General features: G+C 37.9%; 59 protein-coding genes, 1 tRNA gene and 1 riboswitch (1 of these 61 running past the window's edge). Of the genes, 25 read left to right on the forward strand and 35 right to left on the reverse strand.

Going from position 1 to position 57,671, the window contains the following annotated elements; all coding sequences use genetic code 11:
* Window positions 1–202: 202 nt before the first annotated feature.
* From Q0E03_RS07525 to Q0E03_RS09100, 5 genes are all read left to right on the forward strand, one after another.
* A complete protein-coding gene (locus Q0E03_RS07525; RefSeq protein ID WP_297131162.1) occupies window positions 203–1,123 on the forward strand; it encodes a tyrosine-type recombinase/integrase in 921 nt (306 codons plus the stop codon).
* Between the two features lie 228 nt (window positions 1,124–1,351).
* Window positions 1,352–2,263 (forward strand): DUF3991 and TOPRIM domain-containing protein, encoded by a 912-nt coding sequence (locus tag Q0E03_RS07530; RefSeq protein WP_297131165.1) that lies wholly within the window; start codon window positions 1,352–1,354, stop codon window positions 2,261–2,263.
* Window positions 2,263–4,143 (forward strand): type IV secretory system conjugative DNA transfer family protein, encoded by a 1,881-nt coding sequence (locus Q0E03_RS07535; protein WP_297131168.1) that lies wholly within the window; start codon window positions 2,263–2,265, stop codon window positions 4,141–4,143. Before Q0E03_RS07530 ends, Q0E03_RS07535 begins: the two co-directional genes overlap by 1 nt.
* Window positions 4,121–4,390 carry a helix-turn-helix domain-containing protein gene (locus Q0E03_RS07540; RefSeq protein ID WP_297131171.1) on the forward strand — a complete coding sequence of 90 codons (270 nt, stop codon included), beginning with the start codon at window positions 4,121–4,123 and terminating at the stop codon, window positions 4,388–4,390. Before Q0E03_RS07535 ends, Q0E03_RS07540 begins: the two co-directional genes overlap by 23 nt.
* A gap of 211 nt (window positions 4,391–4,601) precedes the next feature.
* On the forward strand, window positions 4,602–4,736 hold the full coding sequence (locus Q0E03_RS09100) for an NlpC/P60 family protein (protein ID WP_367270252.1): 135 nt from the start codon (window positions 4,602–4,604) through the stop codon (window positions 4,734–4,736).
* Window positions 4,737–4,819: 83 nt separating this feature from the next.
* On the opposite strand, the gene Q0E03_RS07545 is transcribed toward Q0E03_RS09100, so the two are convergent.
* The 9 genes from Q0E03_RS07545 to Q0E03_RS07585 all read right to left on the reverse strand — a co-directional run bounded on the left by Q0E03_RS07545 (window position 4,820) and on the right by Q0E03_RS07585 (window position 17,235).
* Window positions 4,820–5,017: a hypothetical protein gene (locus Q0E03_RS07545; RefSeq protein WP_297131174.1), complete on the reverse strand. Its 198-nt coding sequence runs from the start codon at window positions 5,015–5,017 to the stop codon at window positions 4,820–4,822.
* A 54-nt stretch (window positions 5,018–5,071) separates the two neighbouring features.
* On the reverse strand, window positions 5,072–5,542 hold the full coding sequence (locus tag Q0E03_RS07550; protein WP_297131177.1) for a hypothetical protein: 471 nt from the start codon (window positions 5,540–5,542) through the stop codon (window positions 5,072–5,074).
* A 22-nt stretch (window positions 5,543–5,564) separates the two neighbouring features.
* Window positions 5,565–5,954: a hypothetical protein gene (locus tag Q0E03_RS07555; RefSeq protein ID WP_297131179.1), complete on the reverse strand. Its 390-nt coding sequence runs from the start codon at window positions 5,952–5,954 to the stop codon at window positions 5,565–5,567.
* A gap of 91 nt (window positions 5,955–6,045) precedes the next feature.
* Window positions 6,046–6,171, reverse strand: a complete 126-nt coding sequence (locus Q0E03_RS07560) for a hypothetical protein (RefSeq protein WP_273431476.1) — start codon at window positions 6,169–6,171, stop codon at window positions 6,046–6,048.
* Between the two features lie 2 nt (window positions 6,172–6,173).
* A complete protein-coding gene (locus tag Q0E03_RS07565; RefSeq protein ID WP_297131182.1) occupies window positions 6,174–9,281 on the reverse strand; it encodes a S8 family serine peptidase in 3,108 nt (1,035 codons plus the stop codon).
* A 191-nt stretch (window positions 9,282–9,472) separates the two neighbouring features.
* Window positions 9,473–14,602: an RHS repeat-associated core domain-containing protein gene (locus tag Q0E03_RS07570; protein ID WP_297131185.1), complete on the reverse strand. Its 5,130-nt coding sequence runs from the start codon at window positions 14,600–14,602 to the stop codon at window positions 9,473–9,475.
* A gap of 242 nt (window positions 14,603–14,844) precedes the next feature.
* Window positions 14,845–16,134 (reverse strand): GHKL domain-containing protein, encoded by a 1,290-nt coding sequence (locus tag Q0E03_RS07575; protein ID WP_297131187.1) that lies wholly within the window; start codon window positions 16,132–16,134, stop codon window positions 14,845–14,847.
* Window positions 16,134–16,841 carry a LytTR family DNA-binding domain-containing protein gene (locus Q0E03_RS07580; RefSeq protein WP_297131190.1) on the reverse strand — a complete coding sequence of 236 codons (708 nt, stop codon included), beginning with the start codon at window positions 16,839–16,841 and terminating at the stop codon, window positions 16,134–16,136. The genes Q0E03_RS07575 and Q0E03_RS07580 overlap by 1 nt, the downstream gene beginning before the upstream one ends.
* Before the next feature lie 52 nt (window positions 16,842–16,893).
* Window positions 16,894–17,235, reverse strand: a complete 342-nt coding sequence (locus tag Q0E03_RS07585; protein WP_297131193.1) for a helix-turn-helix domain-containing protein — start codon at window positions 17,233–17,235, stop codon at window positions 16,894–16,896.
* Window positions 17,236–17,457: 222 nt separating this feature from the next.
* Here Q0E03_RS07585 and Q0E03_RS07590 point away from each other — a divergent pair, with 222 nt between their 5' ends.
* The 7 genes from Q0E03_RS07590 (at window position 17,458) to Q0E03_RS07620 (ending at window position 21,693) form a co-directional block, all read left to right on the forward strand.
* Entirely contained in the window at window positions 17,458–17,598 is a 141-nt protein-coding gene (locus Q0E03_RS07590) for a cyclic lactone autoinducer peptide (protein WP_297131196.1), read from the forward strand.
* Window positions 17,588–18,175 (forward strand): accessory gene regulator ArgB-like protein, encoded by a 588-nt coding sequence (locus tag Q0E03_RS07595; protein ID WP_297131199.1) that lies wholly within the window; start codon window positions 17,588–17,590, stop codon window positions 18,173–18,175. The genes Q0E03_RS07590 and Q0E03_RS07595 overlap by 11 nt, the downstream gene beginning before the upstream one ends.
* Window positions 18,176–18,499, forward strand: coding sequence for a helix-turn-helix domain-containing protein (locus Q0E03_RS07600; protein WP_297131200.1), 324 nt, complete (start codon window positions 18,176–18,178; stop codon window positions 18,497–18,499).
* A gap of 227 nt (window positions 18,500–18,726) precedes the next feature.
* The gene (locus Q0E03_RS07605) at window positions 18,727–19,263 is read left to right on the forward strand and encodes a hypothetical protein (protein ID WP_297131203.1); all 537 of its coding nucleotides are present in this window, start codon (window positions 18,727–18,729) and stop codon (window positions 19,261–19,263) included.
* 575 nt (window positions 19,264–19,838) lie between these two features.
* Window positions 19,839–20,201 carry a type II toxin-antitoxin system PemK/MazF family toxin gene (locus tag Q0E03_RS07610; protein WP_297131206.1) on the forward strand — a complete coding sequence of 121 codons (363 nt, stop codon included), beginning with the start codon at window positions 19,839–19,841 and terminating at the stop codon, window positions 20,199–20,201.
* Window positions 20,198–20,398 carry an AlpA family transcriptional regulator gene (locus tag Q0E03_RS07615; protein WP_176775381.1) on the forward strand — a complete coding sequence of 67 codons (201 nt, stop codon included), beginning with the start codon at window positions 20,198–20,200 and terminating at the stop codon, window positions 20,396–20,398. The genes Q0E03_RS07610 and Q0E03_RS07615 overlap by 4 nt, the downstream gene beginning before the upstream one ends.
* 83 nt (window positions 20,399–20,481) lie before the next feature.
* Window positions 20,482–21,693, forward strand: coding sequence for a site-specific integrase (locus Q0E03_RS07620; protein ID WP_297131211.1), 1,212 nt, complete (start codon window positions 20,482–20,484; stop codon window positions 21,691–21,693).
* Between the two features lie 313 nt (window positions 21,694–22,006).
* On the opposite strand, the gene Q0E03_RS07625 is transcribed toward Q0E03_RS07620, so the two are convergent.
* From Q0E03_RS07625 to Q0E03_RS07635, 3 genes are all read right to left on the reverse strand, one after another.
* A tRNA-Arg gene (locus Q0E03_RS07625) sits at window positions 22,007–22,083 on the reverse strand.
* A 186-nt stretch (window positions 22,084–22,269) separates the two neighbouring features.
* Window positions 22,270–22,728: a C-GCAxxG-C-C family protein gene (locus tag Q0E03_RS07630; protein WP_297131214.1), complete on the reverse strand. Its 459-nt coding sequence runs from the start codon at window positions 22,726–22,728 to the stop codon at window positions 22,270–22,272.
* Window positions 22,728–23,429: a hypothetical protein gene (locus Q0E03_RS07635; protein WP_297131217.1), complete on the reverse strand. Its 702-nt coding sequence runs from the start codon at window positions 23,427–23,429 to the stop codon at window positions 22,728–22,730. The genes Q0E03_RS07630 and Q0E03_RS07635 overlap by 1 nt, the downstream gene beginning before the upstream one ends.
* Window positions 23,430–23,652: 223 nt before the next feature.
* Between Q0E03_RS07635 and Q0E03_RS07640 the strand changes: the two genes are divergently transcribed.
* A complete protein-coding gene (locus Q0E03_RS07640) occupies window positions 23,653–24,633 on the forward strand; it encodes a hypothetical protein (protein ID WP_297131220.1) in 981 nt (326 codons plus the stop codon).
* A 133-nt stretch (window positions 24,634–24,766) separates the two neighbouring features.
* Here Q0E03_RS07640 and Q0E03_RS07645 read toward each other — a convergent pair whose 3' ends face one another.
* From Q0E03_RS07645 to rsmA, 3 genes are read right to left on the reverse strand one after another with little or no spacing between them, the layout of a single operon-like run.
* The gene (locus Q0E03_RS07645; protein WP_297131223.1) at window positions 24,767–25,348 is read right to left on the reverse strand and encodes a hypothetical protein; all 582 of its coding nucleotides are present in this window, start codon (window positions 25,346–25,348) and stop codon (window positions 24,767–24,769) included.
* A 15-nt stretch (window positions 25,349–25,363) separates the two neighbouring features.
* Window positions 25,364–26,773: an MATE family efflux transporter gene (locus Q0E03_RS07650; RefSeq protein ID WP_297131226.1), complete on the reverse strand. Its 1,410-nt coding sequence runs from the start codon at window positions 26,771–26,773 to the stop codon at window positions 25,364–25,366.
* A gap of 2 nt (window positions 26,774–26,775) precedes the next feature.
* Complete coding sequence (gene rsmA / locus Q0E03_RS07655) at window positions 26,776–27,636, reverse strand: 16S rRNA (adenine(1518)-N(6)/adenine(1519)-N(6))-dimethyltransferase RsmA (protein WP_297131228.1); 861 nt, start codon at window positions 27,634–27,636, stop codon at window positions 26,776–26,778.
* Window positions 27,637–27,800: 164 nt separating this feature from the next.
* On the opposite strand from rsmA, the gene Q0E03_RS07660 reads away from it, so the two are divergent.
* From Q0E03_RS07660 to Q0E03_RS07685, 6 genes are all read left to right on the forward strand, one after another.
* Window positions 27,801–28,265 (forward strand): MarR family winged helix-turn-helix transcriptional regulator, encoded by a 465-nt coding sequence (locus Q0E03_RS07660; protein ID WP_297131230.1) that lies wholly within the window; start codon window positions 27,801–27,803, stop codon window positions 28,263–28,265.
* Complete coding sequence (locus tag Q0E03_RS07665) at window positions 28,262–30,001, forward strand: ABC transporter ATP-binding protein (RefSeq protein WP_297131232.1); 1,740 nt, start codon at window positions 28,262–28,264, stop codon at window positions 29,999–30,001. The genes Q0E03_RS07660 and Q0E03_RS07665 overlap by 4 nt, the downstream gene beginning before the upstream one ends.
* Window positions 30,001–31,851, forward strand: coding sequence for an ABC transporter ATP-binding protein (locus Q0E03_RS07670; RefSeq protein ID WP_297131234.1), 1,851 nt, complete (start codon window positions 30,001–30,003; stop codon window positions 31,849–31,851). Before Q0E03_RS07665 ends, Q0E03_RS07670 begins: the two co-directional genes overlap by 1 nt.
* A gap of 130 nt (window positions 31,852–31,981) precedes the next feature.
* Window positions 31,982–32,512 (forward strand): hypothetical protein, encoded by a 531-nt coding sequence (locus Q0E03_RS07675; RefSeq protein WP_297131236.1) that lies wholly within the window; start codon window positions 31,982–31,984, stop codon window positions 32,510–32,512.
* A 61-nt stretch (window positions 32,513–32,573) separates the two neighbouring features.
* Window positions 32,574–33,362 (forward strand): class B sortase, encoded by a 789-nt coding sequence (locus Q0E03_RS07680; protein ID WP_297131238.1) that lies wholly within the window; start codon window positions 32,574–32,576, stop codon window positions 33,360–33,362.
* Window positions 33,346–34,665, forward strand: coding sequence for an LCP family protein (locus Q0E03_RS07685; RefSeq protein WP_297131240.1), 1,320 nt, complete (start codon window positions 33,346–33,348; stop codon window positions 34,663–34,665). Before Q0E03_RS07680 ends, Q0E03_RS07685 begins: the two co-directional genes overlap by 17 nt.
* A gap of 41 nt (window positions 34,666–34,706) precedes the next feature.
* On the opposite strand, the gene alr is transcribed toward Q0E03_RS07685, so the two are convergent.
* The 11 genes from alr to Q0E03_RS07740 all read right to left on the reverse strand — a co-directional run bounded on the left by alr (window position 34,707) and on the right by Q0E03_RS07740 (window position 43,997).
* Window positions 34,707–35,858 carry an alanine racemase gene (alr, locus tag Q0E03_RS07690; protein ID WP_297131242.1) on the reverse strand — a complete coding sequence of 384 codons (1,152 nt, stop codon included), beginning with the start codon at window positions 35,856–35,858 and terminating at the stop codon, window positions 34,707–34,709.
* Complete coding sequence (locus Q0E03_RS07695; protein ID WP_297131244.1) at window positions 35,858–36,613, reverse strand: 5-oxoprolinase subunit PxpA; 756 nt, start codon at window positions 36,611–36,613, stop codon at window positions 35,858–35,860. Before Q0E03_RS07695 ends, alr begins: the two co-directional genes overlap by 1 nt.
* A gap of 51 nt (window positions 36,614–36,664) precedes the next feature.
* Window positions 36,665–37,450 carry a putative hydro-lyase gene (locus tag Q0E03_RS07700; protein ID WP_177664806.1) on the reverse strand — a complete coding sequence of 262 codons (786 nt, stop codon included), beginning with the start codon at window positions 37,448–37,450 and terminating at the stop codon, window positions 36,665–36,667.
* Between the two features lie 14 nt (window positions 37,451–37,464).
* The gene (locus Q0E03_RS07705; protein ID WP_297131247.1) at window positions 37,465–38,394 is read right to left on the reverse strand and encodes a biotin-dependent carboxyltransferase family protein; all 930 of its coding nucleotides are present in this window, start codon (window positions 38,392–38,394) and stop codon (window positions 37,465–37,467) included.
* Entirely contained in the window at window positions 38,391–39,116 is a 726-nt protein-coding gene (pxpB, locus tag Q0E03_RS07710; protein WP_297131251.1) for a 5-oxoprolinase subunit PxpB, read from the reverse strand. Before pxpB ends, Q0E03_RS07705 begins: the two co-directional genes overlap by 4 nt.
* Window positions 39,113–40,171 carry a DUF4392 domain-containing protein gene (locus Q0E03_RS07715; RefSeq protein ID WP_297131254.1) on the reverse strand — a complete coding sequence of 353 codons (1,059 nt, stop codon included), beginning with the start codon at window positions 40,169–40,171 and terminating at the stop codon, window positions 39,113–39,115. Before Q0E03_RS07715 ends, pxpB begins: the two co-directional genes overlap by 4 nt.
* The gene (locus Q0E03_RS07720; RefSeq protein WP_273430726.1) at window positions 40,171–41,013 is read right to left on the reverse strand and encodes an aminotransferase class IV; all 843 of its coding nucleotides are present in this window, start codon (window positions 41,011–41,013) and stop codon (window positions 40,171–40,173) included. The genes Q0E03_RS07715 and Q0E03_RS07720 overlap by 1 nt, the downstream gene beginning before the upstream one ends.
* A gap of 164 nt (window positions 41,014–41,177) precedes the next feature.
* Window positions 41,178–41,915, reverse strand: coding sequence for an ABC transporter ATP-binding protein (locus Q0E03_RS07725; protein WP_297131257.1), 738 nt, complete (start codon window positions 41,913–41,915; stop codon window positions 41,178–41,180).
* 3 nt (window positions 41,916–41,918) lie between these two features.
* The gene (locus Q0E03_RS07730; protein ID WP_297131260.1) at window positions 41,919–42,947 is read right to left on the reverse strand and encodes an ABC transporter substrate-binding protein; all 1,029 of its coding nucleotides are present in this window, start codon (window positions 42,945–42,947) and stop codon (window positions 41,919–41,921) included.
* Window positions 42,944–43,729, reverse strand: a complete 786-nt coding sequence (locus tag Q0E03_RS07735; RefSeq protein WP_297131263.1) for an ABC transporter permease — start codon at window positions 43,727–43,729, stop codon at window positions 42,944–42,946. Before Q0E03_RS07735 ends, Q0E03_RS07730 begins: the two co-directional genes overlap by 4 nt.
* Complete coding sequence (locus Q0E03_RS07740; protein ID WP_297131265.1) at window positions 43,698–43,997, reverse strand: thiamine-binding protein; 300 nt, start codon at window positions 43,995–43,997, stop codon at window positions 43,698–43,700. Before Q0E03_RS07740 ends, Q0E03_RS07735 begins: the two co-directional genes overlap by 32 nt.
* A gap of 71 nt (window positions 43,998–44,068) precedes the next feature.
* Window positions 44,069–44,169: riboswitch (TPP riboswitch) on the reverse strand.
* Window positions 44,170–44,419: 250 nt separating this feature from the next.
* Between Q0E03_RS07740 and Q0E03_RS07745 the strand changes: the two genes are divergently transcribed.
* The 3 genes from Q0E03_RS07745 (at window position 44,420) to Q0E03_RS07755 (ending at window position 46,409) form a co-directional block, all read left to right on the forward strand.
* Window positions 44,420–45,145, forward strand: coding sequence for a hypothetical protein (locus Q0E03_RS07745; protein ID WP_297131268.1), 726 nt, complete (start codon window positions 44,420–44,422; stop codon window positions 45,143–45,145).
* Window positions 45,142–45,861 (forward strand): hypothetical protein, encoded by a 720-nt coding sequence (locus Q0E03_RS07750; protein ID WP_297131271.1) that lies wholly within the window; start codon window positions 45,142–45,144, stop codon window positions 45,859–45,861. Before Q0E03_RS07745 ends, Q0E03_RS07750 begins: the two co-directional genes overlap by 4 nt.
* 257 nt (window positions 45,862–46,118) lie before the next feature.
* Window positions 46,119–46,409, forward strand: a complete 291-nt coding sequence (locus tag Q0E03_RS07755; protein WP_297131274.1) for a helix-turn-helix domain-containing protein — start codon at window positions 46,119–46,121, stop codon at window positions 46,407–46,409.
* A gap of 54 nt (window positions 46,410–46,463) precedes the next feature.
* Here the strand turns inward: Q0E03_RS07755 and mgtE are convergent, their stop codons facing one another.
* The 8 genes from mgtE to Q0E03_RS07795 form a co-directional block, all read right to left on the reverse strand.
* Window positions 46,464–47,840: a magnesium transporter gene (gene mgtE, locus Q0E03_RS07760; protein WP_367270253.1), complete on the reverse strand. Its 1,377-nt coding sequence runs from the start codon at window positions 47,838–47,840 to the stop codon at window positions 46,464–46,466.
* A gap of 66 nt (window positions 47,841–47,906) precedes the next feature.
* The gene (locus Q0E03_RS07765) at window positions 47,907–48,779 is read right to left on the reverse strand and encodes a hypothetical protein (protein ID WP_297131280.1); all 873 of its coding nucleotides are present in this window, start codon (window positions 48,777–48,779) and stop codon (window positions 47,907–47,909) included.
* A 13-nt stretch (window positions 48,780–48,792) separates the two neighbouring features.
* Entirely contained in the window at window positions 48,793–49,881 is a 1,089-nt protein-coding gene (locus Q0E03_RS07770) for a putative glycoside hydrolase (protein WP_294836567.1), read from the reverse strand.
* 6 nt (window positions 49,882–49,887) lie between these two features.
* Window positions 49,888–50,541, reverse strand: a complete 654-nt coding sequence (gene rpe / locus Q0E03_RS07775) for a ribulose-phosphate 3-epimerase (protein ID WP_297131283.1) — start codon at window positions 50,539–50,541, stop codon at window positions 49,888–49,890.
* A gap of 108 nt (window positions 50,542–50,649) precedes the next feature.
* Window positions 50,650–52,299 (reverse strand): glycoside hydrolase family 36 protein, encoded by a 1,650-nt coding sequence (locus Q0E03_RS07780; protein ID WP_297131287.1) that lies wholly within the window; start codon window positions 52,297–52,299, stop codon window positions 50,650–50,652.
* 12 nt (window positions 52,300–52,311) lie between these two features.
* Window positions 52,312–53,070: an amino acid ABC transporter ATP-binding protein gene (locus Q0E03_RS07785; RefSeq protein ID WP_297131289.1), complete on the reverse strand. Its 759-nt coding sequence runs from the start codon at window positions 53,068–53,070 to the stop codon at window positions 52,312–52,314.
* A gap of 12 nt (window positions 53,071–53,082) precedes the next feature.
* Entirely contained in the window at window positions 53,083–53,724 is a 642-nt protein-coding gene (locus tag Q0E03_RS07790; RefSeq protein WP_297131291.1) for an amino acid ABC transporter permease, read from the reverse strand.
* 144 nt (window positions 53,725–53,868) lie between these two features.
* On the reverse strand, window positions 53,869–54,666 hold the full coding sequence (locus Q0E03_RS07795; protein WP_297131293.1) for a transporter substrate-binding domain-containing protein: 798 nt from the start codon (window positions 54,664–54,666) through the stop codon (window positions 53,869–53,871).
* A 264-nt stretch (window positions 54,667–54,930) separates the two neighbouring features.
* On the opposite strand from Q0E03_RS07795, the gene Q0E03_RS07800 reads away from it, so the two are divergent.
* From Q0E03_RS07800 to Q0E03_RS07810, 3 genes are all read left to right on the forward strand, one after another.
* The gene (locus Q0E03_RS07800; RefSeq protein WP_367270251.1) at window positions 54,931–55,704 is read left to right on the forward strand and encodes a transporter substrate-binding domain-containing protein; all 774 of its coding nucleotides are present in this window, start codon (window positions 54,931–54,933) and stop codon (window positions 55,702–55,704) included.
* A gap of 88 nt (window positions 55,705–55,792) precedes the next feature.
* Window positions 55,793–56,533: an amino acid ABC transporter permease gene (locus Q0E03_RS07805; RefSeq protein ID WP_367270254.1), complete on the forward strand. Its 741-nt coding sequence runs from the start codon at window positions 55,793–55,795 to the stop codon at window positions 56,531–56,533.
* Window positions 56,523–57,266, forward strand: coding sequence for an amino acid ABC transporter ATP-binding protein (locus Q0E03_RS07810; protein WP_078767666.1), 744 nt, complete (start codon window positions 56,523–56,525; stop codon window positions 57,264–57,266). The genes Q0E03_RS07805 and Q0E03_RS07810 overlap by 11 nt, the downstream gene beginning before the upstream one ends.
* A 170-nt stretch (window positions 57,267–57,436) precedes the next feature.
* Here Q0E03_RS07810 and Q0E03_RS07815 read toward each other — a convergent pair whose 3' ends face one another.
* Window positions 57,437–57,671, reverse strand: the final stretch of a protein-coding gene (locus Q0E03_RS07815; protein ID WP_297131298.1) for a S1C family serine protease. It continues 1,265 nt past the right edge of the window; only the last 235 of its 1,500 coding nucleotides appear in the window; its start codon lies beyond the right edge, outside the window; it ends in the stop codon at window positions 57,437–57,439.

The raw sequence follows: 57,671 nt of genomic DNA on the forward strand, positions 1-57,671 counted from the left end.
TATTTGATAATTGAATATTATCCTCTACTCAAATATATTTTTTATTTTTAATAGCACAAAATGCTAATTAAATCTATACAAAATGCAAAAATGCACATTTTCCGTGCAAAATTGCATACTTTTTATAAATATCCATCATTTTCAATCGACTTTTGAGATAATCTCCGTCATAATTGATTTATCAATATACGGAGGATTTTTTATGTTTAATTTAGTTGATGAAAAGGATAAATATTTGATAGTCTGTAAGTCCTTAAAAGGTTTAAGTGACCTAACTCTCAAGGCTTACAAAATTGATTTGAAACAGTTTTGCGATTTTATGAAGCATCGTGACTGTTTTGACAAAAATGAACTCAATTCATATATCAATATGCTACACAATAAGTACAAGCCAAAAAGTGCCAAACGAAAGATTGCCTGTGTTAAAGCATTTTATCGGTATATGGAAATTGAGGATATTATTGAATTCAATCCGTTCCATAAAATCATTTTGAAATACAAAGAAGCCTTAAAGTTGCCAAGAACGATACCATTGAACTGTATTCAGAATATGCTTGCCTACGCATACAAACAACATTCCATTACTGTTACTAAGTATCAAAAAGAGGTGGCTCTTCGAAATATCGTTGTTCTGGAACTGCTGTTCTCTACCGGTATGAGAGTTTCGGAAATTTCGAATCTGAAAACTTCAGCTATCAATCTCGGAGATAACACAATTCGTATCTTCGGCAAAGGCTCAAAAGAACGCATTATGTGCATAAGTAACGATTTATGTAAAACGATAAGCAATTACCTGATAAGCCGTTCGCAAAAGTCTTATTACCTATTGGTAAATAGGTTAGGCAATCGCTTATCTGAGCAGTCCATACGATATATGGTTAATGATTATGCAAATGCTGTTGGAGCACCATTGCACATTACACCACATATGTTCAGACATACTTTCGCAACTGAGCTCCACAATGAAGATGTGGATATAAGATACATTCAGCAGTTTCTCGGACATAGTTCTATTGCTACAACACAAATATATACCCATATCAGCACAAGCAAAACCCGTGAGATATTAGAGTCAAAGCATCCGAGAAATAAGATGAATTTGTCCTTAAATAAAAAAGAATAATACACTTTTAATATAGGCTTTATTGGCAAATTGTCAATGCAAAATGCAAAACTGCACATTTTTTCTACAAAAACGTATCATTTTTATATCTTGACACTAAAAATATCAAAAATTTTGTGTTTCATATATATAGTGTCGAAAATTGCAAAAGGCAACACAAAAAATTTGAATTTTTGAAAGAATTTTTACAATAATTATATGTTGATAAAAAACAAAGGAGGTCTTAAATTGTCATCATATATTCATTTTACAGAAGAAGAAAGAGAACGAGCAAGAACTACAGATATTGTAGAACTGCTCAAAAGTCAGGGTGAAACTTTGAAAAGGTCAGGCAGTGAATATGAATGGCTTGACGGAACACAGAAGGTCACTATTAGAGGAAACCTTTGGTTTCATCAGTATGAAAGAGTCGGCGGTGATGCAGTAGGCTTTGTCAGAAAGTTCTATAACAAAGAATATGCTGAAGCTGTGCAGTTTCTTTTAGATGGAAAATGCGGTGCTGTCATCAGAACCAAACCAAAAGAAATTGAACGAAAACCATTTGAAATGCCCAAAGCATATTGGAATATGAACAGAGTCAAAGATTATCTGTGCAATGTCAGAGGTATTGATGAGGATATCATTCAGGCATTTGTGGATAAGAAAATGATTTTTGAATCATTAGATTATCACAATGCGGTGTTCGTTGGTTTTGATAAAAACGGTGTTCCTCGTCATGCTAATAAGCGAGGGATACTCAAAAGCAACACATTCAAGGGAAATGCTGAAGGCAGTTTAGATGAGTTTGCATTCCATTGGATTGGAACGAATAACAAACTATTCTTGTTTGAGGCGCCCATTGATATGCTCTCATATATATGTATGAATAAAGAAAATTGGAAAGAAAATAGTTACGCAGCATCCTGCTCCATCTCGGACAGGGTGCTTTTTCAATGCCTGAATGATTATCCGAATATCAATGAAGTGTTCATAGGTTATGATAACGATTTTTATGGTCAGAGAGCTGCTAAAAGAACACAAAATAAATTGGATAATATGAATGGTTATAAATCAGAAATAATTGTTCCGTCATATAAAGACTGGAATGAAGATTATTTAAATGCAGACGAAGAAGGGAGTGAAATCAATTGGGTAATATAATGGCTTTGGTTGTAGTTGCAGTTGTAATGGTGTCTATTCTTAGTGGAATAACATTGTTGACACATGTCTACAGCTTAAATGAAATTAAAAATAAAACGGTTGGTAACGGACAGCATGGTACTGCTCGTTGGGCAACTAAAAAGGAAATCCATGACACCTATGCAGAAGTACCATTCAATCCGAAAGAATGGCGTAAAGGAAACTGTCTGCCAACAGAACAAGGTTTGATCGTTGGCTGTAAAGGAACTAAGTTCGACACAACAGCACTTGTGGATACAGGAGATGTTCATGCACTTATGATTGGTGCTGCCGGTGTTGGTAAAACAGCATATTGGATGTATCCGTGTATTGAATATGCTCTTGCAACAAGTATGTCTTTCTTGTCAACCGATACCAAGGGTGACATCATGCGAAACTATGGCACGATTGCCCAAAAGTATTATGGTTACAACATATCAGTCATTGATCTGCGTAATCCTACCAAGAGTAATGGTAACAATCTTTTACACCTTGTAAATAAGTATATGGATATGTATCAGAAAAATCCGAAGATGTTAGTTTACAAGGCAAAGGCAGAAAAGTATGCAAAGATAATTGCTAAAACCATAATCCTGTCAGGAATGGATGCCGCCTCCTTCGGACAAAACGCATATTTCTATGATGCCGCTGAAGGTCTGTTGTCAGCAACAATATTGCTTGTTGCTGAATTCTGTGAGCCTGAAGAAAGACACATTGTATCAGTGTTCAAAATCATTCAGGAACTGTTGGCTCCTGCAAAGGGTAAAGGCAATAAAGGAAAGAATCAATTTCAGACCTTAATGGAACTTCTTCCTGATGAACACAAAGCAAAGTGGTTTGCAGGGGCAGCTCTGAAAACAGCAGAACAGAGTATGGCTTCTGTTATGTCTACTGCATTATCAAGACTTAATGCTTTTCTCGACTCAGAACTTGAGCAGATTTTGTGTTTTGATACAGAGATAGATGCAGAGCGATTCTGTAATGAAAAGTCTGCAATTTTTCTTGTAATGCCTGAAGAAAACCCGAACACGTTCTTTATGATTTCCTTAATTATTCAGCAGTTATACAGAGAGATACTCTCGGTTGCTGATGAAAACGGTGGTAAACTTAAAAATCGCTGTGTATTTTTCTGCGATGAGTTTGGCACGCTGCCCAAGATAGAATCAGCAGAAATGATGTTCAGTGCATCCCGTTCAAGACGATTACAGATTGTGCCGATTATACAATCCTTTGCTCAGCTTGAAAAGAACTATGGTAAGGAAGGCAGTGAGATTATTATTGATAATACACAACTCACAATATTCGGTGGTTTTGCTCCAAATAGCAGCTCGGCAGATGTATTGTCAAAAGCACTTGGCAGCAGAACAGTCATGACAGGCTCGGTAAGCAGAAGCAAGAACGATCCGTCACAGTCACTGCAAATGATAGAAAGACCATTGATGACACCCGATGAGTTAAAGTCTCTGCCCAAGGGAAACTTTATTGTTATGAAAACAGGCTGTTATCCGATGAAAGTGAAGCTGAAATTGTTTTTCAAATGGGGTATTGAATTTGAAGAACCATATGAAATGGAAGAACAGGGAAATCGTGAGGTTAAGTATGCCAATAAGAATGAATTGATAGATGAGATAATACGCAGATATCATCCTGAATGGATGGATCCTGCTGAGGAAAATGAAGATAACAACAACTCATCATCAGGCGGTCAAAATCATGTAAAGGCAGAACAGTCTGTTGAAAATGAAAAAACAGAAGCAAATTACGATGAAAGTCAACAGAAAGCCGAAGAACAGGATAAGTCTACTTCTATTAAAATTGAACCACCATCAAGAAAAGAGGATGAACAAGATAGGCAGACTTAATCATATTTACAAAGCAGATTTGTCACACCGTGCTGTATCTGTATATATCTATCTTTTTGACAGAGCCAATAAGGATGGAGAATGCTGGCCCTCTATTCCTACCATAGCAAAAGAATTAAAACTCTCTGAATCAACAGTTCGGAGAGCTTTGAAAGATTTAAGAAAAGAAGGCTTTATCATTACTGAACAGAGATACAGAAAACATGGCGGCAAGAGCAGTCTGCTTTACAAATTGAAAATGCAATGAACAAAAAGAAAATCCTTCCGCCAAAAGAGTATTATGATCAATTGGTGGAAGGTGGCTCCTGTCATCATGATAGGTGTAGTGAAGTACCCATCTTAAATATATACAACAGAAAGAGTATTTACTTGATTTAATATACGACAAAGATAACCTCTATAAAATTTACTGATTTATAATATGAATATGTTGGAAAATATCAAGTAATTTTAGTAAGATACAGGTTGGCGCAACTGTCTATGGATATGCTTCTAATCCCTACAGTCATGTTGGTATCTATATTGGTAATGGTCAGGTAGTTCATAACCTGTCAGGAACTGTAACCGTTAACAAACAAATCGTAAAGCATTAAATTATAGCTAAAAATAATATTGTCGTTCGAATTATTCATTTTAAGAATTTTTTTCTGTAATTCAAACGCTTTTTTCAACTTATTTAGCTTAAAACCTTTGAATATGTTAGTGAGATATTGTGAATACTTGGTTTATCAACTTTATCGGGCTTGCCGACTTTGATAATAATATCGAATACACTATCTTCAAAATATAATCCTGTTTTAGTAATAATCTTACATTTTTTATCGTAAATATCCGTTGATTTCACTTTGTTTTGAGAAGAAAAAGATTTTCTCATGTATATATCGACCTCCTTTTTGCAATAGTAATTAATTTATTGATAATTCAAATTTTAGAATAGATTTTCGGTTAATGAAGAATCACCCATTTTATATGCGGCACCTTCAATTTCGCTGTTAGCGAATTTTAAGTAGTAGCAATCATCTTCTCCCATATAAATTGTACCGAAAACACCTTCAGTATTATCGTCGTATATTGCTATAAGTTCAGCAAAGGATGTCTTCATTTTTACATCGGGAACAGTGGCATTCTTTTCTGCATCTAATAAATCTGCTATATCATCTTCGTCAAAATCAACATCCATTTTGAAACCACTGTAATTTACATAAAACTTTTTAATCTTTTTTTCAGTATCTTTACTTGGCTCAGTTGATGTTTCTGTAACTGTATCAGTTTTTTTCTCTGATACAATTTGATTATTGTTTTTTGATGATATCTTATTTTCAGATGATGTATTATTACTGCAGGAAGCTAAAGCAAATGAAATAATAATACACATAATGATTAATAATACTTTTTTCAAAATTCTTCTCTTTTCTTATGTTTTAATACCACTTATCAATCCAGCCGTCTTTATCAGTAGAAATCTTTGTTGGATTTGCAGTTGAAGTTGTTTCTTTTTCGGTTGGCTTAACTGCAGCAGTAGTTGTAGTAGTTTTATCTCTTTTCGTTGTTGTTTCAAATTCAATTTTATTATCGTCAGAATTTTCAGAGGAATTGTTCTGTGCCTGTTTTGTTGATGAAATTGTTTTTTCAGTAGTAGTTAGAATGGTAGTATGTTCTTTAGTAACATATTCACCATTCTTTTTTGCGACCGCTTTGCCGTTATCATCCGTTACAATTTCAGCGAAAACAGTGGCGTTTTTATCTTCTGTCACAGGCTCATAATAATGCGTTGTGCCTTGTTCATCCGTAACAGCAGTTGTAGAGGGCAACTGAATGTTGCCCTCCTTATTGACTGAACATGAAACAAAAATACTGACTATAACAACAATTATTGAAATAATAAGTAATTGCTTTTTCATATTACCATCCATCACTGCCGTCAACAATATTGTCATCAGGCTTAATATCGTTGATGCTTGTTGTGATAACATCAACTGTTTTGAATTCTTCAATATAAGCAGCTGGCTTTAAGTATTTTTCCTTCATTGCTATGCCTCCTTGGCAAGTAAATTTTTAACAGCATTTTTTGTGCTTAAATCAATCTCATCATCAGCTAAAACAAGGTCAGCAACACTCTTGAATGAAGCCTTTTGAACATTTGAATAAAAATACATTCCGTCAATACAAATATATGCTCTTGCCGTTATTTCTCTGCTCTGATAAGAATCAGGAATGTTTGCAATAACAAGATTGAATGATGTATTGTCACCGTTTGTTACACGATTATTTGCAACGAGCCGCTTAACATTCTTGTTATCCACAGTGTCTATAGAAAGATTTTCTGCACCTTTCTGACTGTAAATAAATCCGTATTCAATATTGCTTGCAAGCTCTTCAACTTCAGGTATTGCAGTCCAGTCAAAACCAAATCTCAAGCCGGCAACGGATGTGCAGATTGATTTACCTTTAGCGTGTGTGTTAATACCCTCCACTAAATCTTTGTTATTTTCATCAACAGCACGGCTGTCACTCGGAATAAAATTCAATCCATCAGGATAATAAATCCATTCTTTTTTTGCCCATTGTTCAGCAAAAGAGCCTGTAGGTGCAACAACAGTATATTTTCCGTTTATGTTGCTTTCTAGATTGGTGCCTACCTTTAAACTATCTGATAAATATAATGTAAAATTATCATTTTCAGGAAAATAGAAATAGCCGCTTATACTTTCAAGATTTGGTGCAAAAAGGAAGTCAAGCTTATCGCAAGCTTTAAAGTTTGAGCGTTTGTAATTGAATTTTGTTGCTGAAGGTGCGTAAATAAATTCAATGACAGGTTTCTTACCGTTTTTAATTTGCTGCAATCCCACATCGTCAAAATCAAATGCAGGAACTTGTTTTAACTTTGGCGCATATATGTTCTTTAGTGAAAATGCATTGATAAATTCAGCATCAATTATACTTTCTATGCTTTCTGCATTTTCAATGTTCACAGTTTCTATATACTCACCCGTGAAATCACCGCCGCCAAGTGTTTTGCACATCGGCAGGTTTATTGTTTTTGAAAATGCATCTTTAAATGCGTAGCCCCAAAGCTTTGTGCAATTTGGTAAATCTATAATTTCAAATGGTGCTTCTGCAAAACCGTTAGATCCAACTTCTGTAATTTTAGAAAAATCCATATCCTGCGGTAATGAAACACATCCGCCAAAAGCATATTCTCCTATTTTGTAAACATTCGGGATATATACACTTTCAAGCAAAGTACATCCTCTGAAAGCACCATTAAGATCTGTCAGTTTAGGTAAAGATGCTGTTTTTACAGGCGTAGACTCAAATGCTCTGTTTATATATATTAAATTTGGAAAATCAGCCTCGGTTATACCTGTCCCGGAAAGACATTGTATTTCGGCAGTTTTAAGGTTATCCTTAAAAGAAAAAGTATTTATCATACTGCAATTATAAAACGCTTCTTCGCCAAGATAAGTTATATTCGGCATATATTCTTCATTAAGAGAAAAACAGTTTTTAAACACTGCCGTATTCCAACAGCTTTCAACTCCTTCTGCCACAATTCGCTGCAGTGAACTGTTTTCAAAGGCATTGCTCTTTAATTCATCTATTGTTTTTGGTAATTCTATATTAACAATATCACTGTTTTTAAAACAGTTTTCTCCGATAGCAGTAGGTGTTATTCCTTTAATAGTATCAGGCAGTTTGATAGCAACATATTTACCGTTATATGATGTTATTGTTCCGTCATCAGTAATTTCAAAATCATTTTCATCGGCATTTCTGAATATCTGATAACTTGCAGAAGTATATTGGCTGTGAAGTGAACTGCCAACGATTGGAAAGGCAGCGGCAATTATAGTTGCGTGAGTATCAATTGTAATCGGACCTGAATATTTTGTTCCGTTTGATGCACTTGGTAAAGTATTATTAGTAGTATAAATGATTTTTGTGTTAAGTCTGTCTGCAGATGTCAATTCCACTTTGATAGTGTCATCATATTGTCCGCCCTCATAATTAAATGTGACAGGGCTTTTTCTATCGCCATCAATAAGATTAAAATAATTAAGTAGCCCTGCACCTGCCCACAATTTGTCTGCAGATTTGTTTGTATTGAATGCAGAAGCCTTGATTTTTTCATATACTTCATCAGGAGTCAGTGTATTATTTTGCATAAGAACAATTGCAGCAGCCGCTGAAACAAAAGGAGCAGAGGCTGATGTACCTGTAAAACTGTTTGTATATCCACCACCAAGTTTAGATGTGTATACATTCGTCCCGGGAGCAGCTATGTCAACAGTAGTTCCGTAATTTGAAAAAAAACATTTTACTCCATTTGGGTCAAAGGCAGAAACAGCAAAAACATTTTCATCATTTGCAGGTGTGCTGTCTGCAGTATCAAGATTTTCATTTCCTGCACTTGCAATTAAAGCAATTCCACTTTTTTTCAGTTCTTCAAGCAATTGCGTTTCGGTTGGGAGAGGTTTTCCATATCCGCCAAAACTCATATTGATTACATCAGGCTTCTCATTCATATTAAGTATATATTCATAAGTGCATATAAGAGATGAAGTATACACATGCCCGTCCGCACTGCCTGCTTTAAAGCCCTGAATTTTCACATTATCGGTAGTAGCCTGTGCAATGATTCCTGCACAGCTTGTTCCGTGACCTTGGTCATCCATTTCATCATTTTGATTACCTGATGTGCTGAAATTAGTGTTTGTTCGTAAAACTCTTGACTTAAGAAGAGAATGTGTATAATCAATACCAGAATCAATAATTCCGACAGTTACATCGGATAACTTTTTATTTTTAAAATATTTAACAGTTGTATCTGATTCTGTAAATGTGTACGCCCATTTTTCATCATTAGAAAAATTTGCATATGAAGTGGCATTGAGATTATATATTCTGTCATTAGATACAGTTAAGCCTTGCTTTTTATACTGAAATGCTGCCTTTTGAGTATCTTCCTCATTATCAAACTGAATAAAAGCATAACCTAAACCATAAACCTCATCAACAGAATCATATGTGTTGATTTTTGATTTAGTTTCAACAATCAGTCTGTTGTCAACTGTTATACTTTCCGAATCAGAATTATCTAATTTTTCTTCGTATTCAGTATTATATTCATCTGTCATTTTAATAATATTTTCACTAACAGTCAGTGCGTTATTTTGCTTTATTTCTGCTGCTATTACACTTTGACAAGGATATATCACAGATGTAAACATTGTTAATATCAGTATTATACTAATAAGCTTTTTCATAATATCATTACCACTTTCTAACTGATACAGATATGCCCAATGGCATATCTGTATCATAAATTTTAATCAATAGATTCTGAAACCTTATATGGTGTATTTTGCTCGTTTACAGAATACTTTGTTACAGAAGATGTATTTTTATCAATAGCAGATTGAATGTAATTAAATCCATATCCGTTATCAACAACATCTTTTTGCTTGTGTAAAGTTTCATCCCAATAGGATTTTGCATCTGCATCTAAGGTGCTTCTTAAACCAAGACTGAGGGTATCTAATCCTGTTGAAATTTCACCGAAGTATTTTGCTGTTGAGCGATTTTCTTTAATCAGGTTATTTGTGCTGTTTACTAATTGAGGTACAAAGGAATCGCTTATAACCTGATCGGGAGAATTGAAACCTGTTTTAGTTATGTTATTTACAGGATCATTACCGCAATAGTTGAAGAGATTTGAATTATATACGCTGCTCATATCTTCTGTTAAGGTCATAGGGTCGCTGGCATTGATAAATCTGCCCCAAGCTGGCGAATAATATCGTTTCTTTCCGTAATATAAACCTGTTTCAATATCATAAATATATCCTTTGAAACCTTGTTCAACACTTACAAATATTCCACTTAAATACATTGCTATAACAAGAGCACAGACGAATGCCGAAATTAAATCAATCCACCATGTTCCTGTTTGCTGGCCTTTATATTCATTTAATATATCTTGGACAAATGTGCCCATATAATTTGGCGTCATATTTCCATAAGCATCATAGGACATAGAAATAATTACTTTTTCACTTGGATCATATATTTCAGTAATATTGCCTTGACCATCTTTTACAAAAGTGTAATTTGCAGACTGATCCCAATCTAACTTTTTTATTGCATCGTTGATTTCTACTGAAGTATTTTTATCAGAAGGTTCACCCTCATTTGCAACAACGCAAACACCAACTATATCATTGTTGCTGTAGATTACCTTGACAGTTTTATCATAATAAAGAACTTTTTCGCCAGTGTTTGAAGGGGATTGTGAATCATTTTCAGTTAGTTCTCCATAGAACTGAGCTCTGTAACCGGTGATAATATCACCATCCCAAATATATTCTATTCTTGATGTAGGCACAGTATCATGTTTGCTTTCATAATAGGTTTTGGAAGTTCTTTTTCCGTCACCATCATATGTATATTTATAAATGTCGTTGCCATTACTGAAAGAGGTTAACAAGTCACCATTCCAAGTCATTGTACCTGAAATAGAGGAATAATCCATACCATTTCCTGCATAATCCAACGGATTTCCTGCTTTATCATAAGTAATTGTTTTACCATTATAACTTGTAAGATAATCTGTCATGCCGTTTGATTTATATGTAAGATTTGTGGTTGTTCCATTTGATTTTGGATTAAAAGACAATTTATCAGTGCTGTAATCATATGAATAATCGCTACTTGTTAAATTTTCATAAGAAACTTTTTTAGAAATGTTTCCGCCTTCATTATAATAATATCTTATTGCAGTATGGGATTCGGGGTTAATTTCTAAAGAAATCTGACCACCCTCATCATATTGATAATGACGAACTAAATCTCCTTCGTTATATGCATACGAGGTCTTGTTTGACGGAGCAAGAGTGATATTATTTGTTGATTTCTTAAATACAGATGTTACTCTACCGACATTGTCATATTTATAGCTCCATTTTGCTGATATACGGGTATTCTCATATTTTTCAGGCAAAATTTTATTAGAACGTTTTGAAAGTTCGGTTTCGTAATGGGAAACTAAATTTGTCTGTCTATTGTTAATACCCTCAACATATTTTGTACTGGAGGTTAATCTATAATGTGTGTTTTTGTCGGTATTACCCTTGTTTTCTACTGATGTACTCATCGTTCTGTCAAAAGTATCTAAAACAGTTTCAGCTTTTACTGTATGCCCTTGAACAGCAGAAACTATATATGAATCTTTGATTGTAGTTTTTGTTTTATCTCTTGATTCAGATGAAGATTGTGAGTATGAAAACGATGTGCCAAAGAGATTTATTCTACTGCCTGTATTAGAATAAATTGTTGAGCCGTTTTTCTTTACAGTAGAGCCTTTTTTTGTGTAAGTTGTAACTGTATTTGAAACCTCATCGGTCATCTCTGCAACAGATCCGTCACTGTTATACTTATATGAGTAAACATAGGTTTCTTTTTCATCACCTGATTTACCATTATCATAGATAGTCTTTGTTATATTGTCTCCGGAATATTCATAGACAATGCTTGCACCATTACCAAAAATCACTTTGCCAACATTATCAAGATTATATTCATATGATATGGAGTAATCAATATTGGAATTATCTTCAGCAGATTCCTTTACAATTACATTTTCAATCTTGCCATTTGGGTTATATGTGTACTCATAAAGACAACCATTATGATAAATTGAAGAAATTCGGTCATTATCATCATAAGAATATTCAACAGTCTGATTAATGGTATCGCCTTCAGCAGTAGTGATTGCTTGTTGAACAGAGGTTAATACACCTATTCCGCTATATGTATATTGAGTGTTTTTGGACGAATCCGTATTTTTACCTTTTGATGTAAGTAATCCGCTGCCACAATCATAATTATAATATGTTACTTTTCCTGCTTCTTCAACCTGTGATTTATAATGCGAAGAATCATACTCATAATGCTTGCCGAGTGTTTTGTCACCGGTTCTTACTTTTATAATATCGGTAATTTGACCATATTCATTTCTGACAATATCATATTTAGGAAGACCCGGTTTAGGAACAACAGGAGGGGCATTATCTATAGTTGCTACATACATTTTTAAATCGTCAAAATAGCACTCTCCTGGCATATTTAAACTATTGATTTCAATTTTAACTTTAGAAATAGTCTCTGGAATATCAATGACACACTTTGAAGTTTGCCAGTTATTTACAATATTATAATCAAAATATGTTTCACCTACAGGTTTACCGCTCGCTGCACCGTAAACTCTTACAGAATAATATCTATTATTTTCATTTGAATTATCTCCGTCATTCTTAAAAGGTAGTGCTTGCTTACAATAAGCTGAGCAGGCAAGGACATATGATTCTCCCGGAGTTACATTTACTGTTTGAGTAGCTCCTCTCCCTAATATACTATCAGATGTAAATGCCATAACCTTATTGGCTGTGCTGCCATTTTCTTTTATTGGTGCATTGTCAGTTATGGTCGATGTTTCAGTAAGTGCCCAATTATCTGCTTTTTCAAAATCACCATTTGAAATTATATTTTTTGAAGAAGCATCTTCGTATATTAAGTGCTGCAATTTTTTATTTGTATAATTTAAATAGTATTCTTGCCCATTATAATCTTTATAGTGTATAAGATTTGAATCCTGATCATAGTGCATAATTTTTTCGGATTTATTTAATATATCCGAAAAAACACGATTATATGTATTGTCCATAGGTGAATTGATTTCCACTTCATTAGAAACAACACCATTTGTTTTCAAAGTGTACTTAGAAAGAACATTTGATTTAGCAATACCATTTTGGTAATTTAATGTTAAATCTATTCCAGCACTGTTAGAAGAACTATTTTCATATGCAGTAACATTGAGAATTCTGCCGTTTTCATTATAAGAATATGATGCATAGTATCCGTCAGGATAAGTAACTTTATTCAACCTGTGATTTTCATCATAAGAATACAAAACAGCAATGTTCTTGCCATTTACTTTGGCAGGCTGTTCTGAGTCGTTTGAAATATAATAAACGGTGATTGAAGTTAATAAACCATTCTCATAATTGTATCTGTATTTTCTATTAGAGCCATCGGTAATATATGAAATATTTTCTCCGTCATAGGTGATTTCAACTTTATTTACATATTGCTTTTTATTTTCATCCTTACCTTCAGTAAAAACATATTCGATTTTTGTAACATAACCATTTGAGTCGATTGTTGAAAAATGATATTTAGTATTATCTTTTTCACTTTCTATCGTGATTTTGCCATAATCAGTTCTCTCGCTGGAATCTGAAGATAAAATATATTTATCACCTGAACTATTTGAGCCGACAAAATCATTACCGCTGCTGTGTATGAAGAATATATATTCACCTTCGCAGTTTTTCCAATAGTATTCTCCGTTTTCAAATTGAAGAATGCTATAATAATTTGTACGAGTGTTAATACCGTCAGATGGATTATTGTCAATTGCCGCAGGATTAATTATTGTTTGAATATTAACCTGTGCAAGTTCATCATATACGCTTAAATCATTTCTGACAATCAGTGGAGAGCAGGTGTAATCATTAACATATAATGTTCCGGCTCTGTCCAAATCTACAGTCTCCGACTCTATTGTTTTATCAACATCACCAATTTCACGATAGTATATACCTAACACTATTGACTTAACCTCAATTGATGTATCTCCATATTTAGGCTCAAGGGCTATTCCTGTATTTTTGTATAGTCCCAATGAACTATAGTGTGCATATGATGTTATATCTAATTGACACTCTTCATTATTGCTTGTAGCTATATGTTTGTCTATAATCACATTATTTTCTGTTAACAGTGGTGCATTTTCAATTTGAGTCAGTTCGTTTTTTAGTTTTCTAACTTCAATGAAGTTTTTATTATTTTTTGTATCGACATTTCCTGTAAATACCGTTAATGTTGCATTGTTTATAAATACTTGTTTATCGGTTATAATACTTGGTTTAACATATATACAACTTCTAATACCATTTTCAGTTTTATTTGAACTGGCAATACGCATCGGATTTTTATCTATGCCGTTAGAAAATAAAGTTAAAGTTTCGCTTTCATAAAAACCTGTTTCGGTAGGATTAGAAACTGAATATGCAGCAATTTCACTTACTGCATTTTCTGCATCCGAAATAGTATCAATGTTATTATCTATTTCTGATATTTCCTGCCATTGACCATTAACATTGTTGTGAATAGGAACGGCAGCTGATACTTGATAATATCCGCCGTCCTCTGTCATATATGTTTTTGAATTTTCCGTACGCTTACTTTCAATTTCATATTTGATTGAAACTTCGTCAGCAGAAAATTCATAATCATTTTCAAACTCTTCCATTGCATAGGTAGTAGCAGGTATTACTGTTATTGCCATTACCACTGCAAGAAAAACTGAAAGGGATTTTTTAAATTTCTTTTTCATTGGAAATCCTCCTTTTTATATCTTTTTTATTTGAATTTTATTGTGATTTAACCTTCATTTCTCATTTTCATTATTGTACATTGTCATTTTATACCTTAAATTATATATGAATATAAATTCAACATTTTAACAGAACTGCATTATTTTTTCTACGAAATTGCACATCTTAAACGAAATTTATATTTGACAGAAGAAAAGCACACAGGCAAAACCTGTGTGCTTTATGTGTTATACATTGATTATTATGATTTTGGAAAGATAATGGATATATTGAAGGTTTTATCTTTTTCATTATAATACCATTCGATATCTCCATCGTATTTTTTTAATGCCTTGCTTATACTTTTAAAGCCATATCCGTGTAATCCTTGGTCGTTTTTTGTGGATACCAATTTACCATTTTTTAGGGTCGGTGGAATATCACAAGAGTTAGATAAATCGACCGTCATCATACTGCCGAAACTGTTAATTGCCAAAGATATTTCCTTAGTTGATGATTTTTTAGTAGCATCAACCGCATTATCAAGAAGATTATTAAAAATAGATGTTAAATCATTGTCAGCTATAAAGCTCAAATCTGATGAATGTATATCTGTTTTTAATTGAATATTTTGCTTTGAAGAAACATATTTATATTTATCTATTATCAAATCAAGCAGTTTATTAGAGGTTTTACCTATTTTATTGCTGTCTGATAAATCAGTTAATAAGTTTGATATATATTTTTTCGCTTTTTCTGAATCTTCAGATAAATTATAAATATTTCCAAGATGCTTTTGCATATCGTGAACAAAAATCTGCAATTCTTCATTTTGATGTTCAAGCAGTTCAAAATATGTATTTTCTATATCCTGTTTTTGTTGTATAGCCCTTAATTCTAATAATTCACTTTTTCTTTTTGCAGATTGCTGTTGCAAAATACATGTTACTATTATTACAAAAATTAGGATTATAGATGATACCGCCATTACAATATGACTTTGAGTTGTTAAATCATTTTGATAAGATATAATGACAAAGACAACTATAACAATTAACAGCACTATGGGGTAAATATAAAATTCAAAATCAAATTTTTCATTAGATTTAAAACTGTTTATTATATGACTTACAATCTTGAGTGTAAAGAAAAGAAGAGATTTACTAAAAACAATAAGTAGTGAATAAAAGGAAATGTCATTAATAAAAGCACGTGAATTGGCTCCCGTTGCTGCAGATATTAAATCTATAACTACGATTTCAGAAACTGTTATTAAGCAGGCGAACATTATTGAATAAAAAATTGAGGTTGGAATCTTTTGCTTATATAAAAAAAGTGAAAAAAAGAAATGAAATATCAATAATACAATATTATTAATGATAACATTATAATTAAAAGCAAGATTCATACCACACATCATCAAATATCCGATAATTATAATGGAAATTCTTTTCAGTTTACCTTTAGATTCCTGAGATATACTTTCATAAAAATAGAACGCTATTAAAGCTTCTATTATCTGCAAGCAGATATTCAGTAATTCTGATATCATTATTTTCTCCTTTTTAAATAATCCCAGAAAATTTTTCTAAAATCTTTTTGGTTGCGATAGGAAATAGGAATTATTTTTCCGTTTTTTAGAGTTACTTCATTTCTTTTGTATTTGTCCACGTATTCCATATTGAGAATAAAGCTTTTATGTGGTCTGCTGAAACAGACATTTGTAAGTTTATGTTCCCAATAATCAAGATTTTCTGATGACTCATAATTATTATTTTCAGTAAATATTATTGTCTTATGATCGCCAATTTCAATATACATAATTTCGTTTGCTCTAATCTTTACAGCAGTACCTGAAAATTTGAGAAAAAAGCTTATTTCGTCTTCATTAATCAATTCAACGGCCTTATCAATACCACCATATAATCGCATATTATCAATAGGTTTTTTGATAAATCTCAATGCAAATAAATCCATTGCATCATCTATGTATTTTTCATATGCGGTAATAAAAAATACGATAACATTTTTATTCTTTTCTTTCAAAGATTTAGCAATGTCGAGACCTGACACATTATCAATTTCAATATCAAGGAAAGCTATATTATATGCATTTGGAGAATGAATTGCCAGCATGCCGTTTGCAAATGTATCAATATGGTATGTGATACTATGGTCATAGCAATAATCACTAAGACATTTTTGTATTTGCTCTATGTATTTTTGTTCATCATCACAAATTAAAGCATTGATAACCATAATTCACCTCATAATAAAAAAGTTCAGGTTTCCCTGAACATAATATAACATATTATTTTTTATTTTTCAATTCTACATTACTTTCGTAAAATGCAAGAACCATTTGATGTATTATGATTTGTTGTTCTTCATCCATATGTTTGATTAAATCTACAGTATTTTCGAGAACAGTTCTATGATTTGCTCCGCAAATTAACTCACACGGACATATATCTAACGCATCACACAATTTTCGCAGTGTCTTATAAGAAAGTTTGTTATTGCCGCACTCAATATTAGACATTTGATTTCGTGAAATACCAATTAATTCAGCCAATTTTTCTTGTGTAAGATTAGCTGATTCACGGAAATGTTTAATTCTTTCTGCTATTAAATCATCTTCTAAAAGTAACATTCTATCACCCTTGTTAATCATAGCATTAGTTGATATTTTCGTACACAAAGTATGATTATGAAATGCAAAATTAAACTTGTCACGAGCAATATATTTTTTTACATTTCACAATTTCACTTGGAATATTGTGCAATTTTGTAAAATAAATTCTGAAACTTTTTTATATTATTGAAGTATTAATAGATAAACAGTAAAATGTGGCTTATAAGGAGGTGAATTTGTATGAATAATACAATAAAAAAGGTAGTTGAATTTCTTAACTTTTCTCTTAAAGTGGATGCTAATTCAACAAGTACAGGAGCTGCCTATCAGCCAAAGGCTCCTGTAAAACTTGATGAATTCAAAATAAAAAATGATAAATAATATTTCAGAATTCATTGCACAAAAATGGGTAGATAAAAATATAATTTCTGAAGAAGATTATGAACTATACCACTATGGGTGGTTTGTGGTTTTATCTGATTTATGGTTGTTTATATTTAATCTAATAATTGGCGTAATATTTGATATTACATTATCAAGTATAGTTTTCTTTGTAGTATTTTTTTTAATACGACGATTTGCAGGTGGTTTTCACGCAAAGACAGAGTTACATTGTCAAATAATATCATTATCATTTCTGTTTTTTAGCATTGCTGCTATTAAGTATGTATTTATTAATATAGATAATGTTTACCTATTCATTATTCATTTGATATGTGTTATTGTTTTGCCACTTGTTTCACCGGCAGATACACCCCAAAAACCACTTTCATTAAATGAAAAAAATCAATTCAAGAGAATAATCGGTTGCATAGGTGTCGCTTTATTTATAGTAAACTGTGTTTTGCTGTATTTTAATATTAAATTTCTTTCAACCGCAATTATATGTGCTTTTGTTTTGGAAACCATTTTAGTGATTTTCGGGAGATTGTTGAATTGCAAATTAGCTGAGAATTAATTGAACTTTGGTACTTTATTAAAAGAAAAAAGAAAACAAAGAAATATATCACTAAGAAAAATGTCTGAATTGGTGAACTTGGGATATTCATATCTATCTGACATTGAAAATGATAAAAAACCTGCACCGAATGATAAATCTGTATTGCTTATGGCAGATATACTGCATTTATCAGAAAATGAACGAATAGCATTTTTTGATAGTGCAGCTTTTTCAAAAGATAAAGATAAAAATAATTTTCATATTCCTGTTGATATAAGTGCATATATTAGTAGCAATGAAGATATAAAATCTCAAATCAGACATAATAAAAATAAAACATAGAAAACCGAAAGTATGTCCCTTATGGGATATATTTTCGGTAGATATGTTCTCAATTAGCGAACAAAAAGATAGGTTATAAAAGATAGAAGTCGGAGTGATCCGGCTTCTATCTTTTTGTTCTTTTTGAAAGGACGATATAACTATCTCTTTTTGGCAGCCTTATGTAGCAAAATATCCATAATCTCTGGATTTTAAAAATCAGAAAATTCAAAATTCGGAGGTTTAATATGAATAGTGATAAAAATAGATGCGTTGTGCAAAACGCTGAAAATAAAAAAGCTGTAACTTTGAAAGATACAAAAGAACAAGAAAAATCATCAATTTTTGATATTACAGTTGAACAATTGGTGGCATCATATGATTTTTTCAATATAAAATATGAAACAACCCTTGCTGAAGATATCATCAAATTGTGTAATGAAAATGGAATTACCACAGACGGAATGTTTCAGCAAAGGACTTGTGTATTAAGAATACAATATTCAAGATTAAGAGGTAATAAATATCATATTCCCAAAAAAGAAATATTGCTTTCGATATGCATAGGTTTAAGATTAAGTATTGAAGAAGTGACTGCGCTAATGGGAAAAGGCGGTTATTCGTTTACATATAACAACGAATTTGAACAAAAGAATAACCTTCCTTCATTCGACAGACTGATTCACGATTGTATTTGTATGAAGATTTATGACATTGACGAAATCAATGCATTTTTAATCCAAAACGAATACAAAGAAAGGCTTGGCAGCAAGACTCTTATATGAGATTTGGTAAAAATGCTGAACAGCAGAAAAAATGTAACTTTCAAAGATACACGCTATATTTTGAAATTAATTATACTGAAGCCAATGAAATGCTTGAGAGCATTTCAGGAACCTTGACAATTGAATATACCATATAGCAAATACTTTCCCATTATTGTTTCTGACGAACAGGGGCAAGCAGCTTTAGCACGAACAAGAGTCATTATGACTCTTTGTTTGTTGGCTACGAACTATCAGTGGTGCTGATAGGTATGCGATGACAGATAATGGGGATAATGATACTTCTGTCCAGTCAAAAGTCGAGCGTGATAAAACCGTCGCAACCAAAGAGGGCAGCTCGGAGAGATCCTCGGAGTGGTGAGATTCCAATGATAAGGTTAACCGACCTTAGTTTGCTATATGCCCAAAAGCAATAAAGATTATTCTTTATTGCCTTTGTCAGGGGTGTCGTGGACAAGTATGACATTACGCAAAATAACTTTAAAATATGACGGCATAGGTTTAATTTTTAGTGATAATATGTATATTCAATCAAACTAACTGCCTGTGCCGTTATACATACAGGAGTCAGTATAATGAACATAGTCAAGCGTGGAGAAATATACTACGCTGATTTAAGCCCTGTTATCGGCAGTGAGCAGGGCGGTGTCAGACCGGTAGTTATTATTCAAAACGATAAAGGAAATAAATATAGTCCAACAACAATTGTTGCTCCGATTACGAGCAGAAAAAAAGCAAGGATACCAACACATGTGCTGATTGATAATCCTTGTTTAAAATGTAAATCTCTGATTTTGCTTGAACAGATACGAATAGTTGATAAATCAAGATTAGGAGAGTATATAGGTGCATTAACTGTCGAAGAATCAGAAAAGCTTGATACAGCAATTGCAAAGAGTTTAGATGTTGAAATACAGAAAGAAGGTGTCAATTTATGAAATATAATAATTATGATGAGATGCCGATGTTTTTATCTATTAAAGATGTATCGGATACAATAGGTTTGTCAATATCAAGAATATATGATATAGCAAGCACAGATAAAACCTTCCCATGTGTCGTTCTGGGCAGGCGAAAAGTAGTGCCGAGAGATGAATTTAAATCGTGGATTAAAGCGAGTTCTAAAGGTTTTTAATGGTCGCAGCCAAACACCCATATTTATCTGGATATTAGGGAAAAAGTGTGGTATTGTTGGTGTTGCAAAGGAGATGATACAATATGGCAAAAAGAGCCAAAGGAACGGGAACATTGAGAAAAAGAGCAGATGGAAGGTGGGAAGGTCGCCTTTACATCGGCAAAGATGAAAACGGAAAGAATAATTACAAAACCGTTACACACATGAAAAAGTCAGAGTGTCAGAAAAAACTCGACATACTTATTGCGGAAAATGAAAAAAGAAAACGCAATGATGGATGTAAATACGGTGATTGCGTTAATCCTACCGTTGAGGAATGGAATAAGATCTACATTGAAAATTTTTGCACAGGATACTTAAAATCAAAAACGATATCGGGGTACAAATCAATGATTAAGAATTATATAAATCCTTACTTGGGTAAATATCACCTCAGAGATTTATCAAAGTTAATCTGTCAGCAATATATAATGGATGTATATGAGAATGGCAGAATAAATCAGAAAAGAGCAAGTGACATTGCTCAAGGTCTAAGTTCAAGAACTGTAAAAGATATAAAGATAATTTTGCATGCATCTCTTGAAAAAGCAGTAGATGAAGGGATAATAGATAAAAATCCAACAGATAAATTGAATATGCCGAAAGACAGAGTTAGAGGAATGACAACTCTGACTAAAGAACAAAGCAACCGCTTACTTGAAGAAGCCTTCAACAGCGGTTGCTTTGAATTTTATTACCTTGAATTAACAACAGGATTAAGACTTGGCGAAATCCTTGCATTAGAGTGGGAAGATTTAGATGTGAAAAACAAGACACTCTCAATAACTAAGCAAGTACAGAGAATTGATGGAACACTGCAAGCAGAAACTCCGAAAACAAAAAATTCGATAAGAACAATTGCAATTAGCTCTGATTGTGCAACAGCACTTGCAAGATTAAAAATGCGACAGCCGAAAGGAACAAAACTCATGTTCCCATCACCCGAAACAGGAACATATCGGGATCAGAATGCAGTAACAAGAAAGTTTAAACGAATGCTGAGGCGAGCAGGTTTACCACAGGAAGTAAGATTCCACGATTTAAGACACACATGTGCCACAATCGCACTTGAAGAGGGTGTGGAAATCAAAGCATTGTCAAGTATGCTTGGACACTCAGATGTGGCATTCACTATGAACACATATGTCCATGCAACAAAAAAGATAAAGACATCTGCTGCGGATAAAATGGAAGCAGCCTTTCAAATAGGATACTCAGCAGTTATGGATGTTGAATGCAAATTAAAAGAAGCATAATATAATGTAAAAATTATTATATAATATATAGAAAAGCCGTTACAACTGATGTAACGGCTGAATTACTTTCTGAAAATAAGTGGTCGCTGTTGTGGTCATAATAAAAAAATATACAGAAATATGCAAAAACAGCAAAAAATATACATTTGCTAAAATATATAATATAAAACATATATTATATAGAAAAACGGAGTAGCTATGTGGTCGTTTTTGAAGAATAAGTGGTCGTAAAAAATGATGTTTCTAAAGCAATTAAGGAAAATAAAAAATCCTTGAAACCAAGTAATATCAATGGTTTCAAGGATTTTATATGTGGTACGCCGGAAGGGACTCGAACCCCCGACCTACTGGTTCGTAGCCAGTCACTCTATCCAGCTGAGCTACCGGCGCGTAACACCTTATTAAATTGTAAATATGCGCTTTATACAAAAACGACTGTTTGGTTCGTAGCCAGTCACTCTATCCAGCTGAGCTACCAGCGCATATGCAAGTGTTTTTCACTTGCGCAAATTACTATAACACATTGCACAATAAAATGCAAGCATTTTTTTGCAAATATGCTAAATAATTTTTATATTATTTTTGCGGATTGTCTGCAATGAACTTTTCAAGCAAGTCTGCCGACATTTTTACAAGTTCACCGCACGGACGCTTTTTATAATAGGTATCCGTTCTTTTTTCGGGTTGAGGATTGTCGAATCCGTCTTGAGTTAATCCCAACAAATCACGGCAAACGACCGAGCCGTTTTTATCCTTAAACTCACCTGCCACCTTTTGAACATCGGCATAGAGCTGTGCCTTTGCATCGGCATCGGTTGGGTCTGAATAACCGTAAAGTGCGGACAAAACAAACGCAGTTCCGCTGACTGTTCCGCAAACCTCTCTCATTCTGCCCATTCCGCCGCCAAATCCGCCTGTAAGACGGGCAATCAGTTTGCCGTCCATTCCGACTTCATCGGCAAAAGCAAGAGCCACCGACTGTGAGCAATTATAGCCCTGCTCAAAATATCCCTTTGCAATATCGCCCTTTGACATTATTCGTAATCCTCTGAAACATCTGTAATATCGGTAAACACAGCCTCTAATTCCGTGTTATCCTTAACAGCGAAAGTGTACACCTCATTTGATGAAACTCTCTTACCGTTTTTGTACCAACCGTCAAATTCAAAATCATCATCGGCTCTGGCAATAACGGTGCACTTCTCGCCCTCTGCATAAGAGCCGTCGCCTTCGACCTCGCCACCCTGCGAACAGCTAACTGTTACGGTGTACTCAACAGGAGCAACTGTTGTCGGCTTGGTTGTCGATTGAGTGGTGGATTCGGTTGTCGGTTCTGTTGTTGAAGGAGCAACAGTTGTTGACGGTGCTTCCGATGTTGAAGCAACGGGAATCGATGTGTCCGCAACATCGTTGTTCTTCTTTGAATTGCTGACAAGAACAGCCACAAGAGCCGTAACGGCAATTGCAAGAACAACCGCAAGCACAACAATTGTTATGATAGTTTTTTCTTTTTTCTTATTCTGCTCTGATTTTGCAGGTGCGCCTTGAGTGCCTCTCTGCTGAGGAACAGACTGTCTTTGATTGGACTGAACAACAGGGGCAACCCTTGTTTTGCCCATATCGTCATCGTTGATTATATCATTATCGTTATCGTCCTCATCATAAAGAGGAGAACCGCAATTTTGGCAAATATATAAATTATCGTCGTTTTCGCTTCCGCAATTCTTACATCTCATAATGAATACCTCCGCATTTTTGATAATTATAACACATATAATGGTTTAGTACAATACGATTATCATTTTATCATAAATTTTTAACAAAAAAAGTATTAGTTTTTAATTAATTTTGAATTATTTTGCATTTACCTATTGACTTTTATCTCGATTTGTAATAAATTTATGGTGTAAATGTTTTCTGTAAAGACGGAAGCAGATTAAGGAAAGGGGATTCCCATAAATGAAGAAACTAATCAAAAGTATTACATGTTTGGCTTTGGTTGCTGCTCTTGTAGCTTCTCTCGCAGGATGTGCAAAGCTTAACTATGTAACAAACGGAACAATCACAGCAATTCAAGAAGTTAAGTCAGGCGACTGGAAGAATGCCGGCAAAGACGAAGCAGACGCAGCAGCTGAAGAAGATGTATCTGTTCTTGACAAGTCATTTGAAGCAGGCACATACGGTGGTGTTGAATTCAAGAGCCTTGAAGATGTTGCAAACTACTATGTTGAAGCTTACAACTACACAAAGACACTTACTGCTCAGTACAAGGATGCTGACGGCAACACAAAGACATTCTACAAATTGCTCGGTACTGAAGACTTGCAGGTTGGCGATGTTATGATCGACGGCAAGGCAAACAGCACAATCAACAGCCTTGTTCCAAGCATCGTTGGTCCTATGTTTGACGCTAACTCATGGAGCCTTGTTCCAAGTGGAAGCAGAGAGCCGGAATTCGACAACAACCTCGATGACGACACAAGAAAGAACGACAACGACTACAGAACATCTGCATTCAAGGCTGAGTACATTCTTGACGCAAATGTTGTTGACAACAACGACGGCACAATCACATTGACAATTCAGCCTAAGCAGGAAGAACTTGCTTTCCGTGGTGAAGGTTCACAGGGTTCATTCTTTGAAGTTCTCGGCGACATCACAGGCGCAGTTAAGAGCATCACAGTTCTCTCATTCACAGAGGGTGACGCTACTGATAACGTAAAGGTTATGTACAAGGGTGGTACAGGTTCTGTAACTATCGATACAAAGACAAAGGAAATCGTTTCTGCTCACTACACAATGATTGCTAACGTAGACGTAACACACGCTTGCATCGCAATCATCAAGGATAAGAGTGCATCTGTTAAGATCACTTACACAAACGAATATCCTGCATCTGATGATTACCTCAAGGAGAGAAGAGGTATCACAAGATTATAATCAACCGATTATAAGTGAATACAAACCAAAGGCTATGGAAAAATCCGTAGCCTTTTTTGTTGCCTGCAAATCAAACTAGACATAAATAAAGACGAGGAACGATACTTCATTCCTCGCCTTTGTATTTTTGCAGTTATATATTGTATGTCATTACGATTTCCATAAACTTAGTTTCCATAAACGGTTTGCTGTATGCAACAACAAAATCCTTGGACAGCATATAGTTGATATATCTTTTGCTGAATGTGTCGTACACAAGCGTTATATCCTCTTTTTGAGCGAACTCGACTGCTTCATCGATAAGTTCTTTTACAACTTCAAAATCGCCGTTAGGGTCGCTGTAAACCGTCATAACTCTTGACGGCTTGGCATAAGTCAAAAGAATATCGCAAATTCCCTCAAGGTTTTCTCTTTGCAAAAAAATCTTGGATGAAAAGCTGTACTTTTTCATTCTTTGACCCGACAAGCCCTTGAATTTATATTCAAAATTCTGCGGATCAACAAGAGTTACCATAGCATTTGCCTTCTTGTCAACAAAGACAACTTCTTCACTTGCAAAGCGAGGAATATGATATTTCATATAATCCTCGATAAACTTCGGTCGCTTGTTTATGTCGCTGCAAAGGAACATAAACAGCGGTTGCTTAACAAAGAATTTGCCAAATCGAGCCGAAACCGCATCAAGCGTTTTTTTATCAATACTGTTAATTAACATACACTCACTCTTTCATTAATCCATGGTGCTGAGTTTTGCTTCTTTTTCGAGTTTTTTAGTTGTGGCACGGAACATAACAACAGCCAAAACAATGCAAAACGCATCTGCAACAGGCTGTGCCCAGATAATTCCCTCAAGCCCCGCCACCTTGTTCATAATAAACATCATCGGCAAGAAAATCAAGCCCTGTCTGCCTGCTGCAAGAACAAGCGACTGAACACCTTTGCCCATTCCCTGAAATGCAAAATTGATGATGAACATTATACCAAGGAAAGTGCCCGGAGCCATAAGCGCGGTAATCATCTTTACGCCGTATTCGATAACAGCCTCGTCATCAATGAACACACCGATAACCTGTCGTCTGCACACAAGATAGAACACCGTTACACTTGCGCCGATAAGAACATTGCACATCATACCGAAACGAATACTCTTTTTCATTCTCTGATAATTCTTTGCACCGTAGCAATAACCGACAAGCGGCTGAATACCCTGCGCAAGACCGATTTGAAGCATAACAACAAGCATATTGGCTTTCATTGCAACGCCCATTGCGGCAACGGCATTGTCGCCGTACTTTGCAAGGAAAATATTTACTACGATATTAGAAAGCGACATAAGCAAATTATTGAGCGAAGCAGGAAGTCCGACGCTGACAACGCCCTTAACGATGCCATCCTTTGCCGAAAATCTTTTTGGCGACATCGACAAAATCGACTTGCCTCTCATAAAGTAAACAATAAAATAAAGCACGGAAGCCATATTGCCGATAACGGTTGCAATGGCTGCGCCCTTTACGCCCATATCAAAGCCGAAAGGCAATGTTATACCGAAAAGTTTGTTGCCCGGAGCGAGAATGAAAATCGGGTCAAGAACAATGTTTACAACCTGACCGATTACCATACCGATCATCGACTCCTTTGCGGCGCCCTCACCCCTTACAAGGTTGCACGCAACAATACTTGTTACGCTGAAAACACCGCCGAGAGCAATCCAAAACATATAATCGCAAGCAAAGTCGATTGTGAAATCACTTGCACCGACAAGGTACAAAATCGGACGCTTGAAAGCAATAAAAATCGCCGACAGCACAACCGCAACGATTATACCCGTATAAATACAAAATGACGAAATCGACTTAATTTTTTCTTTTTTGCCCTCACCGAGTGAACGGCTGATATACGCACATCCGCCAACACCGAAAAGGTTGCCCACCGCAAGGAAAAACAAGAACACAGGCATTGCAACCGAAACGGCGGCTACCTGATTTTTATCGCCTGTTTGACCCACAAAAAAGGTGTCTGCAAGATTGTATATAACATTTATAAGCATACCGAGCATACTCGGAATTGCCAGAGTTCCGACTGCCTTTGGCACGGAATAATCGCTAAAAACAAGTGTGTTATTTTTTCTTTCTTTTGCCATAATTAATTAAAAAGTAAATCGGTTAAATTTACCAAATCCTCCATTTTAAGATTTTCTGCCCTTACGGTTGAAGCAAGACCGAGCTGTGCAAGTGCATTTGTAACATCTGCCTTTGACTTGCCGAGTGAATTTGAAAGCGAATTGACAAGAGTTTTTCTTCTCTGTGCAAAAGCACTTTTTACAAGTGAGAAAAACTGCTTTTCGTTTTTAACCTCAAATTCAGGCTCATCTCTGACTATAATCTTGATTACGCTTGAATCAACCTTTGGACTTGGCATAAAGCACTCTCTGCCGACATTGAACAGGATTTCGCTTTCGCCGTAATAATTAACCGCAACGCTGACCGCACCGGCTTCTCTTGAACCGATAGGTGCACAAAGTCGCTCTGCCGCTTCCTGCTGAACCATAACTTCAATCTCCGACACAGGAAGTCTGCTTTGCAAAAGCATCATAATAACAGGAGAAGTGATATAGTACGGCAGATTTGCACAAACTTTGACTGTGTCGCAATCCGCAAATTTTTCCGCAATAAGTTGTTTTAGGTCGATTTTCATAACATCGCCCTTGACAAGTTCAAAATTGTCATAATCGGCAAGGGTCTGCTCCAAAACAGGATAAAGTCGCTCATCAAGCTCAACAGACACAACCTTGCCTGCCCTTTTGCAAAGTTCTTTTGTGAGGACGCCGACACCCGGACCAACCTCAAGAACGCCTGTTTTTTCATCAGCTCCGAGCATTTCTGCCATAGTAGGACAAACGCTGTCATCAATTATAAAATTCTGACCCAACGCCTTTGAAAAGTTAAAGCCATGGGCTGAAAGTATCTTTTTCACCGTGTTGTAATCGCACAAATTATAATCCATAGTCTGCCCTCCCAATAATTTCGCCGTATATTTTACCATATTATATGTACTATATCAAGTGTGGCGGTCTACAAAAATAAAATGTTGACATTGATATTTTTTGTGCTATAATACCTTTAGTCGACTAAATATTAGCCGACTAAATAATTTTCGGAGTTGTTATTTTGAACAAGAAAAAATGCTGTTGCCCACCACCTCCGCCAAAGGGACATATTGCCCCAAGAATCGGTATGGTGGCGAGAATGGAAAGGGCAAATTTTAACAAAGCGGTTGCCGATGAAGGACTGTTTGCCGGTCAGCACAAAATAATTATGTTTTTGAAATTTCAAGGCAGTGCAACAATCGGTCAAATTGCAGAAGAAACAGGCACGGCACCATCAACCGTATCGGTCAGCATAAAGCGAATGGAAAAAGCCGGATTCGTTAAAAAGAGGGAAAGCAAAACAGACAAAAGGCGAATTGAAATTTATCTGACCGAAAAGGGCAATGCCGTTCCTGAAAACATCAGACAAAAGATGGATGCGGAAGAAGAAATGCTCACAAACGGTCTTACGGATGAAGAAATTGCTACTTTGTCGGATTTGCTTGACAAAATAATAAATAACTTTATAAAGGAGGAGTCCGAATGATAAAAAAACTATCCAAATATCTCAAAGGATTAGGTTGGCTTTGCGTGGCAAGCGCATTTGGTATGATTGTTGAAGCTATGTGCGAACTTGCGCTGCCTTCAATCGCAAACAGCGTGTACGAAATGGTTAAGGCATCTACAGGTGACCCTGCCGACCTAAAACTTAAAATCGGCAAAATCGGTTTGATTATGATCGTTATGGCTCTTGTCGGTTTTTGCGGCGGCTTAATGACAATGAAAACATCATCGGTTGCAAGCCAAAAATTCTCATACAGACTAAGAAAAGCGATGTACGACAAAATCTCATCATTTTCCTTTAAAAACATCGACACATTTTCAACATCATCACTCACAACAAGACTGACAAATGATGTGACAATGCTTCAAAACACACTTATGATGGGACTTCGTATTTTAGTAAGAGCACCTGCATTGCTCATTGTATCGGCTGTTTTTGCATTTTCAATCAACGCAAAACTTTCAATGATTTTGCTTGTTCTCTTCCCTGTTATGATTGTAATCATTGCGGTTATTCTCAAATTCGGTTTTCCTATGTTCCAAAAAATGCAAAAGAAAATCGACAACATCAACCGTGTTGTACAGGAAAATCTCATCGGTATAAGAGTTGTAAAAGCTTATGTTCGCGAAGACAGAGAAAAAGAAAAGTTCCACGAAGCATCCGACGACCTTGCTAAGCAAGGTTCTAAGGCATCGGGTCTTATCATCACGGTTATGCCAATTATGATGTTGCTTATGAACTTTGTAATTATTTACATCTATTACAAAGGCTCGGTTGACGCAAGTAACAAGCTTATGGATGTGGGCCAAATATCTGTTTTGGCAAACTACATTGTGCAGGTGCTTATGAACATAATGATGGTATCTATGCTTATGCTTCAGCTCACAAGAGCAAAGGCTTGCGGTGACAGAGTTGTCGAAGTTCTCGACACCGAAGTTGACATTGTTAATCCTGAAAACCCATTCAAACCTACCGAGCCAAAGGGCGAAGTTGAATTCAAAAATGTTTCGTTCGGCTACAATGACGGTATGGACATTCTCACCGATGTCAGCTTCAAGGCAAATGCAGGCAGCGTTGTGGGAATTATCGGCTCAACGGGCTGCGGAAAATCAAGCCTTGTAAACCTCATTCCTCGACTTTATGATGTTACGGGCGGTGAAATCCTTGTTGACGGCGTCAGTGTTAAGGACTACGACCTTGAGGCTCTCCGTGAATTGACAGGTGTTGTGCTCCAAAAGAATGTACTTTTCACAGGCACAATCAAGGAGAACATCAAGTGGGGCAAGCAAGACGCAACGGATAAAGAAATCATCTCCGCTTGCAAAGCCGCACAGGCACACGACTTTATTATGAGCCAGCCTGACGGATACGACACAGAACTTTCGCAAGGCGGTTTGAACCTTTCGGGCGGTCAAAAGCAACGACTTTGTATCGCAAGAGCAATCATCAAGCAACCGAAAATCCTTATTCTTGATGACTCGACTTCTGCCGTTGACACAGCGACCGAAGCAAAAATCAGAGAATGTTTCTACAAAGAACTCAAAGACACAACAGTTTTGATTATTGCACAGAGAATTTCCTCCGTTGCGGAAGCAGACGAAATCATCGTGCTTGATGACGGCAAAATAGACAGCGTAGGTAACCACGAAGAACTTATGCAAACAAGCGAAATCTATCAGGAAATTTACAAAACACAGCAGAAAGGAGTAATGGAATAATGCCGGGACCACAAAGACACGGCGTGCCTGGACAAAAACCCAAGGACGCAAAAAAGACCTTAAAGCGTATTTTGTCATATATCGGCAAAAGCAAGGCGCTGTTATTCGTAGTATTTCTTTCTCTCATTATGGCAACCGTTTGCCAAATGGCAGCATCTTATTGGCTAAAGCCGATTTTGGACGATGTTGCATCATCAATCCAAGCAGGCGATTTTGCCACAGAGGGTATCAAACAGTTGATTAAAAACCTTGTAATTGTTTCGGCATTTTACATTGGTGCTTCACTGTTTATATTCTTGCAGTCAAAAATTATGGTAAAACTTGCATACAGAACATCAAACATCATCAGAAAAGACTTGTTTGACCACTTGCAAACATTACCGCTGAAATTCTTTGACGGACAGACACACGGCGAGATCATGAGCCGTTTTACAAACGATGTTGACAACATTCAAATGATGCTTGAGCAATCGATTGTTCAGCTTGTTTCATCAGTTTTCAGTTTCATCGGAATCATCGTTATGATGATTGCGCTTGAATGGAGATTGTTCATCGTTGCGCTTGTGTTCCTCATCATAATGATTGTGAACACAATGAGAATTGCAAAGCGCACAAGAAAATACTTCAAGGCTCAACAAAAGGCGCTTGGCGAAATGAACGGCAACATTGAAGAAACAGTTGAAGGAATGAAGGTTGTCAAGGTGTTCAACCACGAAGAACAGGCAAAAAACGACTTTGAACAGCTCAACGAAAGTTTCCGTGAAGTTGCCACAAAGGCAAACTATTACAGCGGAATTATGGGACCTGTTTCAACAGGAATCAACAACGCATCATATGCAAGCGTTACTCTTGCGGGCGGACTTCTTGTTTTGACAAAAGGTATGAGCATCGGAACATTCTTCACCTTCCTCAGCTATTCAAAGCAGTTCACCCAACCTATCAACCAAATTATGAACCAGATGAACAATGTGTTTTCTGCCCTTGCAGGTGCAGAAAGAGTGTTTGCCGTTATGGACACCGAAAGCGAGGTTGACAACGGCACCGTTACTCTCGAAGAAAAAGAAACCGAAAACGGCAAGATTTGGAACTGGGTTGACGGCGACAAGAAAATTCCTGTAAAGGGCGAAGTTGTTTTCAAGGATGTAACCTTTGGCTATGTTGAGGACAAAATTGTTCTCCACGACATCAATCTTTATGCAAAGCAGGCACAAAAGATTGCGTTTGTCGGCTCAACGGGTGCGGGCAAAACAACAATCACAAACCTCATCAACAGGTTTTACGACATTCAAGAGGGCACAATAACCTATGACGGAATCGACATCAAGAGAATTAAGAAGTCGGATTTGCGCCGTTCTCTTGCAATGGTGCTTCAAGACACTCACCTATTTACAGGCACGATTATGGACAACATCCGCTACGGCAGACTTGATGCAACGGACGAAGAATGTATAGAAGCTTCAAAACTTGCAAGTGCACATTCATTCATCAAACATCTTCCTGACGGCTACAACACAGTCATCACATCAGACGGTGCAAACCTCAGCCAAGGACAGCGACAACTCCTTGCAATAGCAAGAGCCGCAGTTGCCGACCCGCCTGTTATGATTCTTGATGAAGCAACCTCATCAATCGACACAAGAACAGAGGCTCACATCGAACACGGAATGGACAGACTGATGATTGGCAGAACGGTATTTGTTATTGCTCACCGACTTTCAACAGTCAGAAATTCAAACGCAATTATGGTGCTTGAAAACGGTGAAATCATCGAGCGTGGCGACCACAACGATCTCCTTGCGCTTAAAGGAAGATATTACGAACTTTGCACCGGTAAGGCTCAGCTATCGTAAAAAAGTAAAAAAACATTTACAATTTACAAAATATTAAAAAAACTCTTTACAAATAATAGACTTCGTGCTATAATCAAGTTAAATTATAGTGACTAAATGTATATTATTGAATATTAATTGAGGTGTTATTATGAAAAAGTTTATTTCTATCGCTTTATCGGCAGTTATGTTGATTTCAGCAGGTGCTATCAGCGCTATGCCCGTTATGGCTGCAACTGTATCAAGCCCGGGTTCATCAGAAGTTACAACAAAGCCTGCATCTGAAACCGAGCCTGTAATCGTTACAGTTAACTCTGACAAGTCATCAAAGGTTGAATACTCAAAGGAAAGCGCAAAGTTCACATTTAAGTATTCAGGCAAGGGCGAAGTTATCAGATGGGAATTCCCTAATATGACTGAAGGCGTTGACTACAATGTTCTTTCAACATCTGAAGATAATGACAAAATCGTTATTGAACTTACAGAATCAGGCAAGCAAAAGCAAGTAGTTGCAAACGCAGTTGTTAAAGATTCAACAGCATCAAAAGACGATGCAGAAATCGATGACGACAGCAAGGACGACAGCAACACTTCTCCTGCAACAGGTGCTGCAATGGCTGGTATCGCTATGGCAGGTACAGGCGTAGCTATGCTTGCAATTTCAAAGAAGAAAAAAGACTAATTTCTAAATTAAGTAAGAACCTGTAACAAATGTTACGGGTTCTTTTTTACGGGTGAGTAGAATGGATAATGACAATAAAAAATCAAACAGTCGCACAAGAAAAGTCATTGTTATCTTGGCTGTTATTTTGATTGTGGTCGGCGTGGGCATAACAATGTTTCAAATCATCTCAACCCAAACGGCAAAAGAAAAAGATGAAGAGCTCACTTCAACAACAACCACTCAGCAAGCAACAGCTCCCGAACCTACGGTGGCAAACAAAATCGACTTTGATTCGCTTGAAAAGAAAAATGATGAAATCTACGCTTGGATAAAAGTGCCGGGAACAAAGGTGAACTACCCTATTGTTCAAAGCCGAACAGATGACACTTTTTATTTGAAACACAGTGCAACAGACAAAAAGTATTCGTCGAGCGGTGCTGTATACACCCAAAGTGTGAACAAGCGAGATTTTACAGACAGAGTCACCTTGATTTACGGTCACAACGGCTACGGCGACACTTATTTCACAACGCTTCACAGATTTGAAAAGCAAGATTTTTTTGAAAAACACACAAAATTTGTGATTTACACTCCTACGGAAAAGTTGACATACAGGATTGTATCTGCATTCAAATATGACGACAGACATATAATGAACAGTTTTGATTTTCACGACAACAATATTTTCAAAGAATTCATTGATATGATACAAAATCCAACATCTGCCAACAAAAATGTTGCAAAAGTACTTGACAAAGAAATTACAATAAACGATAATATAGTGGTGTTATCCACCTGCTTTACAGGACAGAAAAGCAACAGATATTTAGTATGCGGAGTATTAATAAAGAATGAAAAAACAAATTGATCCAAACTTGAATTCTACCGAGAGCGAGGACATACTTTTCAACGGCGCTTATAACGAACCTATAAACGCAGAAGTTGAAAAAAAAGATGTCGGCAGTGATATTCAAAGCCAAACAGCAGAATTGAATAAAATTGTGGAAAAGACGACAGAGGAAAAGGAGCACAGGCATCATCACCATCATCATTCCTCAAGTGGTGAGCATCATCACTCACATTCATCGCATTCTTCACACTCGTCAAGCCACCATCATCACAGACATCACTCCTCATCAAAAAAGAAAAAAAGAAAGAAAAAAATTAATAAGAAGCTAAAAGCTGTGCTTATAGTTCTCTTGGTGATTGCATTTTTGTTGACCGCTTTTGGAGGAGCTTTCTCTTTCATTAAGCATCAAGGCAAAAAGGATTTGACCGCTGCCACAATCACCGACAACACACATGATGAAATCATCACTTACAAAGGTCACAGATATTCCTACAACGAAAATGTTGTTTCCTTTGCATTTATGGGCATCGACCAAAGAGATATGCTCAGCAAAAACGACACCGACTTTGTCGGCTGTGCGGATGCGGACGTTGTTGTTGCCGTTGACACTGCAGACGGCACCGTCAAGGTAATAAACATTCCTCGTGACACCATGGTTGATGTCGATGTTTATAACGACACAGGTGTGTTCCTCAGCACAGACAATGTTCAGCTTTGCCTTGCTTATGCTTATGGCGACGGCAAAACAAAGAGCTGTGAAAATGTAACAAAGGCAATCAGCAGAATTCTTTACAACGTGCCTATCAACAAATACTTTGCACTTGACCTTGAAGGTGTTGCACCAATCAATGATGCAATCGGCGGAGTCACACTTGAAGCGCAGTACAGCGTGCCTGACAAAGGCATTGTAAAGGGTCAAATAGTCACTCTCAAAGGCGATATGGCGGAAGCCTACATCAGAACAAGAGATATGGACTATCTTGAAGCTTCACTCAACCGTTCGGCAAGAATTGAGCAATATGTAAAAGCATTTGCGCAACAGCTTATTCCTGCTGTAAAAAGCGACTTTGGTATCATTTCGGATTTGTACAACACAGCTTCAAAATACAGCAGAACAAACATTACGCTTAACAACGTAACTTATCTTGCATCAACAGTGCTTGAAAAAGGCGTTGAATCATTTGAAACCTATACTATTACAGGCAAAATGACCGAAACCAAGCACACAAAATATCCGGATGCAGTTGTTGCAGAATTTACTCCGGATGAGGAAAGCGTTATGCAAATCGTCTTAGACACCTATTACACTCAAATAGATTAACATTCAATATAAAAAGTGCTACCATAATCGGTAGCACTTTTTTAATACATATAGTTTGTTGTATTAACAAATTTTCCGTCTTTATAATAAGTTCTGGGCACTCTGCGTGCAACTCGACACGGAAGTTCATAATTGAATGAGTAGGCGGAATTTGAAACTTCTTCCATAGAAAGCTCCGCTTCACCGTCTTTGCCTACCAAAATTACGGTGCTGTCAAGTTCTGCACCGTCAACATCGGTAACATCAACCATAAACTGATCCATACAAACTCTGCCGACAATCGGTGCGTACTGACCGTTAACGATTACCCTGCCCTTGTTTGAAAGGCAACGAGGATAGCCATCGGCATAGCCAACGGGGATTGTTGCAATCACTCTCGGCTCAGCAGTTTTGAATGTTCCGCCATAGGACACTTCTCTGCCCGCCTCAAGAGTTTTGATGTGCGAAATATGAGTGAGCCACGTCATAACAGGTTTGATGTCGAGAAGCGATTTGTCCACTTCCTCGCTCGGATAAAGACCGTAGAGAATAATTCCCATTCGGCACATATCAAAGTATTCATCAAAATTCATAATTCCGGCGCTGTTGTTCAGATGCTTAATCGGAATTTGAATTCCCCTGCGCTCAAGCATATCAACAAACATCTTGTACTTTTCTCGCTGCGCAAGTGCTTTTGTCAAATCCGACTCATCAGCCGTTGCAAAGTGAGAGAAAAGTCCCTCCGCTTCGATATTCGGCAAAGTGCAAATCTCTTTGCAAATATCGGCGCTTTCTTCAGTAACCTGAAAACCGATACGGCTCATACCCGTATCAATGCAAAAATGAAACGGAACAACTTTGCCCTGCTTTGCCGCTTCGTCAGACAAAGCCTTTGCCGTGTCATATGAAAAAACAGGAATACGAATGTCATATTTTACAACCAAATCATAAAATGCGGGAGCGACATAGCCCAAAATTAAAATCGGGGTTTTTATGTCGGCTTTTTTTAATTCAACGGCTTCCTCAATGCAAGCGACACCGAAGAAATCACATTTTCCTTGCAAGAATTTCGCAAATTCAACCGCACCGTGACCGTAAGCATCCGCCTTGATGACGCACAAAAGCTTGCAATCGGGCGACAACTTTGCCCTTGTATTATTGACGTTATATTCTACGGCATCCAAATCAATTTTTGCCTGTGTTCTAAAATACATTAACCAATCACCTCTGAAAGCGGCACTGCTTTTATATCATTTTCGGCAAAAGCCTTGTTGAGTGCACGAACGAAATCAAGCGCTTTTTCGCCATCACCGTGAACGCAAACGCTATGAGCCTCAATCGGCACTTCTTCGCCTGTGTAAGCAGTGACCTTGCCGTCTTTCACCATACGGATAACGCGGGCAATAGCCTCGTTTTCATCGGTAATCATAGAACCTTCAAGTGTTCTTTTACGCAATGAACCGTCCGCCTCGTACGCTCTGTCGGCAAAAACTTCGCTGGCATATTTAATACCTACTTGCTTTGCCGCCTCAATCATTTTTGAGCCTGAAAGAGCAAGCAAAATAAGCGACGAATCAAAATCCTTGATTGCGTTTGCGATGGCAAGCGACATTTCCATATCCTTTGCCGCCATATTGTACATTGCTCCGTGAGGCTTGACATGTTGCATCTTAACGCCTTTTGCCTTTGCAAAGGCTGAAAGTGAGCCAAGCTGACAAAGAGTGATGTTGTACACTTCTTCGGGCGACAAAGTCATATTTGTTCTGCCGAAATTCTCCTTGTCCAAATAGCCCGGGTGAGCGCCGAACGCAACCGAGTTTTCCTTGCACAAAGCAACAGTCGTGTTCATAATATTGCTGTCGCCTGCGTGAAATCCGCAAGCAATATTTGCCGAAGTGATCAAGGGAATAATCTGCGAATCAAAAGCAGCTCCCTCGCCTAAATCCGAGTTTAAATCTACAAAATACATCTATAAACTCCTTAAAAAATTCTAATAGAACAGATATAAAAGCAACGCAAATTAATACTTCAACGCAACATTTTTTACATCTGTGATAAACATATGCCCCGGTGCGTGGGTAATTGCAATCGGTGGTTTTGTTTGCATAACGGCATTTTGAGGGGTTACACCGCACGGCCAAAACACCGGCACTTCGCCCTCATTAATTGTCACGCTGTCGCCGTAATCGGGATGATTAACATCCGAAATTCCGATTGCTTCGGGATTACCGATTTGAATAGGTGCACCGTGAACCTTTGGCATTGCAGCCGTCACCTCAACCGCCTTAACAACCAAATCATTCGGTATCGGACGCATTGAAACGACCATATTTCCGTGAAAAGCACCTGCCGAAGCAAGCTCAATATTTGTATTGAACATCGGCACATTAACATTTTCCTCTATATGGCGAACGGGAATGTCCGCCTCGAGCATTTCGCTTTCAAAGCTGAAACTGCAACCGATGAGGAAGTACACAAAATCGTCCTGCCAATATTCGGAAATGTCCGTAACTTCTTTTTCAAGTACGCCGTTTTTCCAAATTCTGTACTTTGGAAAATCTGTGCACACATCTCCCTCGCTTGCCATAGCCTTAAACTCTCTTGAGCCTACATCGCCGACCTCTAAAATCGGGCACGGTTTTGGGTTACGCATACAAAAAAGGAGGAAATCAAACGCATAATCCTTTGGCAAAATGCAAAGATTTGCCTGGGCATAGCCTGCACACATACCCGATGTTTGAAAATCAATTTTGCCCTCACGGATAAGCTTCTTCACTTCCTGTGGGTGCATAGCTGAATAATCCATATTTACTCCTAAAATCAAAACATATATAAATTATCAAAAAATTGTTTTTGCTTTTTTGCTTCTCGTTCCGCTTCTTCAACGGTTACGCTTTTAAATCTTACGGTATTCCCTGCCGAAAGTTGTGAAGCTCGAGGCAAGTCAACGCTGATTACAGTTGCAATTTTTGCATAACCGCCCGTTGTTTGATGGTCTGCCATAAGAATAATAGGCTCGCCCGAATTTGGCACTTGAACAGAACCGAAAACAATACCGTCGGATATAATATCCATTCCGTTTTTCGACTTGAGCGGTTCGCCAGACAGCCTTATTCCCATTCTGTCCGACTGAGCGGTAACCTCATACTTCTGCGACAAAAAAAGCCTTATATCCTCATCTGTGAACATCTCGTTTTGCGGACCTAAAACAACACGAAGTTCGGCATTGTTGCTATATTCGGTTTCGGGAATTTCCCACTTATCAATATCACCGAGCGGGAACGCACCAGTTCCAATTGCAAGAACATCTCCGCTTTGGAGCTTTTTGCCAAAATGTCCGCCAAAAGCAAACTTCAAGTTTGTTGAAGCGCTGCCAAAAACATATTCGCCGACTATTCCGCCTGCAACGGCAAGATAAGCGCGTATACCGCTTTTTGCCGCACCCATAGAAAGAATGTCGCCGTTATTTATCTTGTAAGCCTTGTTTCTTTTTATCGGTTTGTCATTTATTTTTGCGCCAAAATCCGCACCCGAAACGCAAATCACGGTATCCTGCGTGAATTTTGCGGTAACGCCAAGCACAGTCATTTCAAGAACAGGCGCACAATCGCAGTTGCCGCACAATCGATTGGCAACTCTCATAGAATATCTGTCCATCGCTCCGTTTTGGGTGAAGCCGTTTTTCATAACCCCCACCCTGCCGAAATCCTGCACGGTGCTCAAAAGTCCCGGAGTAATAATTTCTATCATAATTCAGCCTCCGTAACCTTAACCTGATATTCGCCGTTTTTTACCTGCTGTTCAATTCGCTTGAATTCGTCCAAATCAACCGGCACAAAACGGATGTAATCACCTGCGGAATACAAAATCGGATTTTCTCTCTCCTTGTCATAAACCTTGAGAGGAGTTTTGCCGATAAGTTGCCATCCGCCCGGAGAAGCCACGGGGTAAATGCCTGTTTGTTCACCGCCTATACCGACAGCACCCTCAAAAATTTCCGACCTCGGCGAATCAAGACGAGGCGTTGCAAGGCTTTCGTCCATACCGCCAAGATAAGCAAAACCCGGCAAAAAGCCAAGCATATATATGAGATAATCTCTGCCGCTGTGTCGCTCAATAACTTCCTGCCTTGTGAGGTGAGAATGTTCGCAAACATTGCCCATATCAAAAGCAAAGCAATCGTCATAGCACACAGGAATTTCAAAAAGTTTCGCTTTTCGGCTTGAAGCGACCTTGATATTTTTCAGTATCTTTGCAAGGGTGTTTTTCAGCTTTTTTGCGCTGATTTCGGTACAATCATAAAGCACCGACACCGAACAAAATGTTGGGATATATTCGGTAACACCCTTTATCCCTGCTTGCTCGATTTCGGCGCAAAGAGAGGTCACATACGCATTGACCTCTCTGCTTATTTCATTTTTAAACTGTACGGTAACCGCACTGTCACCGTTTTGCAAAAATGAATATATCATCCGAAAAATCCTTTTTTAAGTGTAGTTTCAAACCAAGCGGTTGTTTTGTCCTCAACGGTATGAGGATATTCGATAAGTCCTCTCATCAAGGAAATCATTGGCAAAATAATGTTTTTGCCGATACCGTCAATATACGGTCTTGCTTCGCCGTACATATCAAGCATACCCGCCTTTGCGGCAGCATCCATAACAGCCGACTCCTCTTCCTCGGTGTGGAAAAGGCTAACATCGTCCAAAAGGAAAGCTGTGCAAGCCATAAGAGCATTCATACCCCAATCGCTGACAGTTGCCGTGATGATGTTATCAGCAGCTGTGTCTGCCAAAATGCCAAAGCCTGTGCCTGCCTTGCAACCACCCTCCTCGGCATACGGAATATATTTTCTGATGTGTTCCTCAATTGTGCCCATACCAAGTTCGTTGCCAAGGTCACCGATAGAGAGATTATACACTCCTCTATTTTGACATTCTCTGAAAAGAACATCATATTTAGCCTCAACATCAGTTGTGTTTACTCCGACTGCGTTGTGATAATAGCCGTTTTTGTTTCTGCCCGGTGCTTCATTTGAAATAATAGCACAAGGAAGCCCGTGAGAAAGAATTTCTGCTGTTTGTTCAGCCTCTTTTGCCTTGTCCTTTGTAAAGGTGACAATGCAAATTGTATTATCGGGAATATTGTCTATATCATAGGTAACATCAACGCCGAGAACTTCGCTCATAGCCTTGATTGATTTTTCGCATTGATCGGGAACAATCATAACCGGCTTTGCGCCAAAGGCACGCATAACAAATCGAGCAAAAACGGTTGAAGAAATAATGCCGTCTGTTTCAGCCTCGTTCCACGGAAGAAGGACAAAGCCTGTGAGGATAAACACCTTTTCGCCCTTTTTGATGTTCTGCACAAGTCCCTCTGCACCGTTGAGTGAAAGAGGCTTGCCTGTATATTTGATTGCACCGTCATAAAGAATACGGCACACACCGTATCCTCTCGGGTCAAGATTCATCAGCCAGTCAAGATTGTAGCCGACATTAAGTTTTGTAAGTTCTGTTCTGTTCATTATGCTTTGCACTGCTCCTCAAAATCCTTAACCAAAGCGTCCTGAATTGTCTTGAGCATTTCAGGAGCTTTACCGCCTACCGGCTTGCCGTCAACTGTCTTTACAGGAATACAGAATGAACCTGTTGAATGAACAATAATTTCATCGGCATTCATAAGTTCGTCAAGGGTGTAATCTCTTTCTTCAACGCCATAGCCGAGTTTTTTTGCAAAAGCAAGAAGACGAATTCTTGCAGTACCCGGAAGCACTTTGTCATCAAGCTGATGAGTGATAACCTTGCCGTCCTTAAAAATAGAAACATTTGAGTGTGCACACTCTGTTACCAAATCTCCTCTGTGGAAGATAGCCTCTTGACAACCTGCTCTGTCTGCCGCTGTTGCCGCAAGACAAGACGGAATAAGGTTCAAAGTTTTGCAGTTGCAATAATAAAATCTCTTATCCTCATAGGTGATAACATCAATAGGCTTGTATGTATCTGCAACATGAGCCGGGGTGAGAGTAATCCACAAATTACCCTGCATATCTTCAGGATAAATATGACCTCTGAGTCCGTTGCCTCTTGTAACCTGCATATAAACGAACTGATCACCGTCATCAACCTTTAATACAAGTTCTCTCAGAAGCTTGTCGAGTTCGTCACGCTCAATCGGAATGTTCATACCGAGGAGCTTTGCAGAATTGTAAAATCTTGTGAGATGGGCGTCCATATCAAAAACAACATGGTTATGAGCATAAGTAGCGTCATAAACACCGTCACCAAACCAACAAACTCTGTCGAGCATCGGAATTTGCATATTCTCGATTTCATCATATTTACCGTTATAGTAACCTAAATTTTTCATAAAAATTCCCCCAAATAAATTTCAATAAAAAAGAGCACAAGAAACCCCCGAATAATCGAAAAGACTTCCTTGCCCTCTTTTTTAATTTTAATACTATTAAATATAAAAGTAAATAGTTAATTTATAAAGTGTGTGTAGAAATTTAAGGTCGATTTTTGTGCAGATTACAATAAATGTAATATTTCAACAATCTGCCTTTTGTAATTCAAAAACTCATCCGTTAGATTGAACTCGGTTGTTCGCGGCTTTGGTGCGTCAATTTTAATTTCGTTTGCGCACACACCGTCGGCAAGAATATAAATTCTGTCCGACAGCAAAATAGCCTCGTCAATGTCGTGAGTTATGAACACGGTGGACAAATCAATGTTCTGCATAACATCAAGATACCACTTGTGGATAACGGATTTTGTTATCGTGTCAAGCGCACTGAACGGCTCGTCAAGAAGTGCAACACCGTGCGATGACAAATATGTGCGGAGCAAAGCCGCCCTCTGACGCATACCGCCCGAAAGTTGTGACGGATACCGGTACTGCGTGCCCTCAAGACCAAAGGTTTTGAAATAAGGTTCTGCCTGTGCTCTTGCGTCCTTTTTGCTCACACCCTTGATAACAAGAGGAAGCGAAACATTGTCTATCACCTTTCTGTAAGGCAAAAGCAAGTCTTTTTGGAGCATATAACTGACATTGCCGGGTTTGCCCGTAATATCCTCGCCGTTCAACCAAACCTTGCCGCTGTCGGGCATATGAATACCCGACAGGACATTAAACAGCGTTGTTTTTCCGCCGCCGCTGACACCCAAAAGGCTGACAATCTCGCCCTTGTTGAGTGTAAGCGAAGCACCTTTTAAGACCTTATTATCGCCGAAGCTTTTATAAATATTTTCAGCTTTTAAAATTTCCATAAATTATGCCAAATAATCGTTTGTGAAACCTGTGTTTTCAGGGATTTTTTCTTCTACAATCTTCTCTTCGCCGAGCCAGTTATAAAATGCGTTCCATCTTGCAGGGTCGATATAACCCCACTTCGGAGCGTCTGCAATATACTGGTCTGCCATATACTTTTGACTTGCCTTTACAAGTTCTTCACTACCCTTGAGTGAGCCTGTGTCGTCACCGTCAATAAGGATTTGAGCTGCTTCGTCAGGATTTTCGATAGCATATTCATATCCCTTTTTGGTTGCGGAAAGGAATGCCTTAACTGTTTCAGGGTCGTTTTTGATAAGGTCGTTGTTTGCAATAAGAATAGGAGTGTAATAATCAAATGTAGGATTCAAATCCTTAAAAAAGAACTTGTCAACTTCCACATTGTTTACCTGAGCGTTTATTCCGCCCCATCCGTCAAACACCCAAATTGCGTGATCCGGATTTTGCTTTACATCCTGTGCTTCGTCTGTTACTGTGTTTGGAATTCTCTTAACCTTGCTCCAATCACCGCCGTCTGCCTTAACAACATTTTCCAACATTGCAAGCTCAATAGGTGAATCCCAAGTGAGGTATGTCTTGCCTTCAAGACCCTTTGGACTTTCGATGCCTGCACCCTTTTTAGACATAACGCAAGAAGTGTTGTGCTGAATAAGTGCAGCTACGGCTGTAACCTGCATTGGAGTTGCAGATGTGAAAGCAGAAGCGATTGTGTCCTGTGCGTCAATAGCAAACTGTGCCTGACCTGCCGAACAAGCCTCTGTTGCACCGTTCTCAGGCGGCTGAACGATTGATACATTAAGACCTGCGTCTTTGTAGTAGCCGTTTTTCAAAGCAACATAAAAACCTGTGTGGTTTGTGTTAGGTGTCCAATCAAGGCAGAGTGTAACATCCTTTAATTCTTTTGTCGTGTCGTCTGACGCATCATCCGAATTTGTCTTTGAGCAAGCTGCAAATGCACAAACAAGAGAAAGTGCAAGCAACAATGCGATTATTTTCTTAAACTTTTTCATTTTTTGTCTCCCAAATTTTCTGTTTTATGTACCCACGGCATAGAAATTTTTTCAAGCAAAATAACAATGCCCATAAGCACCAAACTGATTGCCGAAATAAACACGATAACGGCAAACATTTTGTCAAAGGCATAAGCCTTTTTTACTCTTGTCATATAAACGCCGAGTCCCTCAAATCCGCCGAGCCATTCCGAAACAACGGCGCCGACAACCGCATAGGCGGCAGAAATGCGAAGCCCCGAAAAGAACGAAGCGGTAGCATTCGGCAATTTGACTATCCTAAAGATTTGAAGTCTTGTTGCTCCCATAGAACGCATAAGGTTTATCGCATCGGCATCCACGCTTTCAAATCCGTTGAGAAGTCCGATTGCGATAGGGAAAAATGTTGTGAGAACAACAAGTGTGATTTTCGGAGCCATACCAAAGCCCATCCAGAGCACCAAAAGAGGTGCAATCGCAATGGTCGGAATTGTTTGAGTAACAACCAAAACAGGATAAAGAGCCTTGTTGATTATGGTAAATCTGTCCATAAGGCTTGCAATGACAAAGGCTATTGCAATGCCGATGAGCAAGCCATAAAAAGTTTCCTGCAAAGTGACAGCCGCCTGTTTCATCATAATTGAAAAATTGTCGACAAACGCTTTGACAACATCAATCGGTGACGGCAACATATACGCAGGCACAAGTTCCATATCACAAGCCAAAAACCACAACAGCAATATGACAATTATCGCACCGAGCGGTGCAAGTTTATTGGTGATGTTTTGTAACTTTTTTGTCAATGGTCAATACCTCGCCCTCAGGATTGTAAACCACCTTGACATATGCGCTCACGCTTGGGCAACCTGCCTTGATTGCAACCTTTTGGCAGTTTGCAGCAATTTCCATAAGCTCATCATAGCTTTCGCCCTCAATGGTAGTTTCGAACGGACCTACATAATAATTGAGTCCTGTTGACTTGATGTATGCAATAACCTCGTCAACAATGCGGATAAGTTCGTCCTCATCCTTTACGCTTGGCAAAACCTGAATAGCAACACTTGCTTTCATAATAAAATACTTCCTTTCATAATATTCTTGATAAGTCAAGAAAAAAGCACCGAAAAAATCGGTGCTGAAATCCTAAATTTATATCGTCTTCCTACGCTCGCATTACCGAACAGGTTAGAAGGGTATAATCTCAGCCAAGATTGAAAAACAATCAGCACCCCTGACTTATTAAGTTAACGATATTTTACCACTTTTTTCACATTATGTCAAATAGATTAAGCGAAACAAATATGAAAATCGCATTTAAATCATAATATTTGATCAATAATATCAATTATGCCCATTGCTTGAAATTCATTTGCTTTTAGGCAATTTAAATAATGAAATAGCTACTTATAGGATTCACCCCCCTTTTTAATATTAATTTTCTACTTTTATGTTAATTTATTTTATGATATAGTAGTATTATAGGGGGATATAATATGAAAGAAGCAAAGAAAATAGTTAAATACTTATTTATAATAATAATTTCTGCGTTATTACTCGGCTTTGTTATTCATACCGTTTATGTTCAATGCCACAAGACGGAAGTTGTTGAATATTTGGTTGATAAATATGATTTTGACAAAAAAGACATAATTCTCCTAGATTATGAGGGTGAAAGATTTCACGATGATAGCGATTTGGGTATTCTTTTTGATTGGTACACTACATCTCCGACTTGGAAAATCAGATGCAATAAAAGAACTTTTGGCGTTACAAAAACAAAATATGGATTTAGTGATGATTATCAATTAGAAGATATTTTTGAGTGGTCAGTCGACTATTTAAAAGCAGTCGACCCTAATGTTGTCGGTATCAAAATTAATTGTGGAAAATTGCATAACATTGTAACCGAAGATACCATAAAAGATTTTTTAATAAATGATAATGATTCTTTTGTTATTTATTATAAAGTTGACAGTCTTGAACAATATTATACTTATTCTAAAAGCGGCTTCAAATATACTAATGATAATTATGATAAAATCAATTATCAAGTTTTGAAAGAGTTTGAGTTCATTAATAAAGATATTGAAAATAAAGGCACTTTTTTAACGACATCTAATTTAAAGTTTTCAAGGAACCGTTGGGACAATTTTGCAAATTATTATTATGATACAAAAACTGCAAATGACAAATTACATCAAAAAGGAGTGATTATATGACTAAAAAGAATAAAATAATAATTATCTTTGCTGTTTTGTTTGCCGTTGTAATGTTGATATTAGGGATTTTTTTGATTGAACAACACATGCGCAAAACTGATGTTGATTATGCAAAAGAACAATCCTTGGAATATCTTTGCGAGAAATACAACGCAAATCCGCAAGAGTTTAAATTAATTAAATACAACCAAGCCCATTCTGTACAGGAAGAATATGAAATCTTTTTAACAAAAACGGTTTGGATTGATTTTTCGTTTGAATATGAATATAACAACAGACATTTTATTGTGAGCAAAAATAAAAAAGGTTATTATGACGATTATCAATTTGACGATATACAAAATTGGTGCACAGAATGGTTGCAAAAAAATGTTGACCAAAGAATTATCGGAATGTACCTTGACACGGAGAATATAATAAACTACTACGATAAGAATAATCTTGATTACAAATATATAATTTCAAAAGATGATTCAAAGCAATTTTTAAAATGCTTTGAAAACGATGTTGCACGTTTTTATTTTTATGATAAAGAATATACATATGACGATATGCATATAGATAAACTAAGCATGAAATTCAACAGCACATTAAAAGCCGATTATATTCCTAGCTTTTATTATGTAACCAACACACCTAAAAAACATTTTGCATGCTTTGAATTTATTCAATGGGGAAGCTATGCAGAACCAGACTATAATATAAAAGGAAAATGATAATGAAAAAGCAACTTTTCAAGTTATTATTATGATGCAAAAACTATAAAAACGGAACTTATTGAAAGGGGGCAGTGCAATAGGATGAATAAAAATATATAAAAAATATATTTCAATATTATTAGCGATAAATATTGCTCTTTTTGGAACACCAAAAATAATCATGGCAGATTCAAAAGAATATTATGCTCAATACAGCGGTTCAACAACGTCAATCTGGGGCTATAAACCGAATTGCACTTTTACTATAAATAAATATGGTTGATTTTGGTAGCAATTTAAAAGAATTACGACTTAAGCATAAAATGACACAAAAAGAACTTGCAGATAAAATCGGCGTTACAAAATCTGTTGTTTCGTATTATGAATTGCAAGAGCGTTCACCATCGCCTGAAATTCTTATTAAGCTGTCAAGAATATTTCATGTGACAAAAGATTATCTACTTGGTATTGAACATACACACACGATAGATATTTCAAATCTTTCTTCTGAGCAACTTACGGTAATAGAACAACTTATTAAACTTTTTGAAAGTGATGATAAATAAAGGAGTCTACCTCATTTTCTGTGAGGCAGACTCCTTTATTCTTTAATTGTATTATTAATGTAATTGTGGAATTAATGCGGTTGCGATGCCGAAATATACGAGAAGTGAAACGGCGTCAACAACGGTTGTGATGAACGGTGACGACATAACAGCAGGGTCAAAGCCGACTTTTTTTGCAATCATAGGAAGTGTGCAACCGATGAATTTTGCAAAAACAATTTCAACAACCAAGGTGAGGCAAATTGCAAGGTCAACTATAAGTGTAATATCGCTGTTGTGCATAATCGTACGGTCAACAAGCCAAATCTTTATAAAATTAGCTGCCGCAAGGCTCAAGCCACAAACCAAGCCGACACGAATCTCTTTCCATACAACCTTGAAGAAATCCTTGAATGTTACTTCGCCGAGGCTCATGGCACGAATAACCGTAACACTTGCCTGACCGCCTGAGTTACCGCCGGTGTCCATAAGCATAGGGATAAACGCCGTAAGAACAGTCATAGTTGCAAGCTTGTCTTCAAAGCCTGTAATAATTGAGCCTGTAAAGGTTGCCGAAATCATAAGAAGCAGCAGCCACGGGAAGCGGGATTTCCATGTTTCAAAAACCGAGGTTTTAAGATATGTTTTCTCCGTAGGGAGCATAGCATTCATCTTTTGAATATCCTCGGTGTTCTCCTCTTGGATGACATCGATAGCGTCGTCGACCGTGATAATACCAACCAAACGACCCTCCATATCAACAACGGGAAGTGCAAGGAAGTTATACTTATCAAACAGTTGAGTTGCGAGTTCCTGGTCATCAAGCGTGTTTAGGGAAATAATGTTTGTTTCCATAAAATCGCTGATAACATCATCGTAATCGTGGAGGAGAAGTTCCTTGACGGTAGTTACACCGATAAGCTTCCTCGAACTGTCGCAAACATAGCAGGTATAAATTGTTTCCTTGTCGATACCTGTTCGTCTGATTCGTTTGAAAGCCGCCTCAACCGACATATCTTTTTTGAGGTCAACAAACTCCGGTGTCATAATAGAACCGGCTGAATCCTCGGGATATTTAAGCAAAGTGTTAATTGATTCTCTCATCTTGCTGTCGGCATTGCGGAGAATTCTCTTTACAACAGTTGCAGGCATTTCCTCAATGACATCAACGGCATCATCAAGGTAAAGTTCATCAAGCACTTCTTTAAGCTCGCTATCCGAAAATGCGTGAATAAGTGATTCCTGATTGTCGCTGTCAAGTTCAACAAAGGTTTCCGCCGCTTCTTCTTTGGCAAGCAATCGGAACATAAGCAGTCGCTGATTGGCTGACACTTCATCAAGAACGCTCGCTATATCGGCAGGGTTCATTTCCGACAGTAGATTTTTAAGTTTTGCAAACTCTCTTTTTTCACATAATGTTTGGATTTCTTCGATGATTTCGTTTTCGTTCATTTCCTGAATATCCACTTTCATTACTGTCACCGCCTTTGTTGTTTTATTCGTTATAGATATATGCGACTATTCCCCGTCCTCGTTTTCAGGCTCGTCCGAATAGTCAAAAAATTCAGTTTCGTCATCGTCCTGCGCTTTAACAGCCACTCTTTTAAGAATCAAAACCGCTATTGCAAGAATGATAATTCCGCCGAAAATTCCAAGGAGCATCACCTTGAACTGAGGTGATTTGTGGAACACCTCGTTTTTGATAATATCCTCATATGAATTGTTTTTCAGTTCTTTTTTAAGTTCCTTTGATGTCAAGCCGAGGCGCTTAACTTCAAATTTATACGATTTGAGCGTTCCGTCAGATGAAACAACACTTGCTTCGATAATCGGGTTTTGCTCGGTCGTCATCTTAAATTCCTTTGGAACATTGCAAAACGCGCCCAAATCCTCAGGCACGGCTATCAATTTCAGCTCTGTCATATCCTTTGGAATATAAAGCTGATAAGAAGTTTCCTCGTTATTGAGTGCCGGATAAACACAGCCGAGTTCACAATCAAGTTCCTTGAGATTTGCGTTTGAATTGAGCTTTACGCTGACATCATTATACTTGTACTCAAAGAAATAATTTGCCGAGAGAGTAACATTTTTGACCTCAACATTGATGCCGTTCATACCCTCTTGGTTATAGGTTACAAAAATCTCCGAACCTTTGCTGACCTTGTATTTTTTGAGAGTCGGTGTTTCGCCGTCGGAATTTACAATCAGTTTGTAATAAAACTGTGTCGGTGAAAATTCGCCCTCAATTTCCGCATCGTTGAATTCTATTGATTGCAAGGTCGGTGCTTTAACCGTTTTGCTCTCTGCCTTGTCACCTGCAAAAGCGGTGAACGGCATAACAACAGCAAGCATCATAACCACGCACAGCAGTGCTTTAATCGTTTTTTTCATATTTTCTCCTTTATCAGTCCGCAAGAATGAAGCGTTCTACACCTGCCGATGCAAGATGCTCATACACACGGGTTGTATCAAGCTCGGTTGAAATATAATAAATTTGATTATTGCCTAACTTATCAAAGCTTTTTATTTGTTTGTCTATTGCGGAATTTGTTATATTTCCGCTTTCGGCATCCATGCCTGTGATTTTCACTTCAACCTCTTTAAGCAATTTGACATCACCGCCGAGGTCCTTTTTCAATTTCTTTGACAAGGCTTTGTAGCCGTCATTATATTTGTTTGAAACATCACTTGGGAGATTGTAGCCATACAGCACGAAAACCTGAACGCCGTAGCCCTTTAGTTCCCTGACAATGTCGAGAATATAGTTATACACCTGCTCGTTGTTCGGGTCAAGATAATAATTGCCCTGACTGTCGGTGTACAGCTTTTTGCCCTTTTTAACAGCCAAATCTTTGTTGTGCAACGGCAAAACATTGTCCTTGTAGCAACAAATTCTTGCCACAGGCATAATATCATTTTCTACAAGTCTTTTGATTGAGCCGACGCTGTCGCTGCCGACATTGCTCATTGCACCGTAAGTGTCAATAGTTGCAAGCGAAGAACGGTAGCCGATTGTGCCGTCATCACGCTTTGCATCAAAAGTTATGCTGTTTGCGGAAGTGCTCTGCGCCTCGTTGATAACAGAAGTGAGCATTGCCGAATTGTCAAGGCTGACGGATTCGGTCATAAGTGACGCCACATTGATGGTCAACTGCGACAAAGCATTGCTGTCGGCATTGTCCTGACTGAGCAATTTTTCAGCCGGCTCCGCCTGACGAATCATATGCACATCCATCACGGTGTAACCGCCGAAAAGTAGGACGACCGCCAACAATGACGACACAACAACTTTAATTGCTCGAAGTCTGTTTTCTTTTCTTTTTTGAGCCTTGTGCTGAGCGGCACGGCGTTTGTCATTGTAAACATTACCCGCTTCACCGTCAACAGTATATTTGTCGGCAAAGTCAATCGGTCTGCCCTGTGGCTCTTCCGTCCAATGCTCATTGCGATGCTTGTTAGTATAAAATTTTCTTTTTTCCTGATTTTTACTCATAGCAAATCACTGTGCGTCTTGTGCGTTTTTCCTCAAAAGAGCAATAGTTTCAGCCGGGTTTTCACTCTTGAAAACAGCAGAACCCGCAACAAAAACATTTGCGCCTGCCTTTGCGGCAATTTTGATGGTTTCGGCATTGATTCCGCCGTCAACCTCAATATCAATATCCGGATTAATCTCGCGGATTGCCTCAACCTTTGGCATTGTTGACTCCATAAAGCTTTGACCGCCAAAGCCCGGCTCAACTGTCATAACAAGCACCATAGAAAGCTTGTCAAGATACTTTACAACCTCGTCAATCGGTGTTGCCGGTTTGATAGCCAAACCTGCCTTTTTGCCGAGTGACAAAATCTTGTCGATAGTTTCCTCTGTGTCGCTGTCGCACTCGGAGTGGAAGCAGATAATGTCGGCACCTGCCTTTGCAAAATCCTCTGCATAATCAAGTGGATTGCTGATCATCAAATGCACATCAAACGGCACATCACACACCTTTTTGCACGCAGCGGTAACAGGTGCGCCGATTGAAATATTCGGCACAAAATGACCGTCCATAACATCAACATGAATCATATCCGAAGTGGAAATTCTTTCAAGTTCTGACTGAAGATTTGCATAATCGCTCGCCAAAATTGACGGTGAGATTTTAACTTTATTGTTCATAAGTAATACTGCTCCATTTTTATAGTCGATATATTATAACATTATATACGCTATAATTCAAGAAAAAAGTGCCGAAACGAATCGACACTTTTCAATAACTTATTAAGTTCAATACGAATAAATACTGCCGTCTGTGACGCAGAATCCGAGTGTGTGCGGCTCGCCGTTTTGAGTATAATCTATAAACAACTTGTTGTTGGTTTCGTTTATAGCAACTATCTGCATATCGTCATCAGCCAATGTATCGTTGAAAACAGCCATCTGCTCGTCATCATATTCCTGAACATTGTCGCTCATAAAGAGTACAGAACCGAAAAGTTTGATGAACTTTGCAAGCACCTTTTGCTGTTCAAAAGTGAACTGAATGTTGCTTCTGCGAAGCAAGAACACATCAGGGTCACAGAGAAACGCACGGTTGTTCAGACATCTTCTGTACACGCTGTTGTGGATGGCATTCGGGGTTGAAACATCTTCCCTGTGAGTGAGATTGCGGAAAAATTTATGCTTCCAACCGAGAGCCATATCCGCACCGATTCGCATATATTCAACCTTGCCGAAGCACGGCATTTGCTGAACTCCGCAACCCAAAATCTGCTTGTCGCCTACACATTCACGGAGGAAATCAATGCTCTCATAAGCAAGCTGTCCCCTTGTTTTGTTGTGAAGCGGAACAACAGCGGTTGCGTACAAAAAGTCGAGTTTTACAAGGTCAAATCCCCAATCATTGAGCACGATGTCAAACACATTTTTGATATACGCCCTTGCATCGGCATTGTCAATGTCAATCGCATAAAATCCGCCCCAGTTTGCGCCGACCATAATCGGCTTGCCGTTTTTGCCTTTTACAAGCCAATCGGAATGTTCAGAAGCCAACTTTGAGCCTTTTTGTGCACCGAACGGAGCAAGCCACAAACCTGCCTGCCAACCTTTTGCGTGGATTTTTTCAACAATCGGTTTCATACCGTTCGGGAACTTGGTTTTGTTGATTGAAAGCCAATCACCGACCGAAGTTTGATAGCCGTCATCAATCTGAAAAGTGTTCACCTTGTCGGTTTTTCCGGAGATTGCATCAAGGTCACGAAGGATAATTTTTTCGTTGATGTTTTGATAATAATTATACCACGAAGTGTAGCCTTTTATCTTTTTATCGGTCAAAGGCTTGACATTCATCTTTGCAAAATATCTGTCGAAAACCTCGTCATATCCACCGTTGTCAAAATACAAATCAAGAAGTTCATACGGCTCACTTATCGTGATACCCTCAACATCTTTTGAAAAGCGGAGAGTGTTTTTGTTCATATCCGCATAGATAATTGTATATCCCGTGCGGTCGTTGAGAGAACCGAAGAAATCAATGTTTTTCTCATTTCTGACATATGCGAATGAGATTGAATGGAAAACACCGCATTCTTTTGACTGCTGAACAAAGGTGTAATCTCCGACCAAATTCATACCAAACGGACTTTTGCCGAACAGACCTTTGCCGACAACTCCCTCGTCTGCCATCATTTCATTTTTTGCAAATTCCTTTGTATCCGTCCACGACTGAAAACCGTTTGCAAAGAACCTGCTGTCCTGCGGATATTCGTATTCCCTTTCAAGATAAAAAGAGATGTCGCTGATTTCTTTTTTAGGGATAACGGTTAAGGTCAATCCGTTTTCTGCCTGATGCAAATCAAACGAAACATCATCGTTTGAAATTTCGGTAGTCTTTAGTTCTTTGCCTGTTTTATAGGTGAATTTTAATTTATAATTCATAACTTTGCCTCATCAAAACTTTTCAAGCGAATTTGCAAGGAATGCTTTTGTCTTTTCGCTCTGCGGATTTTCATAAATTTGTTCCGGAGTGCCGATTTCCTCAACAACACCGTCTGCCATAAACATAATCTTGTCAGAAACATTTTTGGCAAATTCCATCTCGTGAGTAACAACAATCATGGTGCTGCCCTCGTCCTTTAAGTTTTTGATTACATTAAGCACTTCGCCCGTAAGCTCGGGGTCAAGCGCCGAAGTCGGTTCGTCAAAGCACAAAATATCTGGATTAAGCATAAGTGCTCTTGCAATGGCAACTCTCTGCTTTTGACCTCCGGAAAGCTGACACGGATAAAAATCAATTTTTTCGGAAAGACCTACTCTTGCAATAATTTCCCTTGCTTGCTGTTCAAGTTCGTCCTTTGTGCCGAGTCCCAAAAGTGACGGTGCAAGAGTCAGATTTTTAAGCACGCTGTACTGCGGAAAAAGATTGAAATCCTGAAAGACAAGACCAAAATGCCTACGCTTTGCCTTGAGTTCCTTGTCCTTGATTTTTTTATTTTTTACACCGTCATAAATCACATTTCCGTCAATCGAAATTGTGCCTTCATCTGCAAATTCCAAAAAGTTTACGCAACGCAAAAGTGTTGTTTTTCCCGAACCCGAAGAACCGATAATCGAGAGAACCTCGCCCTTTTGAAGTTCAAAATCAATGCCCTTAAGCACCTTTGTTTTTCCAAAGTTTTTCTTAATTCCTTTTACTTCCAACAAAGCCATAATGTTCCCTCCTTACGCTTCAAAATAGCTCATTTTCTTTTCTGCCCAGTGGAAAATAACGGTAAGAATTCCACAGAAAACAAGATAGAAAGCGGCTGTGTAGAACAGAGGCCAAATAAGACCCGTTTTGATAAAGTTCTGTCCCATAAAAATGATTTCGTAAACCGCAATGATACGGGCAAGAGAAGTATCTTTTACAAGAGTGATGATTTCATTGCTCATCGGCGGAACAATTCTCTTGACCACCTGCAAAAGTGTTACTCTAAAAAAGATTTGGCTTTTGCTCATACCGAGCACCAAGCCCGCCTCGGTTTGTCCCTTTGGGATAGATTCGATACCGCCACGATAAATCTCGCTGAAATAGCAAGAATAGTTGATAACAAACGCAACGATAACCGCATTGAAACGCTCCATAAGATCCCAGCCGAAAATCAAGCCCGGACCGAAATAAACAATAAGGAGTTGAAGCATAAGCGGTGTGCCACGAATAATCCAAATAATAATTTTTGTCAAATACTTGAGTGGCTTGAACTTTGACATTGAGAAAAAGCTGAGCACAAGTCCCAACGGAAGTGAAAATACAAGGGTGAGTGCGAAAATCTTGAGTGTTTCCGCAAAGCCCTTGAGCAATTCAAGTGTTACTGTCCAAAACATAATAAAATTAATCTCCTAATATTATATATATTATATTGCCGTCCTTATAGCAAGGGCGGTCTTAATAGATATTATGCCTATTACCCACCAAAAGGCAGCCGCCTAAAACTAAGCAACTGCCCCTAAAGTGATTAATTTGTGTAATTATTCTGCAAGCTGAATACCGTACTTTTCAGAAAGCTTTTGCAATGTGCCGTCTGCCTTGAATTCTGCAATAATCTTGTTAACCTTTTCTGTCATATCACTATCCTTGCGGAAGCTGATACCATATTGCTCGTCAAGAAGAACAAGTGCAACCTTGAGGTCTGAATAGTCTGTGCCCTCGCCTGTCATAGCCTTTGCCATTGTTGAGTCGATGATGCAAGCGTCCGATGAACCTGAAGCAACTTCCAAAAGAGCGTCTGCCTGTGTTGCAACAACTGTTACATTAAGACCGTTGTCCTCTGCTGCCGATGCACCTGCCGAACCGTTCTCTGCTGCGAAAGAAAGATTTTTGAGGTCGTCAACAGATTTAATCTTGCCTGCAAGTTCCGATTTTGCAACAACAACCTGCTGATTCATTGCATATGCGTCTGTAACCGATGAGTTGTTCTTAACTTCATCTGTGATTGTCATACCGTTCCAAATGCAGTCGATTGAGCCTGTCTGGAGTTCAAGAAACTTGTTGTCCCAATCAATAATCTGAAATTCAGCTTTTACGCCGAGCTTTTCTGCAACCATATTTGCAAAATCTGCATCAAAGCCAATCCAATTGCCGTTTTCGTCCTTATAATCCATAGGCGCAAATTCTGTAATACCTACAACGAGTTTGCCTGATTCAACAATCTTTTCCGAATCTGTTTTGCTTGAATCGTTTGATTTGTTGCCCGAACACGCTGTGAAAGCAAAGCATACTGTGAGCACTGCCAAAACAACCGCAAGAACCTTTTTAATAGTTTTCATAATATCTACCTCGTTCAATTTATTTGATGGGTTCATTATACTTTATTTCTTTAGCGTTGTAAAGTGGTAATACGATAAAATCTTGAGAAATTTTCATTTTTGTGCAAGTTGCATAAAGAGTCCCCACATTATAATGTAAATAATATACAGCGGAATGTATAAAAAGTGAATAAATATTCATTTTTAGCATAACTATTGCAAAAAAATACATTGTGTGTTATTGTGTAATCACTGAAAACGATAACAACAAAGGAGACAAAGATTATGAAAAAGTTTTTAGCGGTTCTTCTTGCAGCATTGATGATTTGCGTAAGCTTCGTTGCATGCTCAAGTGAGAAAAAATCAGATGACACAAACACAGACGCAGACAAACAAGAAACATTGACAATGGTAACAAACGCAGAGTTCCCTCCATACGAATACAAAGAGGGCGACAATGTTGTTGGTATCGATGCAGATGTTGCACAGGCTATTGCTGACAAGCTCGGCATGAAGCTTGAAATCGTTGACACAAAGTTTGACGCTATCATCCCCGGTGTACAAAGCGGTAAGTACGATATGGGTATGGCAGGCATGACTGTTACTCCTGAGCGTGAGCAGAGCGTTGCTTTCTCTGATTCTTATGCAACAGGCATTCAGTCAATCATTGTTAAGCAGGGCAGCGACATCAAGTCAGTTGACGACCTCAGCGAAAAGACAAAGATTGGTGTTCAGCTTGGCACAACAGGCGACATCTATGCAAAGGAAGACTTCGGTGACGAGGCAGTTCAGGAATTCGACAAGGGTGCAGACGCTGTTCAGGCTCTTATTGCAGGCAAGATTGATTGTGTAATCATCGACAACGAGCCGGCAAAATCATTTGTTGCAGCAAACGATGGATTGGAAATCCTCAGCACATCATATGCTGAAGAAGAATATGCAATCTGCTTCAAGAAAGACAACACAGAGCTTCAAACAAAGGTTAACGGTGCTCTCAAGGAACTCATTGCAGACGGCACACTTCAAAAAATCGTTAACAAGTACATCAAAGCTGAATAAGAATAATTCGGCATCATAAACACAATATAAAGGCGAACCTACCGTTCGCCTTTATTTACGGAGATACAAAATGTTAGATATTATTTTAATGAAGGCTCCCGCTTTTGTGGAAAACTTCAAAGAACAGTTTGACCTCAACTTTATACAAAAAGACCGATGGAAGTATATGGTTACAGGTCTTGGAAACACACTTAAAATTACAGCTGTTGCCGCAATCATCGGCATTGTAATCGGTGTGCTTATCGCCGCAGTTCGTACCTCATACGACAAAAACGAGGAATCCCTCAAAATTCGTGGCGGATTCACTTGGTATATTATGAGATTTCTCAATTTCATCTGCAAAATTTACCTCACCGTCATCAGAGGTACACCTGTTGTAGTTCAGCTCCTTATAACATATTTCATTATATTTGCATCATCATCAAACGGCGTCGGCGTTGCCATATTTGCATTTGGCATCAACTCCGGTGCGTATGTTGCGGAAATCTTCCGTGGCGGTATTATGTCGATTGATGAAGGTCAATTCGAAGCAGGCCGTTCAATCGGTTTCAACTACTTCCAAACTATGAGATACATCATTTTGCCACAGATGTTCAAGGCTGTTTTGCCTACCCTCCTCAACGAATTCATTGCACTCCTCAAGGAAACATCTGTTGCAGGTTATGTTGCCGTAACCGACCTCACAAAGGCAGGTTCAAGTATTTCGGCAGCAACATATTCATATTATATGCCGCTTTTGTCGGTTGCACTCGTTTACCTTGTAATCGTTATGCTTCTCACAAAACTTGCAGGAATGCTTGAAAGGAGGCTCCGTAAGAATGAACGATAAAGCACTTATTGCCGTAAACAATGTAAAAAAATACTATCTCGGCGGAGAGGTTAAGGCTCTTGACGGAGTTAACCTCGAAATCAACAAAGGCGAAGTTGTTGTTATTATCGGTCCGTCAGGTTCGGGTAAATCAACAATGCTCCGTTCGCTCAATCTTCTTGAAGTTCCGACAGACGGACACATCGTTTTTGACGGTGAGGATTTGACAAATCCAAAGCTCAACATCAACAAGCACAGACAAAAAATGGGTATGGTGTTCCAGCACTTCAACCTTTTCCCAAATATGACAATCCTCCGCAATTTGACCATTGCGCCGATGAAATTGCTCAAAAAATCACAGGCAGACGCCGAGGCAAAAGCACTTGAACTCCTTGACGCAGTCGGACTTCGTGACAGAGCAGACGCATATCCGAGCCAGCTTTCGGGCGGTCAAAAGCAGAGAGTTGCAATTGTAAGAGCACTTTGTATGGAACCTGAAGTTATGCTTTTTGATGAGCCGACCTCGGCGCTCGACCCTGAAATGGTTGGCGAGGTTTTGCAAGTTATGAAAGAGCTTGCAAACAAGGGCATGACAATGGTTATCGTAACCCACGAAATGGGCTTTGCAAAAGAAGTTGCCACAAGAGTCATCTTTATGGACGAGGGCAAAATCCTTGAACAAGGCACACCTGACGACATCTTCAATCATCCAAAAGACCAAAGATTGGTTGAGTTCTTATCAAAAGTATTATAATATAATAAAAGCCGTAGGTTCGATACCTACAGCTTTTTAATCCCCTCCGTCAACACTTTGTGTTGCCACCTCCCCTTTCTAAAAGTGGAGGCAAATGTTTTAATACAAAGTCAAAAAGCAGTTCGTTTGAACTGCTTTTTCTTATTATTTAATTTGTTTAATGTTTTTATTTAGCCTTTGCTTTCGATAAGTTTACACTTTACATCAAAAGTTTTGATTTGATTATTCTCAATTCTTGCGATTGTGAGAGTGATTGTGTCGCCCGGTGACGACTTGCTGAGTACATTTGTGAGCACATCGGTTGAAGTCATAGTTTTTCCGTTTACCGCAACAATCATATCGTACTGTCTTACATTCTTGTTTGCAAGGTCTGATTCGGAATCGATTTCGCCGATAATCATTGTG

The organism is uncultured Eubacterium sp., from assembly GCF_934525195.1.
GTDB lineage: Bacteria > Bacillota > Clostridia > Oscillospirales > Acutalibacteraceae > Eubacterium_R.

What these genes read in the sequence shown, in the direction of transcription:
- Q0E03_RS07565 (WP_297131182.1), bottom strand. Translation starts at nt 9,281, where the DNA reads ATGACAGATGAATATAATACTGAATACGAAGAAAAATTAGATAATTCT.
- Q0E03_RS07755 (WP_297131274.1), top strand. Translation starts at nt 46,119, where the DNA reads ATGGTTGATTTTGGTAGCAATTTAAAAGAATTACGACTTAAGCATAAA.
- Q0E03_RS07595 (WP_297131199.1), top strand. Translation starts at nt 17,588, where the DNA reads ATGATAAATAATATTTCAGAATTCATTGCACAAAAATGGGTAGATAAA.
- Q0E03_RS07810 (WP_078767666.1), top strand. Translation starts at nt 56,523, where the DNA reads ATGAACGATAAAGCACTTATTGCCGTAAACAATGTAAAAAAATACTAT.
- Q0E03_RS07685 (WP_297131240.1), top strand. Translation starts at nt 33,346, where the DNA reads ATGAAAAAACAAATTGATCCAAACTTGAATTCTACCGAGAGCGAGGAC.
- Q0E03_RS07570 (WP_297131185.1), bottom strand. Translation starts at nt 14,602, where the DNA reads ATGAAAAAGAAATTTAAAAAATCCCTTTCAGTTTTTCTTGCAGTGGTA.
- Q0E03_RS07750 (WP_297131271.1), top strand. Translation starts at nt 45,142, where the DNA reads ATGACTAAAAAGAATAAAATAATAATTATCTTTGCTGTTTTGTTTGCC.
- Q0E03_RS07640 (WP_297131220.1), top strand. Translation starts at nt 23,653, where the DNA reads ATGAAGAAACTAATCAAAAGTATTACATGTTTGGCTTTGGTTGCTGCT.
- Q0E03_RS07745 (WP_297131268.1), top strand. Translation starts at nt 44,420, where the DNA reads ATGAAAGAAGCAAAGAAAATAGTTAAATACTTATTTATAATAATAATT.
- Q0E03_RS07610 (WP_297131206.1), top strand. Translation starts at nt 19,839, where the DNA reads ATGAACATAGTCAAGCGTGGAGAAATATACTACGCTGATTTAAGCCCT.
- Q0E03_RS07670 (WP_297131234.1), top strand. Translation starts at nt 30,001, where the DNA reads ATGCCGGGACCACAAAGACACGGCGTGCCTGGACAAAAACCCAAGGAC.
- Q0E03_RS07800 (WP_367270251.1), top strand. Translation starts at nt 54,931, where the DNA reads ATGAAAAAGTTTTTAGCGGTTCTTCTTGCAGCATTGATGATTTGCGTA.
- Q0E03_RS07805 (WP_367270254.1), top strand. Translation starts at nt 55,793, where the DNA reads ATGAAGGCTCCCGCTTTTGTGGAAAACTTCAAAGAACAGTTTGACCTC.
- Q0E03_RS07540 (WP_297131171.1), top strand. Translation starts at nt 4,121, where the DNA reads ATGAACAAGATAGGCAGACTTAATCATATTTACAAAGCAGATTTGTCA.
- pxpB (WP_297131251.1), bottom strand. Translation starts at nt 39,116, where the DNA reads ATGATATATTCATTTTTGCAAAACGGTGACAGTGCGGTTACCGTACAG.
- mgtE (WP_367270253.1), bottom strand. Translation starts at nt 47,840, where the DNA reads ATGAACGAAAACGAAATCATCGAAGAAATCCAAACATTATGTGAAAAA.
- rsmA (WP_297131228.1), bottom strand. Translation starts at nt 27,636, where the DNA reads ATGGATTATAATTTGTGCGATTACAACACGGTGAAAAAGATACTTTCA.
- Q0E03_RS07605 (WP_297131203.1), top strand. Translation starts at nt 18,727, where the DNA reads ATGAATAGTGATAAAAATAGATGCGTTGTGCAAAACGCTGAAAATAAA.
- Q0E03_RS07585 (WP_297131193.1), bottom strand. Translation starts at nt 17,235, where the DNA reads ATGTTACTTTTAGAAGATGATTTAATAGCAGAAAGAATTAAACATTTC.
- Q0E03_RS07615 (WP_176775381.1), top strand. Translation starts at nt 20,198, where the DNA reads ATGAAATATAATAATTATGATGAGATGCCGATGTTTTTATCTATTAAA.
- Q0E03_RS07730 (WP_297131260.1), bottom strand. Translation starts at nt 42,947, where the DNA reads ATGAAAAAGTTTAAGAAAATAATCGCATTGTTGCTTGCACTTTCTCTT.
- Q0E03_RS07560 (WP_273431476.1), bottom strand. Translation starts at nt 6,171, where the DNA reads ATGAAGGAAAAATACTTAAAGCCAGCTGCTTATATTGAAGAATTCAAA.
- Q0E03_RS07535 (WP_297131168.1), top strand. Translation starts at nt 2,263, where the DNA reads ATGGCTTTGGTTGTAGTTGCAGTTGTAATGGTGTCTATTCTTAGTGGA.
- Q0E03_RS07785 (WP_297131289.1), bottom strand. Translation starts at nt 53,070, where the DNA reads ATGGCTTTGTTGGAAGTAAAAGGAATTAAGAAAAACTTTGGAAAAACA.
- Q0E03_RS07590 (WP_297131196.1), top strand. Translation starts at nt 17,458, where the DNA reads ATGAATAATACAATAAAAAAGGTAGTTGAATTTCTTAACTTTTCTCTT.
- Q0E03_RS07635 (WP_297131217.1), bottom strand. Translation starts at nt 23,429, where the DNA reads ATGAGATGTAAGAATTGCGGAAGCGAAAACGACGATAATTTATATATT.
- rpe (WP_297131283.1), bottom strand. Translation starts at nt 50,541, where the DNA reads ATGAACAATAAAGTTAAAATCTCACCGTCAATTTTGGCGAGCGATTAT.
- Q0E03_RS07580 (WP_297131190.1), bottom strand. Translation starts at nt 16,841, where the DNA reads ATGGTTATCAATGCTTTAATTTGTGATGATGAACAAAAATACATAGAG.
- Q0E03_RS07645 (WP_297131223.1), bottom strand. Translation starts at nt 25,348, where the DNA reads ATGTTAATTAACAGTATTGATAAAAAAACGCTTGATGCGGTTTCGGCT.
- Q0E03_RS07720 (WP_273430726.1), bottom strand. Translation starts at nt 41,013, where the DNA reads ATGAAAAATTTAGGTTACTATAACGGTAAATATGATGAAATCGAGAAT.
- alr (WP_297131242.1), bottom strand. Translation starts at nt 35,858, where the DNA reads ATGTATTTTAGAACACAGGCAAAAATTGATTTGGATGCCGTAGAATAT.
- Q0E03_RS07665 (WP_297131232.1), top strand. Translation starts at nt 28,262, where the DNA reads ATGATAAAAAAACTATCCAAATATCTCAAAGGATTAGGTTGGCTTTGC.
- Q0E03_RS07740 (WP_297131265.1), bottom strand. Translation starts at nt 43,997, where the DNA reads ATGAAAGCAAGTGTTGCTATTCAGGTTTTGCCAAGCGTAAAGGATGAG.
- Q0E03_RS07700 (WP_177664806.1), bottom strand. Translation starts at nt 37,450, where the DNA reads ATGGATTATTCAGCTATGCACCCACAGGAAGTGAAGAAGCTTATCCGT.
- Q0E03_RS07795 (WP_297131293.1), bottom strand. Translation starts at nt 54,666, where the DNA reads ATGAAAACTATTAAAAAGGTTCTTGCGGTTGTTTTGGCAGTGCTCACA.
- Q0E03_RS07575 (WP_297131187.1), bottom strand. Translation starts at nt 16,134, where the DNA reads ATGATATCAGAATTACTGAATATCTGCTTGCAGATAATAGAAGCTTTA.
- Q0E03_RS07765 (WP_297131280.1), bottom strand. Translation starts at nt 48,779, where the DNA reads ATGAAAAAAACGATTAAAGCACTGCTGTGCGTGGTTATGATGCTTGCT.
- Q0E03_RS07630 (WP_297131214.1), bottom strand. Translation starts at nt 22,728, where the DNA reads ATGTCAAAGGGCGATATTGCAAAGGGATATTTTGAGCAGGGCTATAAT.
- Q0E03_RS07790 (WP_297131291.1), bottom strand. Translation starts at nt 53,724, where the DNA reads ATGTTTTGGACAGTAACACTTGAATTGCTCAAGGGCTTTGCGGAAACA.
- Q0E03_RS07770 (WP_294836567.1), bottom strand. Translation starts at nt 49,881, where the DNA reads ATGAGTAAAAATCAGGAAAAAAGAAAATTTTATACTAACAAGCATCGC.
- Q0E03_RS07545 (WP_297131174.1), bottom strand. Translation starts at nt 5,017, where the DNA reads ATGAGAAAATCTTTTTCTTCTCAAAACAAAGTGAAATCAACGGATATT.
- Q0E03_RS07715 (WP_297131254.1), bottom strand. Translation starts at nt 40,171, where the DNA reads ATGAACAGAACAGAACTTACAAAACTTAATGTCGGCTACAATCTTGAC.
- Q0E03_RS07680 (WP_297131238.1), top strand. Translation starts at nt 32,574, where the DNA reads ATGGATAATGACAATAAAAAATCAAACAGTCGCACAAGAAAAGTCATT.
- Q0E03_RS07780 (WP_297131287.1), bottom strand. Translation starts at nt 52,299, where the DNA reads ATGAATTATAAATTAAAATTCACCTATAAAACAGGCAAAGAACTAAAG.
- Q0E03_RS07675 (WP_297131236.1), top strand. Translation starts at nt 31,982, where the DNA reads ATGAAAAAGTTTATTTCTATCGCTTTATCGGCAGTTATGTTGATTTCA.
- Q0E03_RS07620 (WP_297131211.1), top strand. Translation starts at nt 20,482, where the DNA reads ATGGCAAAAAGAGCCAAAGGAACGGGAACATTGAGAAAAAGAGCAGAT.
- Q0E03_RS07705 (WP_297131247.1), bottom strand. Translation starts at nt 38,394, where the DNA reads ATGATAGAAATTATTACTCCGGGACTTTTGAGCACCGTGCAGGATTTC.
- Q0E03_RS07695 (WP_297131244.1), bottom strand. Translation starts at nt 36,613, where the DNA reads ATGTATTTTGTAGATTTAAACTCGGATTTAGGCGAGGGAGCTGCTTTT.
- Q0E03_RS07650 (WP_297131226.1), bottom strand. Translation starts at nt 26,773, where the DNA reads ATGGCAAAAGAAAGAAAAAATAACACACTTGTTTTTAGCGATTATTCC.
- Q0E03_RS07725 (WP_297131257.1), bottom strand. Translation starts at nt 41,915, where the DNA reads ATGGAAATTTTAAAAGCTGAAAATATTTATAAAAGCTTCGGCGATAAT.
- Q0E03_RS07525 (WP_297131162.1), top strand. Translation starts at nt 203, where the DNA reads ATGTTTAATTTAGTTGATGAAAAGGATAAATATTTGATAGTCTGTAAG.